37 protein-coding genes and 2 pseudogenes (1 of these 39 cut by a window edge) are annotated in these 41363 nt (G+C 61.8%); 25 read left to right on the forward strand and 14 right to left on the reverse strand.

Annotation, left to right across the window (positions count from 1 at the left end; translation table 11 throughout):
• From A9K66_RS19680 to A9K66_RS19765, 19 genes and pseudogenes are all read left to right on the forward strand, one after another.
• Positions 1-42 carry the end of a four-carbon acid sugar kinase family protein gene (locus A9K66_RS19680; RefSeq protein ID WP_067326882.1) on the forward strand. 1311 nt of this gene lie to the left of the window's left edge, so only the last 42 of its 1353 coding nucleotides appear in the window; its start codon lies off the left edge, out of view; it ends in the stop codon at positions 40-42.
• A gap of 9 nt (positions 43-51) precedes the next feature.
• Positions 52-939 carry a 3-keto-5-aminohexanoate cleavage protein gene (locus tag A9K66_RS19685; protein WP_067326886.1) on the forward strand — a complete coding sequence of 296 codons (888 nt, stop codon included), beginning with the start codon at positions 52-54 and terminating at the stop codon, positions 937-939.
• A gap of 68 nt (positions 940-1007) precedes the next feature.
• A complete protein-coding gene (locus tag A9K66_RS19690) occupies positions 1008-2540 on the forward strand; it encodes a sugar ABC transporter ATP-binding protein (RefSeq protein ID WP_067326890.1) in 1533 nt (510 codons plus the stop codon).
• Between the two features lie 38 nt (positions 2541-2578).
• Positions 2579-3541, forward strand: a complete 963-nt coding sequence (locus A9K66_RS19695) for a sugar ABC transporter permease (protein WP_067326893.1) — start codon at positions 2579-2581, stop codon at positions 3539-3541.
• A 93-nt stretch (positions 3542-3634) separates the two neighbouring features.
• Entirely contained in the window at positions 3635-4633 is a 999-nt protein-coding gene (locus A9K66_RS19700) for a substrate-binding domain-containing protein (RefSeq protein ID WP_082953966.1), read from the forward strand.
• A 68-nt stretch (positions 4634-4701) separates the two neighbouring features.
• Positions 4702-5736, forward strand: a complete 1035-nt coding sequence (locus tag A9K66_RS19705; protein WP_067326897.1) for an aldo/keto reductase — start codon at positions 4702-4704, stop codon at positions 5734-5736.
• Positions 5737-5754: 18 nt separating this feature from the next.
• A complete protein-coding gene (oiaX, locus tag A9K66_RS19710) occupies positions 5755-7035 on the forward strand; it encodes a 3-oxo-isoapionate-4-phosphate decarboxylase OiaX (RefSeq protein ID WP_067326900.1) in 1281 nt (426 codons plus the stop codon).
• A gap of 4 nt (positions 7036-7039) precedes the next feature.
• Complete coding sequence (locus tag A9K66_RS19715) at positions 7040-8020, forward strand: aldo/keto reductase (protein ID WP_067326904.1); 981 nt, start codon at positions 7040-7042, stop codon at positions 8018-8020.
• A complete protein-coding gene (locus A9K66_RS19720) occupies positions 8020-8976 on the forward strand; it encodes an L-threonylcarbamoyladenylate synthase (protein ID WP_067326907.1) in 957 nt (318 codons plus the stop codon). The genes A9K66_RS19715 and A9K66_RS19720 overlap by 1 nt, the downstream gene beginning before the upstream one ends.
• A gap of 226 nt (positions 8977-9202) precedes the next feature.
• On the forward strand, positions 9203-10048 hold the full coding sequence (locus tag A9K66_RS19725; RefSeq protein WP_280944382.1) for an aldo/keto reductase: 846 nt from the start codon (positions 9203-9205) through the stop codon (positions 10046-10048).
• Positions 10045-10242: an aldo/keto reductase gene (locus A9K66_RS31520; RefSeq protein ID WP_280944383.1), complete on the forward strand. Its 198-nt coding sequence runs from the start codon at positions 10045-10047 to the stop codon at positions 10240-10242. The genes A9K66_RS19725 and A9K66_RS31520 overlap by 4 nt, the downstream gene beginning before the upstream one ends.
• Positions 10242-10748 carry a hypothetical protein gene (locus A9K66_RS19730; RefSeq protein ID WP_067326910.1) on the forward strand — a complete coding sequence of 169 codons (507 nt, stop codon included), beginning with the start codon at positions 10242-10244 and terminating at the stop codon, positions 10746-10748. Before A9K66_RS31520 ends, A9K66_RS19730 begins: the two co-directional genes overlap by 1 nt.
• Positions 10720-11586, forward strand: coding sequence for an N-acyl homoserine lactonase family protein (locus A9K66_RS19735; protein WP_067326913.1), 867 nt, complete (start codon positions 10720-10722; stop codon positions 11584-11586). Before A9K66_RS19730 ends, A9K66_RS19735 begins: the two co-directional genes overlap by 29 nt.
• A gap of 246 nt (positions 11587-11832) precedes the next feature.
• Complete coding sequence (tkt, locus tag A9K66_RS19740; RefSeq protein WP_245307591.1) at positions 11833-13830, forward strand: transketolase; 1998 nt, start codon at positions 11833-11835, stop codon at positions 13828-13830.
• The gene (locus A9K66_RS19745; RefSeq protein ID WP_067326919.1) at positions 13827-14834 is read left to right on the forward strand and encodes a class 1 fructose-bisphosphatase; all 1008 of its coding nucleotides are present in this window, start codon (positions 13827-13829) and stop codon (positions 14832-14834) included. The genes tkt and A9K66_RS19745 overlap by 4 nt, the downstream gene beginning before the upstream one ends.
• A gap of 10 nt (positions 14835-14844) precedes the next feature.
• Positions 14845-15897 carry a class II fructose-bisphosphate aldolase gene (fba, locus tag A9K66_RS19750; RefSeq protein ID WP_067326922.1) on the forward strand — a complete coding sequence of 351 codons (1053 nt, stop codon included), beginning with the start codon at positions 14845-14847 and terminating at the stop codon, positions 15895-15897.
• Between the two features lie 94 nt (positions 15898-15991).
• Positions 15992-16684 (forward strand): annotated as a pseudogene (locus A9K66_RS19755) (DeoR/GlpR family DNA-binding transcription regulator); the annotation flags it as partial.
• An 80-nt stretch (positions 16685-16764) separates the two neighbouring features.
• Complete coding sequence (locus A9K66_RS19760; protein WP_067326929.1) at positions 16765-17535, forward strand: triose-phosphate isomerase; 771 nt, start codon at positions 16765-16767, stop codon at positions 17533-17535.
• A gap of 11 nt (positions 17536-17546) precedes the next feature.
• Positions 17547-18008 carry an RpiB/LacA/LacB family sugar-phosphate isomerase gene (locus tag A9K66_RS19765; RefSeq protein WP_067326932.1) on the forward strand — a complete coding sequence of 154 codons (462 nt, stop codon included), beginning with the start codon at positions 17547-17549 and terminating at the stop codon, positions 18006-18008.
• Positions 18009-18092: 84 nt separating this feature from the next.
• Here A9K66_RS19765 and A9K66_RS30415 read toward each other — a convergent pair.
• Positions 18093-18200 (reverse strand): annotated as a pseudogene (locus A9K66_RS30415) (aldolase); the annotation flags it as partial.
• Between the two features lie 675 nt (positions 18201-18875).
• Complete coding sequence (locus A9K66_RS29705; RefSeq protein WP_245307604.1) at positions 18876-19538, reverse strand: hypothetical protein; 663 nt, start codon at positions 19536-19538, stop codon at positions 18876-18878.
• Positions 19539-19645: 107 nt separating this feature from the next.
• Here A9K66_RS29705 and A9K66_RS29710 point away from each other — a divergent pair, with 107 nt between their 5' ends.
• Positions 19646-19876: a helix-turn-helix transcriptional regulator gene (locus A9K66_RS29710; protein ID WP_082953969.1), complete on the forward strand. Its 231-nt coding sequence runs from the start codon at positions 19646-19648 to the stop codon at positions 19874-19876.
• 651 nt (positions 19877-20527) lie between these two features.
• Here A9K66_RS29710 and A9K66_RS19785 read toward each other — a convergent pair.
• The 12 genes from A9K66_RS19785 to A9K66_RS19845 form a co-directional block, all read right to left on the reverse strand.
• On the reverse strand, positions 20528-20956 hold the full coding sequence (locus A9K66_RS19785; RefSeq protein ID WP_156751104.1) for a hypothetical protein: 429 nt from the start codon (positions 20954-20956) through the stop codon (positions 20528-20530).
• A gap of 37 nt (positions 20957-20993) precedes the next feature.
• Entirely contained in the window at positions 20994-22454 is a 1461-nt protein-coding gene (locus A9K66_RS19790; RefSeq protein ID WP_067326947.1) for a hypothetical protein, read from the reverse strand.
• The gene (locus A9K66_RS19795; RefSeq protein WP_156751105.1) at positions 22441-22896 is read right to left on the reverse strand and encodes a DUF5681 domain-containing protein; all 456 of its coding nucleotides are present in this window, start codon (positions 22894-22896) and stop codon (positions 22441-22443) included. Before A9K66_RS19795 ends, A9K66_RS19790 begins: the two co-directional genes overlap by 14 nt.
• 499 nt (positions 22897-23395) lie before the next feature.
• A complete protein-coding gene (locus A9K66_RS19800) occupies positions 23396-24781 on the reverse strand; it encodes a DNA modification methylase (RefSeq protein ID WP_197507493.1) in 1386 nt (461 codons plus the stop codon).
• Positions 24782-25948: 1167 nt separating this feature from the next.
• Positions 25949-27607 carry a glycerol-3-phosphate dehydrogenase/oxidase gene (locus A9K66_RS19810; RefSeq protein WP_245307593.1) on the reverse strand — a complete coding sequence of 553 codons (1659 nt, stop codon included), beginning with the start codon at positions 27605-27607 and terminating at the stop codon, positions 25949-25951.
• A 2-nt stretch (positions 27608-27609) separates the two neighbouring features.
• On the reverse strand, positions 27610-28377 hold the full coding sequence (locus tag A9K66_RS19815) for a DeoR/GlpR family DNA-binding transcription regulator (protein ID WP_067326960.1): 768 nt from the start codon (positions 28375-28377) through the stop codon (positions 27610-27612).
• Positions 28374-29900: an FGGY-family carbohydrate kinase gene (locus A9K66_RS19820; protein WP_067327185.1), complete on the reverse strand. Its 1527-nt coding sequence runs from the start codon at positions 29898-29900 to the stop codon at positions 28374-28376. The genes A9K66_RS19815 and A9K66_RS19820 overlap by 4 nt, the downstream gene beginning before the upstream one ends.
• 75 nt (positions 29901-29975) lie before the next feature.
• The gene (locus A9K66_RS19825; RefSeq protein WP_067326963.1) at positions 29976-30848 is read right to left on the reverse strand and encodes a DeoR/GlpR family DNA-binding transcription regulator; all 873 of its coding nucleotides are present in this window, start codon (positions 30846-30848) and stop codon (positions 29976-29978) included.
• A gap of 144 nt (positions 30849-30992) precedes the next feature.
• The gene (locus tag A9K66_RS19830; RefSeq protein WP_067326966.1) at positions 30993-31940 is read right to left on the reverse strand and encodes a D-ribose ABC transporter substrate-binding protein; all 948 of its coding nucleotides are present in this window, start codon (positions 31938-31940) and stop codon (positions 30993-30995) included.
• A 115-nt stretch (positions 31941-32055) separates the two neighbouring features.
• On the reverse strand, positions 32056-33108 hold the full coding sequence (locus tag A9K66_RS19835; RefSeq protein WP_067326969.1) for an ABC transporter permease: 1053 nt from the start codon (positions 33106-33108) through the stop codon (positions 32056-32058).
• A gap of 20 nt (positions 33109-33128) precedes the next feature.
• Positions 33129-34667, reverse strand: a complete 1539-nt coding sequence (locus A9K66_RS19840; RefSeq protein ID WP_067326972.1) for a sugar ABC transporter ATP-binding protein — start codon at positions 34665-34667, stop codon at positions 33129-33131.
• Entirely contained in the window at positions 34664-35320 is a 657-nt protein-coding gene (locus tag A9K66_RS19845; RefSeq protein ID WP_067326975.1) for a DUF2291 domain-containing protein, read from the reverse strand. Before A9K66_RS19845 ends, A9K66_RS19840 begins: the two co-directional genes overlap by 4 nt.
• A 766-nt stretch (positions 35321-36086) precedes the next feature.
• Between A9K66_RS19845 and A9K66_RS19850 the strand changes: the two genes are divergently transcribed.
• From A9K66_RS19850 to A9K66_RS19870, 5 genes are all read left to right on the forward strand, one after another.
• Positions 36087-37679: an FGGY-family carbohydrate kinase gene (locus tag A9K66_RS19850; protein ID WP_245307595.1), complete on the forward strand. Its 1593-nt coding sequence runs from the start codon at positions 36087-36089 to the stop codon at positions 37677-37679.
• 1 nt (position 37680) lies between these two features.
• Entirely contained in the window at positions 37681-39198 is a 1518-nt protein-coding gene (locus A9K66_RS19855) for a glycerol-3-phosphate dehydrogenase (protein ID WP_067326980.1), read from the forward strand.
• On the forward strand, positions 39198-40130 hold the full coding sequence (locus A9K66_RS19860; RefSeq protein ID WP_067326983.1) for a TIM barrel protein: 933 nt from the start codon (positions 39198-39200) through the stop codon (positions 40128-40130). The genes A9K66_RS19855 and A9K66_RS19860 overlap by 1 nt, the downstream gene beginning before the upstream one ends.
• 41 nt (positions 40131-40171) lie before the next feature.
• A complete protein-coding gene (locus tag A9K66_RS19865; protein WP_067326986.1) occupies positions 40172-41134 on the forward strand; it encodes a sugar-binding transcriptional regulator in 963 nt (320 codons plus the stop codon).
• A 7-nt stretch (positions 41135-41141) separates the two neighbouring features.
• The coding region (locus A9K66_RS19870) for a triose-phosphate isomerase (RefSeq protein ID WP_197507494.1) at positions 41142-41363 on the forward strand (222 nt) is incomplete at its 3' end.

The following is a 41363-nucleotide window of genomic DNA, read 5'->3' on the forward strand; positions in this document are numbered from 1 at the left end:
ATGCGCGCTTTGAAGGGCACCGTCTCTTCGGTTGCGGCGTAAGGAGGAGAAATGCAGAAGAAGATCATCCTCGAAGCGCGGGTCAACGAGTACGCTCTGCGTAGCTCCAACCCCAGCATCCCGTACACCGCCGACGAGATCGCGGAAGCCGCGGTCGCGGCGCGCAAGGCGGGAGCGGCAATCCTTCATTACCACGCGAGAACTCCGGAGGGTGGCGCGACGAACACCGTCGAAGCCAACGCCGAGATTATCCGCAAAGTCAGGGCGGCCACCGATCTGCTCATCCTCCCAACTCTTGGCTTCATCTCGAATGATTCGGACGCCAAGAAGCGCATTGATACGGTGGCTGCTCTGGCGCTGGACCCGACGACGAAGCCCGACATCGCTCCGATCGACACAGGGTCGGCGAACCTCGAACTTTGGGACCCTGAGAACAGCACGTTCGAAAACCCGGAGCGATTATATCTCAACACGACCGAAAGTCTGATCCATTACGCCCGCAGGTTGGCGGAAACGGGCGTGAAGCCGAAGCTAGTCACCTGGTCGGTCGGATTCACGCGGCGGGCGATCGCCTTGATGGATGCAGGCCTGGTCGAGGGACCAGCCTATTTCCTGCTCCATCTGACGGGAGGGCGTTTCATCACCGGGCATCCGCCGACCGAGGCCGGATTGATGGCACACCTTGCGTTTTTGCCCGACGACAGGCCTATCGAATGGACGGTGAACTGCCTGGGTGGGAACCTGCTCAACATCGCTCCGGCGATTTGCCGACTGGGCGGCCATATGGCCATTGGCATCGGCGACTACCCGTATCGCGAGCTTGGCACGCCCACGAGCGCCGATGTCATATCCCGCGCCGTCGAGATTGCCCAAAGGGTCGGACGCGAGCCCGCCACCCCGGCAGAGGCTCGCGCGATTTTGCGGTTGGACTGTAAGTAGAAACACGTGGCATGCCGCCGCTCAACCAGTGGCGTACTTGTAGTTTTCCAAAGGTATGACGTCATATCATGATCGAGGTTAAAGCAAAGCAAGAGGCCATTGAGGGCGGGGAGACGTCAGCGGCTCGCATTCTTCTCCAGGCTGAAGGTGTCCAGAAATCGTTCAACGGGGTCCCGGCGTTGGTTGACGGTAGGCTGACACTCAAGGCTGGCACTGTCCACGCCCTCTGCGGCGGCAACGGTGCGGGCAAGAGTACGTTTCTGAACATTACCATGGGTCTGCTGCGCCGCGACGGCGGCACGGTGCAAATCGACGGCGAATCGGTCGACTTCAGAAGCGCTGCAGACGCCTTACGCCATGGAATCGCGATTATCACGCAGGAGCTTTCCCCCGTTCCTGAGATGACGGTCGCCGAGAACCTTTATCTCGGTCGCGAACCGAAGCGACTTGGGGTCTTCGTGAAATTCGGTCAAATGCGTTGGGACGCCCAGGCATTCCTCGACGAACTCGGTTTCGAAGTCGATGCGCGCAAAAAGATGGGGGAATTGAGCCTCGCGCAGGTTCAGCTCGTCGAGATCGCGAAGGCCCTGAGCTATCGCGCGCACATCGTGATCATGGACGAGCCTACGTCGGCAATCGGCGAACATGAAGTCCATGTCCTGTTCAACGCGCTTCGCAAGATCACCGCGCGGGGTTCCGCAATCATTTACGTCTCCCACAAGCTGACCGAAATCTTCGAAATCGCGGACGAATACACCGTTTTCCGCGACGGTCGGTTCATCGAGACGGGAGACATCAAGGACATCGACCGTCGACACCTCGTGACGCAGATCGTCGGTCGCGAAGTGAAGCTGGTGGAGAAGGGTAAGCCCCTCGAAGACGCTCCTATCCTCCTTTCTGTGTCGAACTTGGCGCGCGGGTCTCACTTCCGCGACATCTCCCTGGAAGTAGCATCAGGCGAAGTGGTGGGCGTCTATGGCTTGCTTGGTTCAGGTCGAACCGAGTTCCTGGAGACGATTTTCGGGCTTCACTCTCCCACGAACGGAGAGGTCATATTCAACGGCGACAAGGTGAGACCCGGCCGGCCCAAGGAAGCGATCAAGCGTGGGATGGCCTTGGTGACGGAGGACCGCAAAGACAGCGGCCTCGTCCTCTCAGCGTCAATCGCCCACAATATCACGCTCTCGTCGCTTGCCCTGATGGCAGTCAGCGGATTCATCCGGCGCGACAAGGAACGAAGCGCCGTGCTCGGCATGATCGAGTCCCAGCGTATCAAGTCGGCGTCGCCGGACGTCGCCGTCGAGACCTTGTCTGGTGGAAATCAACAGAAAGTCGTCCTGGCACGCTGCCTGCTAACCGACCCGCGGCTCTTGATCTGCGACGAGCCCACGCGCGGCATCGACGAAGGCTCGAAGCAGGAGATTTACGCCTTCCTGCGGGCCTTCGCCGCAAAGGGCAACGGCGTTCTCGTTGTCTCCTCGGAGGCTCCAGAGATTATGCAGCTCAGCGACCGGATCGCGATCTTCAAGCAGGGACGGCTCGTCAACATCATCGACGGTGCCGACGCAACACAACAGATGCTCATGGACCTGGCGAGCTGACAGCGGCCACTAGCCCTATCTACGGAAGGATTTGAGTGATGAATACAATCGCCGCAGCGAAACCTGGAACCTTCCGCGCCGGAGAGGTCATTCGGCAGTTCAGCATCGTGCTGGTGTTCTTCCTAATCGTCGCATTCTTCGCGTTCGCGAACCAATACTTCATGACGTGGCCGAATTGGCTGAACCTCGTTCGGCAGTCGTCGATCAACGGTATCCTGGCGATCGGGGTCACCTTCGTGATCCTGACGAAGGGCATCGACCTGTCTGTCGGCTCCGTAATGGCGATTGCCGGAATGATCGCCGCTAGCCTGGTTACCGAGACCAACGAGCACTTTGTCCTATTGGGCATCCTCGCGGGACTGGCCGTCGGTGCTGGCCTCGGCCTTGTCAACGGGGTACTTGTGGCTGCGGTCAAGGTTCCGCCGTTCGTCGTGACGCTCGGCATGTTGAGCGTTGCCCGCGGCCTGACTCTGATTTTCTCGGACGGCCGACCCATCCCCAATCTGTCAGATGCCTTCAAGTGGATCGGCTCAGGACAGATCATACATATCCCGGTTCCGATCATCATCTTGTTCGTCGTCTTCCTGGGTGGATGGACGGCTTTGAACTACACGACCTTCGGCCGTTACGTGTACGCGGTCGGCGGCAACGAGAAGGCGGCTCGTACGAGCGGCATCTCCACCAAGGTCGTTGTCGGCGCGACGTATGCCATCTCCGGTCTTTTGGCTGGACTCGCCGGGCTCGTCCTGACCGCGCGCACCACGGCGGCGCTTCCCCAAGCTGGCATCGGATACGAATTGGATGCGATCGCGGCCGTAGTGATTGGCGGTACCAGTCTCGCAGGCGGCCGCGGCTCTCTGTTGGGCACGCTCATCGGCGCGCTGATCATCGGCACGATCAACAACGGCATGGACCTGATGGGCGTGTCTTCCTACTACCAACAGGTGCTCAAGGGCACGATCATCGTGGTCGCGGTCATCGCCGATCAGTTCCGCAAATAGCTAATTCCCGAAATTGCCGCCGGTTCGCCCGGCGACAATGTCCGGTTCCGCATGTTGCGTCCGGGCACCATCTCAACCCAGAGGAGACTACAAATGCAGATGTCTAGGAGGAACCTGCTCAAGGCAGGTGTGGGTATGGCAGTCGGCGCAGCGGCATTGGCGAGCAGCAGCTTCGCTTTCGCCGAAGAAAAAATCCGGATCGCGGCCCTATCGTTCGGTGAATCCGGCGAATACATGAAAGCTTGGTCGACGGAAATCCAGAACCATCCCGCCGTGAAGTCGGGCGAGGTGGAGATCACCGTCTTCGACGGCAAGTACGATCCGCTGACGCAGGCCAATCAGATCGACACGGCCATCACCCAGCAGTTCAACGCGATAATCATGTCGCCGTTCGACCTTGAGGCCTCGGCGCCGCCGATTGACAAGGCAGCAGAAGCGAAAATCCCGCTGATCGTGTCGGCGCTCAAGACCAAGTCGACGAACTACACCGCGTCGATCATCGTCAATGACACCGAAGGCGGCCGCATCATCGCTGAGGAACTTGCCAAGCGCCTTCCCAACGGCGGCAACGTCGTCCTCATGGAAGGGCCAATCGGCCAGTCGGCCCAGATCGAACGCCGCGCAGGCATCGACGCTGGTCTTGCCAAGTTCCCGAACCTCAAGCTCATCGAGAACAAGACAGGCAACTGGAGCCGCGCGGAGGGCCAGGCGCTCATGGAGAACTGGTTGCTCGCCCACCCAGGGCAGATCAACGGCGTCCTCGCTGAGAACGACGAAATGGCACTGGGCGCGATCGAGGCCATGAAGAGCGCCGGCATCGATCTCAAAACGGTTCCCGTTCTCGCGATCGACGGCATTCCGGATGCAAAGCGCGCCGTGAAGAAGGGCGAGATGGCGGTCAGCCTTTACAAGTACGCTCGTGCCGAAGGCCAGGGCGCAGTCGATCTCGCCCTCCGAGCAATCAAGGGCGAAAGCTACAAGCCGCAGTCGGAAATCTGGGGCTCCCTCATGGAATGGAAGGGCGGCACTGAGAAGGACTACGTTGTCCCGTGGCTGATCCTCGATTCCACCAACGTCGATAAGTACATGTAATCAGACGACGGCGGACGGTCCATGCGGCCGTCCGCCTTCTTCAAATCAAGGATATAGGATCGCCCCCTATGCTGGAAAGAAGACTTGGAAAGACCGATGTGACTCTGACGTCGCTTGGCCTGGGAACTTCGCCTCTCGGCGGCTGCAACGTCGATGTGACCTTCACCACCTTCGAAGCGGTCGTCCTCAAGGCATACGAGTTGGGCGTTCGCTATTTCGACACAGCACCGCTCTACGGTCTTGGAAAGTCCGAGCACTCGCTTGGCCATGTCCTCCGGAACAACGATCTCATCGGGAAGGTCGTGGTCAGCACGAAGGCAGGCCGGATTCTCAAGCCGGAGAGTCGCGCCAGGCGCGCCGAAAGCCTTTACGGTATCGACTGGGTCAAGGCGCTGCCTTTCGTCGATGAATACAACTATTCCTATGACGGCATCATGCGCGCCTTTGAAGACAGCCAGCAGCGTCTGGGCATGGACCATATCGACATCCTCTATCTCCATGACGTAAGCGGTGAATGGCATCGCGAAGCCTACGACACGCATTTGTCGGCCTTGAGGGCCAGCGGCTACAAGGCTTGCGACGAGCTGCGCCGCACCGGCTCCGTCAAGGCGATAGGTCTCGGCGTGAACGAGACCGCGTCGGTCCTCCAGGTGGCGGAGGAATTCGACCTGGATTGCTCGATGGTCGCTGGACGGTACACCCTCTTAAACCATGGCGCGCTCGACCATTTCTATCCGGAAATGCAGCGCCGAGGCGTCGGCATCATCGCCGCCGGCATATACAACTCAGGCATCCTGGCCGAGGGCAGCAAGTCGAGGACGACGACCCGGACCTACGACTGCCAGCCCGCGCCCGAAGCGATTGTTCGCAAGGTCGAGGCGCTTGAGGCCGTCTGCGAACGCCACGGCGTCTCCCTCCCGACCGCGGCAACGCAGTTCGTCTACGCGCATCCCGCAGTGACTGCCGTAGTCCAAGGTGCTTTGACGCCGGAACATGTGGACGCAAACGTCACCGCGATCTCCACGCCGATCCCGGCGGCATTTTGGGATGACCTCAAGTCGTCGGACCTCATTCCGGCGGCCGCGCCAGTGCCAGCGGCCTAACGGCGAGGACGGCAGAAATTGGCTCGACCAAGACCCTCGGACATCCTTGTCACCTACCGTGTCGAAACGGCTGGGAGTCCCGAGTCGTTGGCGGCCAAGATCGCAAGCGATCAGTCCACCGGAACATTCGTAGACCTGCCGGGCGAGACGCCTGAACTCAAAGCTCGCGCGGCCGCACGGATTGTCGCCTTCGAGCCGCTGGACACGGCCGACGCCCCGTCACTGCCGGCAAAGGGAGCAGCGTTCAATCGGGCGCAGGTGACGATCGCCTATCCGCTCGAAGCTGTCGGCACCGACCTGTCGGCTCTGACGACGGTGGCGCTCGGCGGCGTCTGGTCAATCAAAGAATTCACCGGACTTAGGGTCGTCGGCCTGAGGTTGCCGCCCGAGTTCGACGGGGTCTATCCCGGACCCCAGTTTGGGATCGAAGGCTCGCGGCGCCTCACAGGCGTCTACGACAGACCAATTATCGGCACCATCATCAAGCCTGCGCTGGGTCTGACCCCTGATGAAACTGCGGATGTCGTTGGCGAGCTGATCAAGTCCGGCGTCGATTTCATCAAAGACGACGAGAAGCTAACCTCGCCGCCCTACTCCCCGCTGGAAGCCCGGGTGAAGACGATCATGCCGCACATTCGGGACCACGAGCAGCGCACCGGAAAGAAGGTCATGTACGCCTTCGGCATTTCCGATGTCGATCCCGACGAGATGGTGCGTAAGCACGACATGGTGGTTCGCGAAGGTGGCAATGCCGCGGTTATCAACATCAACTCGATCGGAATGGGCGCATTCCTGTTCCTGCGTCGGCGTTCAACGCTCGCGCTGCATGCTCACCGTAACGGTTGGGATCTCATCACCCGGCATCCAGGCCTCGGTTTCGACTTTTCGGTCTACCAGCAGCTTTGGCGACTGTTGGGCGTCGACCAGTTCCAGATCAACGGCATCGGGGCCAAATACTGGGAGCCGGACGATTCTTTCATCCAGTCTTTCCATGACCTCCAGAAGCCGATCTTCCATGACGCCGACCGCCCTTTGCCTGTCGTTTGCTCGGGCCAATGGGGCGGCCAGGCCCCCGAGACCTATCGAAGAACCGGACAGACAGTCGACCACCTCTATTTGTGCGGGGGTGGTGTGGTTAGCCATCCTGGCGGGCCTGCGGCCGGGGTGAAGGCGGTCCGCGCCGCATGGGACGCAGCCATCGCTGGTGTAGACCTCCGAGAATACGCGAAGTCTCATCCGGAACTGGCGCAGGCACTCGCGAAGTTTGGCGCGAAATCACCGACATCAGAAGGGAAATGACACGATGGAGTACCGTCAACTTGGTCGGTCCGGTCTGAAAATCTCGCAGTTGGTCTTGGGCTGCATGAGCTTCGGCGTCGCGGACCGCGGCAACCATCTATGGACGTTGTCTGAAGAGGACAGCAAGCCCTTCATTAGGGAAGCCATCGAACTCGGCATCAACTGCTTCGACACCGCGAACGTCTATTCTGACGGTACCAGCGAGGAGATTGTCGGGAGACTTCTTAAAGAGATGGCGCCCCGCGACGAAGTTGTCATCGCTAGCAAGGTGTATGGCAAGATGCGAAACGGTGCCAACGCCGTCGGCCTGTCACGCAAGGCGATCATTGCCGAGGCCGAGGCTAGCCTGAAGCGCCTTGCGACCGATTACATCGACCTCTACCAGATCCATTTCTGGGACAACTCGACTCCGATCGAGGAGACGTTGGAGGCGCTGACCGACCTCGTCCGAAGCGGCAAGGTACGGTACATCGGCGCGAGCAACTGCTACGGTTGGCAGTTCGCGCGCGCACTCTATAAATCGGACGCCGGCGGATGGTCGCGCTTCATCTCAATGCAAGCGCAAATGAACCTCCTTTACCGTGAGGAGGAACGCGAGATGCTGCCGCTCTGCAAGAGCGAAGGCGTCGGCATCATCGCATTCAGCCCCTTGGCGCGCGGACGTCTCAGCCGACCGTGGGAAGAAAGCAGCGTGAGGTCCGAGACCGACAATGTGACAGCACGATTCTATGGACATGCCGACGAGGCGGATCGGCGCGTCGTGGATGTGGTCGCCAATATCGCCGCCGCGAAGAACGTCTCTCGATCGCTTGTTGCCATGGCGTGGCTCAACTCGAAGGCCGGCGTCACGGCTCCGATCGTCGGCGCGACCAAACTATCGCACCTGAAAGATGCGGCCGCCTCGCTTGACGTGAAGTTGACTGCAGATGAAATCAGGGAACTCGAAGCCCCCTATGTGCCTCACCCCGTCGTGGGCCTGAATTAATGGGGATCACCCGCCGCCTCGGCAATGACGACCACGACATGGAAATAGCGGCCCGGATGCTTCGCGACGGTGAAGTGGTGGCCTTCCCAACGGAGACCGTATACGGGCTAGGAGCTGACGCGAGCAATCCAGCCGGAATAGAACGCATCTATGAGGCAAAGGGACGTCCACGGCACAATCCACTTATCGTCCATGTTTCCGACTTGGACATGGCCCGTAGGATGGCCGAGTTCAACCAGAATGCCGAGTTGGTGGCCGCCCGCTTTTGGCCCGGCCCCCTGACGGTGCTCCTGCCGAAGAAAGCTGATGCCGGACTGGCCCCCGCGGTGACTGCGGGCCTGGCGAACGTAGCAATCCGATTTCCATCTTCGCAGGTTGCCCAACGCCTTATCCAAGCGGTTCGATTCCCGGTAGCCGCGCCTTCGGCCAACCTTTCGGGGAAGATATCCACGACGCGTTTCGCGCAAGTGGTTCGCCAACTCGATAGCCGCATAGCGGGGATCATCCAAGATGACGCCTGCGACCACGGGCTCGAGTCCACAATCCTGTCCTTGATCGGCGCGCCTACAATCCTGCGTCAGGGTTCCGTTCCGCAAGAGTCGCTCGAAGAGCTACTTGGTCCGATGGGGGAGGCCAGCGAAGCTCTCGTCATCTCTGCCCCGGGCCAATTGAGGAGCCACTACGCTCCCGACGCTGCCGTCTGGATTGAGATTGACCAGCCGACGGCGAACATGATTTGGGTCGGCTTCGGACCGCGATGCGATGGATGTCACTTGACGCTGTCCGCTTCCGGCGACCTAGAGGAGGCAGCCCGAAGCCTCTACGCGATCATGGTCGAGGCCGACGTTCTTGCAAAAGCGGGTGATGTGATCGGATTCGCCTCGGTACCGATGTACGGCCTCGGTCGCGCCATAAACGATCGATTGAGGCGAGCCGCCGCGCCCCGTTCAACCTAGGCTCGCTTGATATGGAACTCATGGAAAAAATCGCTTGCGCAGGTATGACCTTATACCTTACACCTCGCCGGGGCAGAGGAGTCAGGTGGGAGGTCTTCATGCTCACATCTACGACATGAAACCCGACAAGCTGCCCGTTGTGCTGCTCGACGACGCGTAGGTCTGCTTCTGCGGCCAATTACCGGGCGACGGTAGGACGCTCCCAACGACACGCAAGGATGATCCTATGACCGAACTCGAACTCAGGCCCCTCGGAAAAAGCAAAGTGCAGGTGACCTCGCTGGGACTTGGCACGGTTCCCCTGTCAGGCTTCAACGCCGATGTGTCGTATGACGAGTTCGAAGCCACGATCCTCGCAGGGTATTCGTCCGGAATCCGCTACTTCGATTGCGCGCCAATGTACGGCTTCGGGAAATCCGAACACTACCTTGGGCACGCGCTTCGCGCGAACAAGCTGCGCCAAAACGTGGTGGTAAGCACCAAGGTCGGGCGCATACTGAAGCCCGCCAGCAGGACGAAGAAACTCGAGACCGTGTACGGCATCGACTGGATCGATCCACTGCCATTTCTCGACAGCTACGACTATACGTACGACGGTGTCATGCGTGCGTTCGAAGACAGTCAGCAGCGCCTCGGTCTCGACTACATCGATATCCTTCTTGTTCATGATGTCGGTCGCGCCTGGCACGGCGACCAGAGCGAGTTCTACTGGGACCAGCTCCGCGCTTCCGGTTACAAGGCGCTCGACGAGCTACGGTCGAGCGGCGCCGTCTCGGCCATAGGTCTGGGTGTGAACGAAACGGACTCGGTCGTCGGTGTCGCGCGCGAGTTTCAGATAGACTGCTCTCTTATTGCAGGGCGCTACACCCTGTTGAACCATGCGCCCCTCGAAGCCGCCTTTGATGAGTTACTCAAGCGCAACGTATCAGTCATCGCGGGCGGCATCTTCAATTCCGGAATTCTGGCGACCGCGTCGGCGGCGCCACTGCCACCTATGACTATGGCAAGGTCCCGGCCGCTGTTGTCGAGAAGGTCAAGGCCATCGAGAGCATCTGCACTGAATATTCAGTGAGCCTGCCCGCGGCGGCGATGCAGTTCGTCTACGCGCATCCGGCTGTGGCCACCCTCGTTATGGGGGCAAAGAGCGCCGCCGAAGTGGACCAGAACGTCAAGGCGATCAACGAGACGGTACCTTCAGTGTTCTGGGATGCATTGAAGGCGGCGAACCTCATTCCGCCGAACGCTCCGCTGCCGACGGCCGAGTGATGACTGTCAACCGCGACCTCATCCGCCGTGACTTCCAATGTGACGCGATTGTCGATCTGGTTGCGTCACCGGAAGCGCGCGCAGGTGTCGAAGCGCTTGTCAGAATTTATGGAGAGCTTCTGGCGATTTACTCGTTCATGCACCTCGCGTTGAAGGAGAAGGGCATGCGCCTTTTGGCTGGCGAACTCGACGACCGTGCAGCCGAGATCAAACGGTCGGTAGCAGCAGCACGCTTGGTATTGCCTGGGTTCGTCGCCGAACAGCACGCGTTCGCCCACCTGGAAAAGGCAGACCGTCTGCTCGCCGAGGCGGATATGTTGTTGCAGCGCCGCGTGCTCCTCACAGACGCGCTGCTCTTGGGGGTGCTTTCAAACGCGGCGACGGAGCTCAGGCGCTCGGCCGCCATACTCGACACCACGACCTTTGACACAAGCAGCTGCTGTGCAGGGTCTTTATTTAGTCATGGGGAGGAAAACCATGGGAGCACATTCGATCTGGGTGCTTGAATACTCGCGCAGCCCGGCACACCCGGTGAGCGGGGTCTATTACGGCGCCCACAATCAGGGAACGATGAACCTGCCGTTCGCCTACATACTCATCAAGACCGGCGGCTCCGTCGTCTTGGTCGACGTCGGACACGACGCCGGTGATTTCGGAGGGCAGATCGCCAACTCGATCGGCGTCACTGGATGGACAAGTCCTGACATCGTCCTTGGCGAGTGCGGTGTGAGGCCACAGGACGTCACTCATGTCATCCTGACGCATGCTCACTTCGACCATATCGGTGGCCTAAAATTCTTCCCAAAGGCGAAGATCTACATCCAGAAGAAAGAGCTGGAATCCTGGATGTGGATTCTCGCCAAGGGCCGCCGATTCCGGTCTCTACAGGCGGGATTGAATCCAGCCGACATCCTCTACCTGACCCAGGCAAACATCGAGGGCCGTCTCGAATTGGTCGAAGGCGAAAGGGAAAATCTGCTTCCTGGGATTCACCTGTATCCCGCATTCGACACGCACACCGCAGGCTCGCAATACGTCGTGGTGCAGAACGGCGAGGGAGACGACAAAATCGTCCTCTCGGGCGACGTGGTCTATACTTATAAAAACCTCAACGGGGGCGACTCGAATGATCCGTGTTTCGTTCCGCCGGGCCTCGCCAACGGCAGTCAAGCTCGCCTAATCGAGGCCGCCGAGGAGATGCTTGGGTTCGTCGGCAACGACGAGCGCCGCATCATTCCCATGCATGAGGAACGGTTGTCAGCACTCTATCCGTCGCGCGTGACAGATCGAGAGCTCGTGCTCGTCGAGATATGTTTGGCCGACGGAGAACGTTCGAGAGTGTGACGGACTGGAGTGAAGCTGCACAGTTAGTAATCGTCCTCCTAAGGCGATGCGCAGAGAAAAGGCCGGGTGTCGGCGCCACGCGGCCTTTTTCGTTTCATCGTCCCTTTGCCCCGAACGCGAGGGCATTTTTGCGCGACGATCCTCAATATGATGTGACAAACTGCGAATATCACAACATTTATTGTTGATATGTGACGATAAATGTTACATTACGAGATGCCACTAAGCGTCGATAGGGAGGGGCGAATGATCCCGGCGAATGCATCGATTTCCGATATGGCGAATGCGATCCGCGTTCTTTCGATAGATGCCGTTGAAGCGGCCAACTCGGGTCATCCGGGCATGCCGATGGGCATGGCTGACGCCGCGGCCGTGCTCTTTGCGAGACATCTGAAGTTTGACGCCAGCGACCCAGCCTGGCCGGACCGTGATCGTTTCGTACTATCGAACGGACACGGCTCAATGCTGCTCTACAGCGCGCTCTATCTGAGCGGCGTGCAGGACGTCTCGATCGAGGAAATCCGCAATTTTCGCCAATGGGGCTCCAAGACTCCCGGGCATCCTGAGTATGGCCATACCGCTGGCGTCGAGATCACGACCGGCCCGCTCGGGCAGGGTATTGCCGGGGCCGTGGGTATGGCCATCGCCGAAAGGCGTCTCTCGGATGAATTCGGCCGGGAGCTCGTGGATCACTACACCTACGTCTTTTGCGGCGACGGCTGCCTGATGGAGGGCGTCGGCCAGGAGGCGGCCTCGCTCGCTGGCCACCTGAAGCTGGGCAAACTGGTTGTGCTCTATGATGACAACCAGATCACCATAGACGGTTCGACCGCCGTTTCCTTTACCGAGGACGTCCCGGCCCGTTTCATAGCCTACGGCTGGCACGTCGAAAGCATCGACGGCCATGATCCGGCCGCCATTGATGCGGCAATCACCCGCGCCAAGGCTGAAACCGGCAGGCCGTCACTGATCGCGATGAAGACGGTCATCGGCTATGGCTCGCCAAACAAGGCCGGCAAGAGCTCGGCTCATGGCGCTCCTTTGGGAGCAGTCGAGGCTGCGGCGGCAAAGGCCGCCTATGGCTGGCCACTCGCGCCGTTTGAAGTCTCATCAGCAATACTTGAAAGCTGGCACGCAATCGGCACGAGAGGCGCTGGTGCTCGTGCCGATTGGAGGGCGCGGCTCGATGCCGTGGACGCCGGCCGGAAGGACGAATTCCTACGCCGCGTCGCCGGCACGATGCCGGACAACTATGGGGCAGTGGTTGAGGCCGCCAAGGGAAAACTCCTTGATCATCCCCAGGCAGTCGCGACCCGCAAGGCTAGCCAGATCGCCCTGGAAAGCCTGGCCGCCGCGCTGCCCGAGATGATCGGCGGTTCGGCCGATCTTACCCATTCCAATCTCACCCGTGTCGCGGCCGTCGACAGCGACTTCACGCCAACCGGCTCCGGGCGCTACGTCAGCTATGGCGTGCGTGAATTCGCCATGGCTGCGGCCATGAACGGCATAGCCGTGCACGGCGGCCTTATTCCTTACGGCGGCACGTTCCTGGTCTTTTCGGACTATTGCCGCAACGCAATCCGCCTCTCGGCGCTAATGGGAGTGCGCTCGATATATGTGTTGACGCATGACTCGATCGGGCTTGGCGAAGACGGTCCAACCCACCAGCCGGTCGAGCACGTGGCAAGCCTGCGCGCGATCCCGAACCTGCATGTCTTCAGGCCCTGCGATGCCGTCGAGACCCTGGAGTGCTGGGACATCGCGTTGCGCGACCAGAACACGCCGTCAGTCCTGGCGCTTTCGCGTCAAAACGTTCCCCAGCTCCGATCGGAGAGGGACGGCGTCAACCGGGCGGCAAAGGGTGCCTATGTCCTCAAAGAGGCTGGCCCGTCGCGCGACTTGACAATTCTCGCTACCGGAACCGAGGTCGCGCTGGCCGTTGCCGCAGCCGCCGAATTGAGCAACCGGGGCATCCAGGCGGCTGTTGTCTCGATGCCGGCCTGGGATCTCTTCGAGAAGCAACCGAAATCGTATCGGGAGGCCGTCCTCGGTAGGGCGCCACGTATCGCGGTCGAGGCCTCGTCCAAGTTCGGCTGGACGCGTTACGTCGACAGTGAGGACGATGTTATCGGCATGAACGGGTTCGGCGCCTCCGCCCCCGCCGAAGTACTTTACGAACGCTTTGGCATCACCAAGCATGCCATCGTTACACTGGCTCTGGAAAAGTTGGGAGCAACGCGATGAACGTTCTCAGGCTTGCCAATGATCAGCCAGCGCGCGCCAAGCAGGCGGTCGAGGACTATCTGGAAGACTGGGCAGGTCCGGACATGCTCCGCCTCGCCATAGCGAAGCAGATCGACGCCATCGTCAACGCAGCGCGCGCCTTATCGGCCAGGATCGCCTTGGGCGAAATTCCTGGCAATCCGGCTGAGATTGTCGGTGTCAATTCCGACAGCGACAAACAGAAGGCGATCGACGTCGCTTCACATCATTTGTTCCTCGGGCTGCTGCGGGAGGCCGGTGCGGCTCAGGTCCTGTCGGAAGAGGCCGAGGCACCGGCCATTTTTGCTGAATCGGGGCTCGCCATTGCCATTGATCCGCTCGACGGATCCGGCAATGTCGGACTGGGGGCCTCTCTCGGAACGCTCTTTTCTATCGCGGCCTTCAACCAGGGAGAGGACCCTTTCCTCAAACCGGGAAGCGAATTGCTTGCGGCCGGTTACGTGTCCTACGGAAACACTGTCGATCTCGGCTTTTCAGTCGGTGATGGGGTCGTCCTGTCGACGTTGAACTCCAGCGATGGAAGTTTTTACGTCACCCGAGAGAACGTTCGGATTAAGCCCGACACGGCGGATCTGGCATACAATGCCTCGTTGCATCGCCATCTCCTTCCGTCGACCCGTTCCTACGTCGACGATTGCCTGAGGGGCAGCACCGGGCCTCGCGGTCGCGACTTCAACATGCGCTGGCTGGGCGCTGCCGTCGGAGAACTTCATCGCATCCTCTTGCGAGGCGGGGTCTTCCTTTACGTTGCAGATACCCGTCCCGGCTACGAGCAGGGCCGCTTGCGGCATGTCTATGAAGCCAACCCAATCGCATACCTCATGAGGGCGGCCGGCGGTCTGGCTACCGATGGAAGGGTTGACATCCTTGAGAAGACACCACTGTCGCATCATTGCCGGACGCCCTTGGTTTTCGGTTCAGCAAATGAAGTTGAAGTGATCTCCGGCCTGGTCCGTAACGCATAGGGAGGAAGCAATGGCTAGTATAACTTTACGCCAACTGTTGGATCACGCTGCCGAACATGCCTATGGCGTGCCTGCTTTCAACATCAACAACATGGAGCAGGCGCTGGCCATCATGGAGGCGGCCAGCAAGGCGGATTCTCCGGTCATCATGCAGGCCAGCCGCGGTGCGCGTGCCTACGTCAATGACATCATGCTGAAGCATATGATGGACGCTGTCACGGAGATCTATCCCAGCATCCCGGTCTGCGTGCATCTCGATCACGGCAATGAACCAACCAATTGCATGACGGCGATCCAGGCCGGGTTCACCTCGGTCATGATCGATGGATCGCTGCGATCTGACGGCAAGACGCCGGCCAGTTGGGACTACAATGTCGATGTCACAAAGAGCGTGGTGGATTTCGCCCATTGGGGCGGCGTATCGGTGGAGGGCGAGCTTGGCGTGCTGGGGTCGCTGGAAAGCGGCGTCGGCGAAGCCGAAGACGGACACGGCGCCGAAGGCCCGCTGTCACACGATCAGCTTCTTACCGATCCTGATGAGGCGGCCGACTTTGTTGCAAAAACCAAAGTGGATGCGCTAGCGATCGCAATGGGCACCAGCCATGGTGCCTACAAGTTCACGCGCAAGCCCGACAGCGACGTGCTTGCAATGCACGTGATCGAGGCCATCCATGCGAAGCTGCCGAACACCCACCTTGTCATGCACGGCTCCTCGTCGGTCCCGGACGAGTTGCAAGAGATCTTCAACAGGTTCGGCGGCGAGCTCAAGCCGACCTGGGGGGTACCGGTCGAAGAAATTCAGCGCGGCATCCGGCACGGGGTCCGCAAGATCAATATCGACACCGATTGCCGCATGGCGATGACCGGCCAGGTCCGCCGCGTGCTGAGCGAAGATCCGTCGGAATTCGATCTGCGCAAATACATGAAGCCCGCCATGGCAGCCCTTTCCAAACTTTGTCGCGAACGCTTCGAAGCATTCGGCTCGGCTGGCCATGCGCACGGCATCGCGCCGTTGACGCTTTCCGAAATGGCCGACCGCTATCGCACCGGGACTATCCATTGAGTGCGACATATTGGACATTGGGCGCGAGTCGATCGTAGCAACAGACGCCACGCGCGGGAGGCCCGCTAGCCGGCGGCGAACGGTGGAGGGGCCCTTGAAACGCGAAGAGCGCAGGCAGGAAATCATCGATCTTCTGATTGAGAGCCGCGCCGTTGATCTTGATGATCTCGCATATCGCTTCGCAGTCTCGAAGATGACCATCCATCGCGACCTCGACGATCTCGAGCGAGCCGGCGTATTGCGCAAAGTGCGCGGTGGCGCGACCATCGACCCAGGCACCCAGTTCGAGAGCGATTTCCGCTTCCGAGAGCTGCAGGAGGCCGATGTGAAGCGGTCGATTGCGGCGGTAGCGTCTGAGCTTGTCGAGCCAGGCATGACCGTCATGATAAACGACGGATCGATGGCGGCGATGCTCGGTGACGTGCTGGCAAAGAAAAGGCCACTTACGATCATCACCAACAATGCAGCGATCATCGATCGGAACAAGCGTGACAGCGGCGCCACCCTGATCGCCGTCGGGGGGGTCTATTCCGCCAAGTTCAACGCCTATTTGGGGATTGTCGCTGAGGAAGCACTCTCGCGCTTGCGTGCCGACATAGCCTTTGTCTCAGCACCGGCCGCGTCGGGCCGCCGTGCCTATCACATGGACGATACCGTCGTGCGCAGCAAGCGCGCCATGATCGCCTCGAGTAGACAAAGCTGCCTTTTGGTCAATAGCCGGCGCTTTGGTCACACGGCACTGCACGTGCTGGCCGATCTCAACGATTTCGGCACGATCATCTCCGATAAGCCGTTGCCACACGAGACCGCTGTGCAGCTCGAAGGTGGACGAACCATCATCAAAATTGCCACCGAAGAGGGAACGGAATGACCGCAAACCGGCAGTTGTGGGTCGGCACCAGCTGGAAGATGAACAAGACGCTTGCGGAAGCGCGTGTTTTTGCCGGCGGCCTGCAAGGCGCCGACGGCGGGCGCCATGACCGTGTCCAGCGTTTCGTCATTCCGCCTTTCACTGCCGTCCGTGAAGTCAAGACGATGCTGAAAGGGACTTCAGTCAAGGTCGGCGCGCAGAACATGCATTGGGCCGCCGAAGGCGCCTGGACCGGCGAAGTGTCGCCGGTCATGCTCAAGGATTGCGATCTCGATCTCGTCGAGCTCGGCCATTCCGAGCGTCGCGAACATTTCGGGGAGACCGATGAGACCGTTGGCCTCAAGACCGAGGCAGCAATCCGCCATGGCCTTGTGCCGCTGATCTGCATCGGCGAGACGCTGACGGATCGCGAAAGCGGCCGGGCGACCGATGTCCTGGCGAAGCAGGTGCGCGGCGCGCTCGGCAGGTTGACCGGCAGCCAGCGAGAGGCCGAGATCCTGCTTGCTTACGAGCCGGTTTGGGCGATTGGGGAGCGCGGCATCCCAGCGACCGCAGACTATGCCAACGCGCGGCACGCCGAGATAGCCGGGTTCGCCCAGCAGATCCTCGGCCGCCGCATACCCTGCCTCTATGGCGGCTCCGTCAATCCCACAAATTGCGAAGAACTGATCACCTGCCCGGACATCGACGGGCTCTTCATCGGCCGTTCGGCCTGGAACGTCGAAGGCTATCTCGACATCCTGGCGCGCTGCGCCGCCAAAATCTAAAGGAGACAGATATGAAAATCGCCGTGGCAGGAGATGGTGCGGGCGAGGGGCTTGCCAAGATCATCGCCGACCACCTCAAAGAACGTCATGAGGTGAGGGAGGTTTCGCGCACCGAGGCCGGTCCGGACGCCTTTTATGCCACTCTGTCGGATCGCGTCGGCTCCGCGGTGCTCAAGGGAGAATATGACCGTGCTATCCTCGTTTGCGGCACCGGCATTGGCGTCTGCATCGCGGCTAACAAGGTGCCAGGCATTCGCGCCGCTCTGACGCACGATACCTATTCGGCCGAGCGCGCCGCACTTTCGAACAACGCACAGATCATCACCATGGGATCGCGCGTCATCGGCCCGGAGCTGGCGAAGGCTATCGTCGACGCCTTTCTGGCGCAGAGCTTCGACGAGAACGGCCGTTCGGCCGGCAACGTCAAGGCGATCGACGAGGTTGACGCCAAGTATAACCTGCCGTCCCGCTAAGGACTGAAGGCTTTCGTCTCGCCCTCGGGCAGCGCTCGACGGAGACCGCGGCAGTTTCCGTCGATGATGACGCCCAAGCATGCCTCAGTTGCTGTCCGACAACTCGTTTCGCTGCTCCGGAGTGAGCGGTCGCAACTCGCGTCCGTGCAGCATGAGGAACAGCTTGGCGGTCTCCTCAAGTTCCTCGGTGGCGCGTAAATCGAACGCTGCGAAATCCGGCCCGTCATCGGCAAAACCTATCCGTTGAGCCGGAATGTTGAGGCGCAGAAGGATTTCCTCTCCAAGAGCATCGCTCAAAAACTCGTGCTCACGATCCCCTGCCTCGAGATTGAAGATGACGGATTTGAAGATCAAACAGATCGATGTCTTTTAGGTCGATTTTGCCTTACTCCGGCAGCGTGTATCTGTTGTCGGCGGAAGGGAATATCGGAGTTTCGACGCGACGATCGTTCGCGTCACCACCGACAATGGGCTTGAGGGTTGGGGTGAAAGCACGCCGTACGGATGAACCTGGATCGCATTGGCTCGATACGCTGGGTGAGCCTGTCGCGAGTTACTCTTAGCAACAATCGCCTGGGCCAGCTCGCGTAAAAATGGCGCGTTAGGATGCCCATGAGGATCCGAGAGCTCGCGAGTTACATAAACGCTAGCCAACCGGCCGGGGATCGAGTTCATCGCAGCCGTGCGTCCGCTTTCGGCACTGTGCACCCTGTTTGCGGACTGCCGGCTGTCGGTCCCATTTCAGACTACTAGACAAGAAAAACCCGCCTACCGAGCAGACGGGCTGTTCCCTTCGTGCCGCGCCGCTTCCTGGAATGGCCCCGCCAGAGATACGGGAACCAGATAGGCACCACCCGTCATCTAGCGCTAGAGCAGCCCCAGTGCTGCAAAATCTCGCCTTTTGGCCATGCAGAAATCGTAGCGCAGATCGTCTGAAAGACCTTTGAAGGCCATCATTTCAAAGGCTGGCGCCTTATCGATTTGGTAGTAGCGAGCGATCTGGTCGTTTGTCATTGTTACGCCGGTTTTGGCGGCGAGCGACTTTATGGCGTCGATCAGGCCCTGATCTTCATACCCAGCATCTACGCATTGCTTTGCAGCAAGTCCAACATGCAGGATCAGGAAAGCCAGTTGGATGTTTTGCTTTGAGTATCCTTTCTGTTTGAGCTCTTCCCTAAGGGTGTCGATCGGCTGCGCTTGCGCCACAGCGGGTTTGCTCCCAGGCCCGCATTCTGCTTCCCTAAAGACAGTCCAGGTTCGGCCATTGAGGGTGCCAGCAGATTTGGCAGCGTTATATTTGGCGCTGCATTCTGCCATTGTCAGTGCATTAGCTGGTTGGCAAGGTGCTAAAGCTGCCAGTCCTACCAGGAGGGCGAACCAAAATGCTGACCTGGTGTCCATTCCTGTCGCGTGACCGAAACCATTTGTCCGCAGGTGTCTGCTGTCTTCGGTGATAGCAATTTGAGCCAAATCTACCCGCCGGCTCAGGCCGCGCCGCGTCGAATTTTCATCGTAAAACCAAACAGTCATGGTCACCTCTGACTTCGTTGGGGAAATGGAGTCGCTCGGGCCGCAGAAAGCGACAACGACGAGTATACTCCGTGGAGTATACTCTGCAATCCGCTGTTCTACGTCCGATGGACATAAGGCAGCTTTTTGCTCAGAATCTTCGTGCAGCCCGGGATGCAAAAAAGCTGTCTCAGGAAGCTCTTGCCCATGGGGCAGACCTCGATCGGACCTACATCAGCTCGCTCGAACGGGGCCGCTACTATGCGAGCCTGAAGGCGATCGAGAAGATCGCGAAGGTTCTGGAGATAGACCCAGCCGAATTGCTTCGCAAAGAGGGAGATTCCTCCGACCGCGAGTAGCAAGAGCTGAGGGCTTGCGTCGAACCTGGCCACCAAGCCAGCTCCAAGGCCGCTCCGCTGAAATGGTGCTGCGCGGTAGCGTCCGCGACCGCGGACGTTCATCGCGCCACTGTCTTGTTGGTCGCAGTCAAAGCCTGCCGCCAGATTGAAAGGATCTTTTCCATGGCCTCTCTGCTCAGATGGGCGAGCGGGGGCAAGGGCGATGGGTTCGATCTGATCGGCTGTGGTGCTAAGTGACTGGAGTATCGCCACCGCGCCTTCCAGCATTTTGAGTTCCGGCTCGATATCGAACAAGAGTTGGCGGAGAGCTTCGAACTCACTTTTGTCGAATATCTTGTCCCGCCTCTTTGCCATAGCTCTGATCTCGCCTTACCGCGAGACCAATGCTTGCTTTGTTAGGGAAGTCCAGTTGATTTTATATCAAAACTATAAATGTCGTAGTTAGATTGTCGGCGATACGGAGACGATGGTTGCACCCAACTATCTGGCGGCATGCTGGGCTATGCCAAAATCAGCAGGGCTTGGGAGGAAGCCGGCGCCAGCGCTAGCGAAGGAGGCCGCTGCGAAGCGCAAAGCCACGATATTCGACTGGTTGATCGGCGGCCGCTCGAGGAGGTCCGAGCGGCCGCTCGCGTTGTCAACGTGAGCTTCTTAGCGCAGCCTTCCCTCCCGCTCTGCTTTGTCGAGCCGGTACTCGCGTAGATCGACAGTCTGGCTGTCGTCGATATCGAGGACCTCCACGGTTCCGCGGAGCATTTCTGGCGAACGTTGGTAGACGATCGTGGAGCGGATCCAGACCACCTCGAACACCCTTCCCATGGGGCTGATACGGAACGTGGCAACGAAGGGCTGGTCGGTGAATTGCCAGTCCGGGAAGGTGGGTCCCCATGTCCGCTCGTTGGGAAGGTCAGGCCGCTGAGTCTGATCCTTCAGATCGTCGATGAGAAGACTACGGTCCTCGCGCCTGAAGCCGAAGATGTCCCTGGTGGCGCCATCGATCGAGTGTTTGAAGGTAGTAAGATTAAGGCTCCAATGGCCGACCATTGGGGGTTTGCGAATTATTGTATCCAAATAGTCCATAGGTACCTCCTTAGGGCTGAGGGGGCGGGTTTGTCGGTCAATTGCGGATCATTCGCTTGATGGAGTGGTAGCGGTCGCGCCTGTGCGCAGGCCTGCCAATGCCGATGGCAACGAGTTCGTGACCGGGCGCGGGCGTGGTCTCGGCGATCCATTTGAGGTATTGCGTCAGGGCATCGATCTGGTCGTCGTTCGACCCGTGTGGGAAGGAAAACGCCTCGTCGAGGAAGGCCTCAAGGCCTGGCATTGCCTGCCACAGATGGACCTGCTGGCTGTTGACCTGGTTCATGACGGCTAGAAGCCGCTCCAGCTTGGAGGCGGTTGGGCTCATGGCGATCACGTTGGCTCCGAGGCCTTGCAGCTCGGCAAAGAGGGCAGGGCCAAGGGAAGCGGATTCGACCAAATGGTGGGTTGGCTTATAGAGGTCGTTCAGCGCCTTGGCCGTGCTCGCCAACTCAGCGTAGTCCATCCGTTTGCGAAGGATATGGCGGAGGTAACTGACGTTTTGGTGCCGCACGAACACCAAGGCCACCGAATAGGATGACTTTGGGTTGGTCGAGGAGGCGACGTCCCAGGAGATGATGGTTTGCCCGCCTTGGGGCACACTGGACATCAAGGGGAAGTCGCTTCGCTTGAGCAAGCCGCCGTCAATGGTGACCGGGCGGTTTTGATACTGGGTCGCAAAGACGTGGGAGGGCGTCTCGCGCTTGAGGTTTGCCAGGATCTCAGGCGTGTAGATCGTCGGCTGGAGTACCTCGCCCTTTTTGCGGCTAAAGACGAAGTTGCCAACTTCATGACGTTCATCCTCCTCGGCCTCCAAAGCAAGCACGAGTGGATCAAATCCCTCCCCAAGCAATTTGCCCGAAAGATCGTCTGGATGCGTTCGGTGGGTAATGAGGAGGCGTGCACCCGTTTGAGGATTGTTGCGGCGCGTCTTGAGCGTCGTTTCGTAGAACAATTCCACTGCGTCTCTTGACACGATCGAGAACGCTTCTTGTGGAGAGATGGGGTCATCCATGACGAGAAGATCTGCGCCATGGCCAGTCAACCGACTGCCAAAACTGCCGGCAATGAGGCCGCCGCCCAGGGTCGTTTCGAAGTCCATTGCAGCCTGCTTGTCATCCCTCAGGCGAAACTCCGGAAAGATGGTTTGGAAAAATGGGCTGCGAACGAGACTCAGGATCTTGAGCGCTATGGTATTGGAAAGGGTCAACGAGTGGGTGACGAGCATCACCCGCTTCGTCGCGTTTCGCCCGAGATACCAAGCGATTGCGCATATGACGCAAAGGGTTTTGAGGTGCCGAGGTGGCATGTTAACTACGCCTTGCCATGCTCGGCCCAGAAGCATTCGGGCGCCAATCCAAAGCAGCAACAGATCGACATACTCAAAATGCTGATAGCTGCCTGCCAATAGGATACGCAGGGCACGCACACCGAAAACGGCGAGGTCGTTACGGGAGGCTATTCGCAGCGCTTCTCGAGTGTCCTCATTGTTGGTCATGACCGCTCTCCTTCTCCGTTTCATCCGGTGCGGACGTGTTGGCTGGTTCCGTTTTGGTGTGGCTAAACAAGTGTCGTTCGACAAAGCGTTCGAGGGCCGCGACGTCCTGAGCGCTCACGTCCTCACCTGGCTTGGCACCGCCGTCCTGCTGGAACTGCTGCGGCAACAGCTCCTTGATCTCTTTCAAGGCCCGCACGTCGCCTTTCATGGCTTTGGCGACGAGCGTCTTGACGATCACGGTTCGTTTGGTGAGCTTCAATTCGCGTCCGTTCTCGCGCACGATGACGGACTGTTCGAGCTCGGCTAGAATGCCGCTGGCAAAGCTCTTCGATTTGGTCTTCGGTCGACCTTTTGGATTGCCGGACTGGCCCGGTCGAAAACGCCTATGTTTTGGGGGCTTGCCATAGCCCACGCCCTCGTCGTCATCCTTTTGGTCGCTCATGACCGCACCTCCGCCGTGGCTGCCTTTGATGCTGGGCGAGTGGATGTCGTAAAAGCGTGGGACAACCGGGCCAACGAGGGCCCAACTTGAAAACCTCGATACATAATGGCACTCCTGCGAGCGCCCCTGGAAAGTCCCGCGAGACAAGAGGGAAGGGCGCGCAAATCTCGCGCCGCGGCGGCTTTATAAGATAAGTTTAAGCTGTTTGGCGGAGTGGCGATCACGCTCCCTGTGAGGGGACTTTGCAAAACGAACAGCGAAGGGTTGCGGTCTGTTGGAAGGCTGTTCCAATTGCGCACGGATGGGGCCTTTCTGTCGGTATGAATTTCTAAAAAGCGAGCTGCCGCGGCCCAATCGATGGGTCGGATGTGATCGACGGGGCTGGTCAAGCTGGCGGACGAATTTCCGTGCCTCGGCCAGTAGCCGAGGCGTCGCGTAGGGGGAGGAATGCAAGGCCGTTTATCTCGAGGTCAGTCGCCAAGCGGCGAAGAGCGGCGCCCTACGAGGCCTCGGGTGGCCTTGGCGCCTTTATACCCTCCAGGAGCAAAGGCGCATGCGATCCGCTGCTGCCCTTCCAGCTAGCCTTGGCGACCTTCTCGGCTGCGCTGAAGATCATGCCATCGCCAAGACGAACCGCGTCCTTGCCGGTCTCGGCCTGCCAGCGACGAATGGCGAGGTCGACAAAGGTCGGTTCGATCTCGATCCCATAGCAAAGCCGACGGGTGCGTTCCGCCGCGATCAGCGTCGAGCCCGATCCAAGGAACGGGTCGAAGACGATATCGCCTGGCAGACTGGCATCACGAATTGCGTCCGCAACCATGGCCGAAGGCTTTACGGTTGGGTGTTCTGCAAGCAGATGGCGCTCCGGGCCCATGACGTTGACGCCTCTATAGTGCCAGACATTCGAGCGAGAGCGGCCGTGCTTGCCGAGTTCGACATTGTTGCGGTGGGGCACACCGTGCCGTTTGAAGATTGCAACGAATTCATGCTGCGAGCGCAGGAAACTGCCCATGCCAGCGTTGGTCTTGACCCAAACAGCCACATTGAGAAGTTCGAGCCCCAGGGCCTCGCCAGCGTCGATCAAAACAGCGATTGAGCGCCAGTCCATGCACACATAGGCAAGCGCGCTTTGTGAAAGGCGGGGGAAGAGCGCCTCGAGCGTATTGCAGAGAAAAGCTCGGAACTCCGGTCGGCTCATCTCTCCGGAAGCCATCGCGAATTCATTGTGTTCGGTTCTGCCCAGTCCCGATACGAAACCCTGGATCGGGACGTTGTATGGGGGATCGGTAAAGCTGATCGCGGCAGTCCCAGACTGGAATAAAGAGTCTAAGAGCGCTTCGTCGCGAAAATCGCCGCAAGCAATCCCGTGGGCCTTTCCCGGCTCGCCAAGGATCCACAAGTCTCCAGACCGCGATACGGGAATGTTGGAGACCATTTTCGCGTCGATATGTTCCTCGACGCCGGATGGGTCGTCGACGACTTCGATAGCGCTCTCGATCTCGAACGTATCAAAGCCCGTAAGTTCAATGTCGTAGCCAAATTCGATCAGATGGTTCAGTTCGCGCGCCAGCGCGTCCTTGTCCCACTTGCCACCTTCAGCCAAACGGTTCATCGCCAAGCGAAGGGCCCGCCTGTCGACTTCAGCCAGATGGGACACATCGATCGTCAAGACATGCGTGAGCCCGGCTTTGCCGGCCGCCTCCAGTCTGGCATGTCCGTCGACGATATGGCCACCTTGCTCGATTAGCAGTGGAGCAAGTACGCCGTACCTACTCACACTCGCTAACAACTTGCGGCGCTTTTCAAGCGGGTGATTGCGCGAGGCGAACGGTGAAACCTTCAGCTCAGAGATCGCAGTGAGCTGCACTTCGAGATGATTTTTCATAGGGACCTGATCTCCATTGCGCATGGAGGAGTCCATGCCCCCATATATAATTGGCAGCGGACAAAGAGGCCGCGCTCAAGCCCTGTTTCAGGGCAGAATTTTGCGCTTTTGGGAGGGAATCTTGAGCGGCGTTGCGCAAGTGCAACAAACCGGCCGGTTTTGAGACCCTGCGGCCGTTCAAGCGGCCAATCTGACAGCCTCACCTTACAGGTGCAACAGTCAGAAAGCGAAGCAGCCGATAATGGTCTGAGAGAGCCTCAGGTCTCGGTGTCTTCGATGACAGAGGCCGGCGGTGGGCGATAATGGCTGTCACCTGAGATCGCAACGTTCGAGCCAGAAATCTGAAACCTCTGTCGCACAAGCGCGATCCGCGCCGGCGTTTGGATCCGAGAGTCAGCGTAGATGTAAAAACGATCCTGGCTTGGCGAGTAAACAACCCGACCGCGTGGCCAGTCCTCGTATTCGGTGGATAGCAGTGCCGCACTTAGGTTTCTCGCGCGCAACCAGGCCGGACCGCGCCGTTTCATCTTTTCCCAAAAGTCATAATGGCCGCACGGATGGGTCAGCAGCTCGCCATATGTCTCGGCACCGGCAAGGTCGAGTGTATCGGCCAGGATGGCATCACACCCGTCCCGGTCGACTAGGAGCCAGAAGTATCCCACCTTGCCGGCTCGACCGTTAGGGTGGTCACTAATAGTCCTGTCACCCGACATAAGCCGACCTAGCCCCGATCCGAACTACGCTGAGAGCAGCGCTCGGTACTTTTCAGCCGAGGCGTGGCGCTCTCACATGACATGGCAAACCCCTTGCTTTTGCACAGAAGTCAAGGGCGCAGAGTCCTCGGTGTGGCCATTCGTTGGCTGGGTCAAAGTCGCATAATATGCAGTCTGGAACTACCCTGCATTGGGTCCATCTGAACCACGGAAAAACGGTCCGACTGCTTAGCGCGCCATGTCGGTTGTCAGGTGGGGCGCTATCGAATAACAGATATGCGAGCGAACACGGTGACGCTTCGCATCGGTGGCAAGGAGTTGTTGGCAGGCCGAGCGAGCTCAAAAGGCGCTAGCACAACGGCCCATTAGTGCATAAGGCACTTGGTCGGCCCTGGTGGACATCCACCGCCGTGGCCGGCTGTGTCGTCGACGTCGACTGGCAATGGGATCCTGGCTATTCAAACCAAAATCGGTGCCGCTCCGTGAGCTCCTTCGACGTCGCTTCCAGCTCCTTCTCGCGCTGCCCCGCATCCCACCCCAGCGCGGCCGCCGCGGCGTCGGCGATTTGTTCGAGATTGCCGCGGCTGAGCCGGCCGGTGATCGCCAGCGCGGTGCGCCGCATGACTATGTCGACCAGGTGGGCGACATTTTCGTTGCGCGCCAGCCAATCGATTTCCGCCAGCGTATAATCGGACGCGCCGGCAAGCGACTCCGTCTGCTGTTCGGCTTCGTGCGCCAGGATGAGGCGGGCGGTCGTGCCATAGCGGTCGAGCAGTTTTTCGGCGCGGGCGGGCGATGCACCCGTCTCGGCCGTGATAGCGGAGATCCAGCTTGCATGAGCGGCCGCGTCGGCCGGAAAATCGCGGCCGCCGCCGATGGCGAGGCTTTGCGTGCTTATCCGCCTCGGCTGGCCAAGCCTGGACAAGAGCATGTCCGCCACCTCTTCGGCGAAGCCGCGGAAGGTCGTCCACTTGCCGCCCACCAAGGACACGATCGGCCAGGTTCGGTTGCCCTCGATCTCCATGACGGGCGCCGAGTGGTCGCGGCTGATCAGGCCAGGCGCGGTGCCGTCCGACGCCGGCAGTGGGCGGATGCCGGAATAGGCGTAGACGATCTGCTCGCGGCAAAAGGCAAGACCGGGCAGAAGCTCGCTGAGGCTCGCCAGGAAATAGTCGATCTCGCCATCCTCGCAGCGCACCGTCTCGGGGTCGGCGGCCCGGATATCGGTCGAGCCGACCAGCGCCCGGCCGAGATAGTCGAACACCAGGCATATGCGGCCGTCATTGGCCTCGAAATAGATCATGCGGCCGTTCAGCGCCCGCAGCAGGTCGGGATGGTCGAGCAAGATGTGCGAGCCCTTGGTGCCGCCGATCAGCCGTGACGGCACGCCGAGTGCAGTGTTGACATGGTCGATCCATGGCCCGGCCGCGTTGACGACGATGCGCGGCCGGAAGCCGAGCTCGCCGCCGTCGGGCAGGGCGAAGCGCACGACGCTGCCGTCGCTGTCCAGCAATCGCACATAGTTCAAGGCGTCGGATTCGGGGCTCGCCCTGATCCCGTCCTGGAGAAGCTCGAGCACCAGCCGCTCGGGATGACGGACGGTGGCGTCATAGTAGGTGCCGGCCGCGACGATGCCCGGCGTCAGCGGCGGTATCTCGCTCAGCGCCCGCGCTTTAGACCACATACTATGCCGGGGCATGACCCGGCGGCGGGCGCCGTAGAAGTCATACATGGCAAGGCCGATCTTGATCAGGAGAGCGCCGCGGCCGCGCGGAGCGGTCGTGCTGCCGAAAAGGGTGCGCAGCGCGTCTCCGATGCCCGTCAGCCAGGAAAAGACCGGGATGACGGTCGGCAGCGGCCGCACCGCATGCGGGGCATTGCGCAGCAACAGGTTGCGCTCCAACGTCGATTGCGCGACGAGGCCCAGCTCGCCCGTTTCGAGATATTTGATCCCGCCATGGATCAGCCGCGACGGCGCGGCGCTGGTGCCGGAACCGAAATCCGCCTTGTCGACGATCGCGACCTTGAGGCCCTGTTCGCACAGATCGCGAAACAGGCCGGCGCCGTTGATGCCGGCGCCGATGATGAGGACATCGACATCGCGTGTCGCCACGATCATTGCACCGGCAAGATCTTGAGATTGACCCCGGCCGCCTTCAGGTTGCCGGCAACCTCGTCGGGAAGGCCGTCGTCGCTAAGCACGAGATCGAAGTCGGTGAGGTCTGCAAACAGGTGCAGCGCTACCTTGCCGAACTTGGAGGAATCGATGAGCAGCACGCTGCGCGAGGCCGCTGCCGCCATGGCCTGCTTCACGCGCACCACCTGCGGGTCCTGAATCAGCGTCGCGGTGTTGTCGATCGCCGAAGCTGAGCAGATGAGCAGGTTGACCCTGATCTTCTGCAGCGCGTTCTCGCAGATGTGGCCGATGAAGGCGTTGTACGTCGGATGGTATTCGCCGCCGAGCAGGATCAGCTTCAGCTCGTCCTTGCCCACCAGCTGTTCCGCCAGAGACAAGCTGTTGGTGACGACGGTCAACGGCGCGATCTGGGGCAGCAGTGGGCCGAGCGCATTGGCGGTGGTCGAATCGTCGAGCAGCACGACCTGGCCTGGCTCGATCTCGGCCAGAGCCGCCCGGGCAAGCGCCCGCTTGGCCGCCGCCGCATGCGTCTCGCGGAAACGGAAGAGGCTTTCGTAGACGCCGGACGGCTGCGCGCTGACCGCGCCGTGCAGCTTGCGCAGCACGCCTTGGCGCGCCAGCTCGTCGACGTGGCGATGGATGGTCATGCGCGAGACGCCGAATGCCGTCACGAGCTCGTCGATGCGCGCCTCGCCATGCTGAATGACATAGTCGGCGATGTCCTGACGGCGGTTGTCCGCGTTCATCGCGTTCCCCTTTCCGCCAGCGCTTCGATCGACGGCCAGGCCTCGGCGAGGCGGTTGGCGATGTCGCAGTGCAGCCCGTAGCGCTTGTCCATGGCGGAGCTGCGCTCAGGGGAGGGCCGGTAGGTGCGGCCAAGCGCTGCCAAGTCGCGCGGATCGTGCCGCGGCGAGGCGAACAGGCCGACGCCGGCGCCGGCGCAGAGTGCGGCGCCCCATGCGGCGGCTTCTTCCGTCTCGGTCACCGTGAGCGGCATGCCGAGCACATCGGCGAAGACCTGCGCGAAGGCCGGGTTTCGGGAAATGCCGCCGGTCAGCCGCGCCTCGCGCGGCGCAAAACCTTCGCGCAGCGCATCGACGTGGACGCGGTGGTTGAAGGCTATGCCTTCGATCACCGCGCGCAGCATGTCGCCGCGATCATGCCAGCCGCGCAACCCGAGGAAGCCGGCGCTGGCGGCCGGGCCATGCGGCGAGCCGAACAGATAGGGATGGAAGAGCAGTGTCGAGGGCCGCGCCAATGCCGCCTCGATTTCAGGACCGACGATGGCGTGGATCGAACGCCCGTCGGCTTCCGCCGCTGCCCGCTCGGAACCGCACAGCGTGTCGAGGAACCAGTCATAATTCGCCGCCGATGCCGGCGAGATCGACATGTTGTTCCATTCCCCGGGCTTCAGGCCGTTGCGGCAGAACCAGCGGGCATCGATGCGCGGCGCGGCCGAGACCGTCTCGTTGATCGAATAGGTGCCGGCGACGATAGCGACCACGCCTTCGCCATAACCGCCGATGCCGAGCGCCGAGGCAGTTACGTCGTGCAGGCCGGCCACCACCGGCGTGCCGGCAAGCAGGCCTGTGTAACGTGCCGCCTGCACTGTAATGGCGCCGACGATTTCGTCCGGCCGCGCCGCCGGCGGCAGCGCATCGGCGAGTGCTTCGAGACCGAAGATCGGCAGGATGTCCGGCGCGTAGGCCTGGCTGTCGACCGCGGTGAAGGAGGTACTCGCCTCGGTGAGGTCGGTGCCCAGGCTGTCCGTCAGACAGAAACGCAGCCAATCCTTGCAGGCAAGCACATGGCCGATGCGGGCAAAGCGCTCCGGCTCGTGATCGCGAATCCAGGCCAGTAGCGAAGAGGGCGCCGACGCATGCGGCGTCTGACCGGTTCGCGACAGCGCCTTGCCGGCCGTCCCGTCGGTTTGCCACTGGGCGGCGACGTCTCCAGCTCGGCTGTCCAGCGACAGGATGCCGTATCCGAGCGGCCGGCGGTCGCGATCCAGCGTGTAGAGCCCGTCGCCATGCGCGGTGGCGGCGACGGCGGCGATGTCCGAGGGTGGACGTCCGCAGCCGGAGACCGCTTCCGCGATCGCTTCGGCGGCGGCGTGCCACAGCTCGTCCATGTCGCGCTCGACATGACGCGGTTCGGAGATGAACTGCGGCAAGCGGCGGCGGGCCACGGCCAGCGGCGCGCCTGCCTCGTCGAAAACCACCGCCTTGGTGACGGTCAGCCCGCTATCGATTCCCAGCAGACAGGGCATACGCTCCTCGCCATGCACCGCGTGCATCTCTTGAGGTTTTCGCATACCATCATGTTAAATTAACATCAACGGATGTTACAATAAGCTGCCTGTAACATGTTCTTGTCGCACGGCGGCGACGACGACGGTCATGCCGCCTGCCTTCATATCCTCGACCTGTCGCGGCGGGGTTCCGTCGTCGACGACGATGACGTCGAACTCGTTCAGCGCGCACATGGCATGCAGCGCCCGGCGCTCGAACTTGGTGTGATCGGCAAGCAGGATGCGCATGGCGGCGCTGTCGAACATGGCGCGCTTGGTCTCGACCATTTCCGGTGACTGGTGGAACACCATGCCGTCGGTGATGGCCGACATCGACATGAAGACGCGGTCGGCCCGCAGCCGCCGGATCTCCGTGACCGTGACCGGACCCATGAAGGCGTTGCACCAGTGGTAAAACTGCCCGCCAAGCCCGAGCAGCGTCAGGTCGCGCGTGTCCTTGAGCTCATTCATCAGGGTGATGGAATTGGTGATCGCCGTCAGCGGCACGCGCGCGGCAAGATGCGGCACGAGCTGCAGGACGGTGGTGGAATCGTCGAAGAAAACGGCTTGTCCGGGTTCCAGGAAGGACGCCGCCGCCTGCGCAATCGCGCGCTTCTCGGCTCCCTGGCGCGAGGAGCGGTAGACGTCGCTCGATTCGATGAGGCTGGTCGGGGCGGCCGAGACGATGCCGCGCGTCTTGCGCAGCAATCCCTTCTCGACCAGTTCGTCGAGGTCGCGATGCGCGGTCATCAGGCTGATGCCGAAACGCTCGGTGAGATCCTCGATGCGCATCGTGCCCTCGGCCATGACGGCCTCGGCAATCATCCGGCGGCGCGCCAGCTGGCGCGCGTGGCGGCTGTCGGCGGGCACCTGATCCCCGGCAAGGGTCTTCAACGCCTGCTCGGGCCGAATCTCGCGATCTGTCATCCAAGCCTCTCCTGCCGATGCCATTCGCATATCTGGCGCCGATGGCAAGCGGGCACCTTGGGGGCAGGTAGGGTTTTGCGCATCGAATGTCTTTGCGCGGGAGGAAAAGGGGCGCGCAACGTTTGCGCGCCCCAATCCGGCGGTTCACTGGGAGAGCGTGAACGGCCCGGTGTATTTGTCGACATTGTCCTTGGTGATCAGGGCGCAGTCGAAGAGCTGCTTCTCGGAGGCAGCACCCGTCGAGCCGGTCTTGATGAACTTGTCGGCCTGCTTCACGGCTTCGGCCGAGAAGACCGCCACAGGCTGCAGCACCGTGTACTGCATCTCGCCCGCCTTGACGGCGGCGACCGCGTCCGGTGAGCCGTCGAAGCCGCCGACCTTCACCTGGGAGAGCTTGCCGGCTTCCTTCAGCGCCGCGATGGCGCCGAGGGCCATCTCGTCATTGCCGGAAATGACGCCCACGATGTCGGGATGGGCCTGCAGCAGCGACTGCATTTTCTGGTAGCCCTGGGTGCGGTCCCAGTTGGCCACTTCCTTGCCGGCCTTCTTGAGGTCCGGATATTGGGTGAGCACGGTCTCATAGCCGTTCGAGCGCGTCGCCGCGTTGTTGTCGGCCGGATTGCCGAACAGCTCGACATAGTTGCCCTTGTCGCCGATCGCCTCGACCCACTGCTGCGCGCCGATCGCGGCGCCCTGGGCGTTGTTGGAGACGAGCTGCGCCTTGGCGAGACCGTCCTGGTTGATCTCGGCGTTGACCAGGAAGACCGGGATGTTGGCGGCGATCGCCTTCTTGACCGCGCCGATCGAACCGTCGGCATTGGCCGGGTCGAGAATGATCGCCACCGACTTGTTGGTGATGGCGGTGTCGATCATCGTGCTTTCGGTGTTGGTGTCGCCCTTGTGTGCGCTGACATTGGCCGTGTAGCCGAGGCTCTCTGCCGTGGCCTTGGCGACCTGGCCTTCGGTGAGCCAATACGGATTGGCCGGGTCGGTCACGATGATGCTGATCAAGCCGGCCGCCCAGGATTGGCTTGCCATCAGCGGCAGCGCCGCGGCGGCGACCAACAGGATCCTTCTGGTTTTATCGATCATTTCTCTCACTCCCTCTACAGATTGTGGTTTCGGATTGCGGTTGCCGATTTGTCTCGGCCTTCTTTCCGGCACTGTCTCCTTGCGGTCCCGGAGAAGCTTTTGGCGAGGCGCGGCGTCACTGTCGGACGCCGCGGGCCCCGTATTGGATGGTGTTCATGAGCACGGCGAGCACGATGACGGCGCCGGTGAAGACGGTCTGCCAGTAGGAGGACACGCCGATGATGACGAGGCCGTCCGAAAGAAAGCCGATGACGAACGCGCCGAGCATGGTGCCGCGCACGGTACCGCGCCCGCCGGTCAGCGCGGCGCCGCCGATGACGACCGCCGCGATTGCGGTCAGCTCGTAGGTCGTGCCGGCGGTCGGACCGGCCGATGTCAACTGCGAAGAGAGCACCAGGCCGGCGATGGCGGATAGAATACCGGAGAGAGTATAGACCGTGATCTTGACCCGCTTGACCGGCACGCCTGACAGGTCGGCCGCGTTCTCGTTGCCGCCCGCGGCATAGAGCCAGCGGCCGAAGGAGGAGCGGCTGAGCATCAGCCCCGTCAGCCCGGCGAGGGCCGCCAGGACCAGCACGCTGATCGGCACCCCGAAGAGCCGGTTGAAGCCCAGCCAGTCGAAGCCGGTGTTGCCGAGGTCCGGCCGGCCGGCGAGATTATTGTAGGTGAGGCCGTTGGTCTGCAGCAGCGCGATGCCGCGCGCCATGTACATGACGCCAAGCGTGGTGACGAAGGCGGGCACTTTGAACCAGGCGATAAGGATGCCGTTGAGCGCCCCCAGCAAGGCGCCGAGCGCGCAGGTCAGCACGACCACGGCCCATACCGGAGGAAACAGGATGACGCCGAGCGGTTTCAACTCCACGCCCTGCATGAGCGCGCCGGCGACGACGCCGCACAGCGCCAGGATCGAGCCGACCGAGAGGTCGATGCCGCCGCTCAGGATCACCACCAGCATGCCGATCGCGAGTATGCCGTAGATGGCGACATGCGAGGACATGATCAGCAGATTGGAGACGGTGAGGTAGTTCGGCGACAGGAACGAGAAGACGATGATGATGGCGATCAGCGCAAAGAAGGCGCGGCCCTTCAGCAAGAGCTTGATGGGACTGGTTGTCCCCCTCATGGCTGTGGCCGGGGCAGAGATGCCGTTGGCGCTCGGTTGCGTCATAGTTCTTTTCCGTGCTCCGCTCAGGCCGCCACGGCCTCGCCCGAGGCGGCCATGATCTTTTCCTTGGTGATGTCCGAAGTGAACTCGGCCGAGATCCGCCCGCGCCGCATGATGATGATGCGGTGGGCGATCGACAGGCACTCGTTGACTTCCGATGTGGTGAAGACGACGGCCTGCCCGGCCGCCGCGTGGTGAGCCAGAATCCGGAACACCTCTGCCTTGGCGCCGATGTCGATGCCGCGGCTGGGTTCATCGAGCAGGATGACCTTCGGATCGGTGGCGAGCATCTTGCCGATGACCACCTTCTGCTGGTTGCCGCCGGACAGCGACCCGATCGGCACGTCCGGTCCGTCGGTCTTCACGGTCACATCCCGGATCGACTTCTGGATCAAGGCCCGCTCGAGCCTGATGGACGTGAAGATCCCGCGCGTGAATTCCATGATCGAAGCGAGCGAAAGATTCTGCCCGACCGACATCGTCTGGACGAGACCGTAGCGCTGGCGATCCTCGGGCACGAGCGCAAGGCCGCGGGCGATGCGCTCGCCGATGGCAAGGTGGGAAATCTCCTTGCGTTCGAGCACGATCTCGCCGGACGTCGCGCTGAGTTTGCCGGCGACGGTCTCGAGCAGCTCGGTCCTGCCGGCCCCCATCAGGCCGTAGATGCAGACGATCTCGCCGGCCCTGACGTCGAGCGACATGCGGTCGACGACGTTGTAGCCGCCGCCGGCCGGGTCCGGAACAGTCAGGTCGCGGACCGAGAGCATGACCGGGCCGAAATCATGGCCGGTCGGCGGACTGCCCAGATCATAGTTCTCGCCGACCATGTTGCGCACGATCCATTCAAGGTCGATATCGGCGCGCGGCGCATAGGCGGTCATATTGCCGTCCCGCAACACCACGGCATGATCGGTGATCTGCAGGGCCTCCTCCAGATGGTGCGAGATGTAGACGATCGACACGCCTTTGGCTGTAAGGTCGCGGATCACGCTGAAAAGGACCTCGACTTCGGTGGCGGAAAGCGCCGAGGTCGGCTCGTCCATGATGAGGATCCGGCTGTCGACCGAAAGCGCCCGTGCGATCTCGACGATCTGCTGTTGTCCCAGCCGCAGTTCCTCGACAGGGGTGAGCGGATCGATGTCCTCCTCAAGCTCCTGCAGCAGTCTACGGACCTGGCGTTCCTCCTCGGCGTAGTTGACGCCGGTCGGGCCGGTGATCTCGCGCCCCATGAAGATGTTGTCGCGAACCGACAGATTGGGCGCGAGGCTGAGCTCCTGATGAATGATCGAGATGCCGTGGTTGCGCGCGTCGGTGGAGGAGGAAAACACGATGGGCTGACCGTCGAGAACGATCTCGCCGGATGTCGGCTGCACCACCCCGGAGAGGATTTTCATCAGGGTCGACTTGCCGGCGCCGTTCTCGCCGAACAGCGTCGTCACCTGGCCGCGGTGAATGTCGAAATTGACGCCCTTCAGCGCCCTCACGCCGTTGTAGGACTTGGCGATGTTGCGCGCCGCCAGAACCACTTCGCCGGCCTGCCGGGAGCTCGCAGCGCTGCTCATTTGACGGTGACCTTGACCGGGGTGATCAGCCAGTTCTTCGGGTTGATGAGGCGGAAGACGCCGAAGATCTCCAGCGTCTTGCCGGACAGGCTGGCGGTGTCGATAGCGTCGAGGGTCGCCTTCTTCATGGCGCGGTTGATGCCCGAGCCGGCGTCCTGGAATTCGATCTGGTTCTTGAACTTGCCGAAGACGATGTCGCCTGTCGCATCGCGCAGATCGGTGCCGTTGATGGCCGGGCCGGCCTGCACCCGAACATGGATGTCGGCCGGCACACCGTCGGCCTTGAGCTCGTAAACGCCGGATTTCGCTTCGCCCGCGACCGCCGTCAACCTGACAGGGATGATCGCGCCGGTCGACGAGGCGGTTCCGTACTGTTTGGCGGCGGCGTTCTTGTCGGCCATCACCGCCGGCCCGAAGGTTGCGGCGTTGACGGCGTGCTCGACGACGAAGGCCTTGATGCGCGGGAACTCCTTTTCGCCGAAACGGTCGGGCGAAAACGCCTCCTGGCTGACGTCGGCGGACGATCCGATCTGGACCACCTTCGTGTCGAGCGCGATCGCGGCAAGGACCACGACGCCGAGGCCAACGGCGACAATCAGATTGCGGCGCGGCGCAGCCGGTGCCTTCGGCGTCGGGCTCGACATGGCGTTCATGGTTCAGAGCCTCGCCGGCGATGGAACGAGGCGGGCAGGGGCTGCGAATGCAGGACGCATGTCTGCAGCCGGACGGGGACACGGCATAGTCGGGTCGCTTGCTTGCATCGATTTCTCCCACCCTTGGCCGACGATGCAGCGTTCTCCTCCCGCCGCATCCACGCCCGACCTGTCAGTTATGTTATGTTAATGTTATCTTCTGCGTCAAGCATGTTAGATCAGAATTCCGTTTTGGTCCGGATTTTGGTTCGTTGGAAGGGGCTCTCTCGGCCAAGCGATTTACAGGACGGCATCTCCCGGAGCAGCCAGCCGCTATCCCGGATCGTTGAGATATCGATCTCGCAGATACGGCACGGCAATGCTGCAGGAGCGAATCTATTGGCATTAAGAGTTTGATTTCAGCAGAGATTATGCTCGCCACACGGTGCTGCGGCGCAAGCTGAAAACGAGCCTGAACCATCCGGCTGCCTGTTTGCCCGCTCTCTCGTCCGTCTGCCGAAGACGACGGAGAGCAGACGTTTGGGTTCCTCCTGACTGATAACAGCGTACCTGAAAAAATTTTCGATGTCTGCAAAAAAAATCATGCATTGTGTTATTTCCATGATAAGTAGAGTGGACTGTGTAAGGCGCCGTTACGGAGGAGCGTGCAACGGCGTATTTTCGCCGCCGCCTCTTCGCGGTGGAACTTCAGGCGGGAAAATCAGGAGGAGACGGACATTGCCCTGTTGCCGATTCAGGCATGGTCGCATCGGATGCGGAGAGATCCGTGGCCGCCGCTGACGTCATCATAGGTATCGATTCCGGCACGTCGATCATCAAGGCGGTCGCCTTTGAGCTGAATGGCCGCCAGGTCGCTTCCGCTTCGGTTCCGAACCGATACGCGTCCGGCGCCGACGGTTCGGCGACGCAGTCGCTCGCCCAGACCTGGCGCGACTGCGTGGCTGCGCTCCGAGGGCTCGACGACAAGGTTGAAAACCTGGCGGCGCGCACCGCGGCGCTCGCGGTGACCGCACAGGGCGACGGCACCTGGCTCGTGGGCCGGCAAGATGAGCCTGTCGCCGACGCATGGCTGTGGCTCGATGCCCGCGCGGCGCCGACCGTCGAGCGCCTGGCCGCCGGCCCGCTTGGCCGCGCCCGTTTCGAGGCGACGGGAACCGGGCTCAACACCTGCCAGCAGGGCAGTCAGATGGCCCATATGGACCGCCACGCGCCCGAGCTTCTCGACCAGGCCGAAGTGGCGCTGCACTGCAAGGACTGGCTCTATCTGAACCTGACCGGCATGCGCGCCACCGATCCGTCGGAATCAAGCTTCACCTTCGGCAATTTCCGCACCCGCCGCTACGACGACACGGTCATCGAGGCGCTCGGCCTTTCCGGCCGGCGCAAGCTCTTGCCCGAGATCGTCGACGGCACGATGGTAACCCATCCGCTTACCGCCGCGGCGGCGGCCGAGACGGGTCTGAAAGCCGGCACGCCCATCAGCCTCGGCTATGTCGACATGGTCATGACGGCGCTTGGCGCGGGGGTCTGCGGCGGCGAGGGGGATGTCGCCTGCTCGATCGTCGGCTCGACCGGCGTGCACATGCGGGCCATGCCGACGGGCTCCGTGCACCTCAACAAGGAGGGCTCGGGCTACGTCATCACTTTGCCGGTTCCGGATCTGGTGACGCAGGTCCAGACCAACATGGCAACCACGCTCAACATCGACTGGGTTCTCGGTCTCGCCGCGGATGTGCTGAAGGAATTCGGGCACGAGGACGGTCACCGCGATATGGTCGCCCGCATCGATCGTTGGCTCGGCGACAGTCCGCCCGGCCAGATCGTCTATCATCCCTATATCTCGGAGGCCGGCGAGCGCGGGCCGTTCGTCAACGCCAACGCCCGCGCCGGTTTCGTCGGCCTGTCGGTAAACCACCGCTACCCGAGCCTCGTGCGTGCCGTCATCGAGGGGCTAGGGCTCGCCATGCGCGACTGCTACGCGGCGATGGGCGACCTGCCGTCGGAGTTGCGGCTGTCGGGCGGCGCGGCCCGCTCGCAGGGATTGCGCGGCATCCTGTCGGCGGCGGTTCATGCGCCGGTGCGCGTTTCCTCGCGCGAGGAGGCGGGTGCTGCCGGCTGCGCGATGATGGCGGCGGTCGCCATCGGCGCCTACGGCGACATGGATGCCTGCATCGCCGACTGGGTCACGCCGCTGCTCGGGCCGGTCGAGGCGCCCGAACCGGCGCTGATCGGCGTCTATGACGGGCTGTTCCCGGCATTCGGCGCGGCGCGCCGTGCCCTGGGGCCAGCCTGGGACATGCTGGCCGCCCAGCGCCGCAACACGGCTGTCGCCTCCGCCGAAACGCTGGAAGGAGCATAGGATGGGGCCCGAGCCGAAAATGGTCGACCTCTTCGTCATCGGCGGCGGCATCAACGGCGCCGGCATCGCCCGGGACGCGGCAGGTCGCGGCCTGTCGGTCGTGCTGTGCGAAAAGGACGACCTTGCCGAGGGCACGTCCTCGCGCTCCGGCAAGCTGGTGCATGGCGGCCTGCGCTATCTCGAATATTGCGAGTTCCGGCTGGTGCGCGAAGCATTGATCGAGCGCGAGGTCCTGCTCAAGGCCGCGCCCCATATCATCTGGCCAATGCGCTTCGTGCTGCCGCATAGCCCGCAGGATCGGCCGGCCTGGCTGGTGCGGCTCGGCCTGTTCCTCTACGACCATCTGGGCGGCCGAAAGCGGCTGCCCGGCACGCGCACGCTCGACCTCGAGCGCGATCCCGAAGGAACGCCGCTGCTCGACCAATATACGCGCGGCTTCGAATATTCCGACTGCTGGGTGGATGATGCGCGGCTGGTGGTGCTCAACGCTGTCGGCGCCGCCGAGCGCGGGGCCGAGGTGCTCACCCGCTCGCCTGCCGTCTCCGCCCGCCGCGAGAACGGCGCCTGGACGGTAACGACGAAAAACGCGATGACCGGCGAAACGCGGCTCTTCCGCGCCCGCTGCCTCGTCAATGCCGCCGGCCCCTGGGTTTCGGACGTCATTGGCCGTGTCGCGGGATCGAACTCGTCGCGCAATGTGCGCCTGGTCAAAGGCAGCCACATCATCGTGCCGAAATTCTGGCAGGGCGCCAATGCCTATCTGGTACAGAACCACGACAAGCGCGTCATCTTCATCAACCCCTATGAGGGGGACAGGGCGCTGATCGGAACCACCGACATTGCCTATGACGGCCGCGCCGAGGACGTCAGGGCTGACGAGGCCGAGATCGACTACCTGCTTGCGGCGGTGAACCGCTACTTCAAGGAGAAGCTGCGGCGCCAGGACGTGCTCTACTCCTTCTCCGGCGTGCGGCCGCTGTTCGACGACGGCAAGGGCAACCCGTCCGCGGTGACGCGCGACTATGTCTTCGACCTCGACGAGAGCGGCGGCGCGCCGCTGCTCAACGTCTTCGGCGGCAAGATCACCACGTTCCGCGAACTGGCCGAGCGCGGCATGCACCGGCTGAAGCCTATTTTCCCGAAGATGGGCGGGGACTGGACCGAGACCGCGCCGCTGCCCGGCGGCGAAATCCCCAATGCCGACTACGAGACCTTCGCCAATGGCTTGCGCGAGGCCTATCCGTGGATGCCGCGCGATCTCGTCCATCACTATGGCCGGCTCTACGGCGCGCGCACGCGGGACCTCGTCAAGGACGCGGCCGGCCTCGACGGCCTTGGCCGTCATCACGGCGGCCTGCTCTACGAGGCGGAGGTGCGCTATCTCGTCGCCAGGGAATGGGCGCGCACGCCCGACGACATCCTGCTTCGGCGCACCAAGCACCATTTGCATCTCACCGAAGCCGAACGGCACGCCTTCGCCATGTGGTTCGAGGCCGAGCGCCTTGCCGAGGCTGCGTGATGGCGCTGACGCTTTCCCTGAACACCAACCCGCTGGTCAACCGCTTCGCCGATCCGGACGACCTCATCGAGACCGTCGCGCGCGACCTCAGGCTGCGCGACCTGCAGCTGACGCACGAGTTCATCAATCCGAGCTGGCCGGCGCCGGTGATCCGGCGCCTGACCCGGAAGATGGTCGCGGCCTTGCGGCGCACCGGCGTGCGCGTCACGAGCGGCATGACCGGCCCCTATGGCCGGCTCAACCATTTCGGCCATCCAGACAGCGATGTGCGCCGCTACTATGTCGACTGGTTCAAGACCTTCGCCGACATCACCGCCGATCTCGGCGGCGTCTCCATCGGCACCCAGTTCGCCATCTTCACCTTCAAGGACTATGACGACCCGGCCCGGCGCGAGGCGCTGATCCGGATCGCGGTCGACTGCTGGGCGGAGGTGGCCGAGCACGCCAAGGCAGCCGGGTTGCGTTACGTTTTCTGGGAGCCGATGAGCATCGGGCGCGAGTTCGGCCACACGATCGCCGACTGCCTGAAGCTGCAGGACAGGCTGACCAAAGCCGACATGGCCGTGCCGATGTGGATGATGGTCGACATCGACCATGGCGACGTGACCAGCGCCAATCCGGATGACTACGATCCCTATGCCTGGGCTCGCGCGGCGCCGAAGCTGTCGCCGATCATCCACATCAAGCAAAGCCTCATGGACAAGGGGGGGCACCGACCCTTCACCGCGGCGTTCAACGCCAGGGGCCGCATTCATCCCGAACCGCTGATGAAGGCTTTCGCCGAAGGTGGCGCCGCCGACAACGAGATCTGCCTGGAGCTGAGTTTCAAGGAGCGCGAGCCGGACGATCGGCAGGTCATCCCGCAGATTGCCGAAAGCATAGCCTTCTGGGCTCCCCATATCGACACGGGCGTGCAAAGCCTGAATGTCTGAGTCGGCTGAGAATGGCCCAAACGCACGATCAAGGACTGCAGATGCCGAAACGCCCAGGTCAACTGGATCCCGAAGGGTCGCTCGCGATCCGTGCCGCCTGGTTGCACTACGCCGGCGGGCTTACCCAGGCCGAGGTGGCGAAGCGACTGGGGTTGCCGTCGGTCAAGGCGCATCGGCTGATCGCCCGGGCTGTCGCCGACGGCGCGGTCAAGGTCTCGATCGACGGCGAGGTCGTCGAATGCGCATTGCTGGAGAACCAGCTCTGCGATCGCTTCGGGTTGGACTTCTGCGAGGTCGCGCCGGATCTGGGCGAGGATGACCTTCCGTTGCGGGCGCTGGGGCTTGCGGGCGCCGGTTTCCTGCGTCGCGAGATGGAGCGCGGCGAGGACAGGGTCATCGGTATCGGCCATGGCCGCACGTTGGCCGCCGCGGTGCATCAGCTGCCGCGCTTCGAGGCAGCCGGCGTCCGCTTCGTCTCGCTGCTCGGCGGCCTGACGCGCAATTACGCCGCCAATCCGCACGACGTCATGCATCGACTGGCCGAAAAGACCGGCGCGCAGGCCTACGTCATGCCGGTGCCCTTTTTTGCCAATTCCGCGGAAGACCGCGAAGTGCTGCTGGCGCAGCGCGGCGTGCGGGAAATCTTCGAGATGTCGAACCGGGCGACGCTGAAATTCGTCGGCATCGGCACGGCGGATGCGGGCGCCCAGCTCGTGGCGACCGGCATGATCGAGCCGCGCGAGATTGCCGAGATCACCGCCGTCGGTGGCGTCGGCGAAATGCTCGGCCACTTTTTCGATGCGCGCGGCCGGGTGCTGGAAACGACGCTCACCGCGCGCACGCTCGCCGTCGATCTGGACGGGTCGGCGGATAGCCGCATCATCGCGATCGCCGGCGGTCCGACAAAGGTCGAGGCGGTCCGCGCGGTGCTCAAAAGCGCGCGGCTGAAGGGGCTCATCACCGACGAGTCGACCGCCAGGGCGCTCGTGAGCGAAACGGAATGACCACCGCATGACACAGTCCAAGCACGTCTGGATCGGCACGAGTTGGAAGATGAACAAGACGCTCGTCGAGGCGCGCGCCTTCGCCGGTGGCCTGCTTGCCGACCCGCAAGGCGATCCGCGCATCCAGCGCTTCGTCATCCCGCCCTTCACGGCGGCGCGAGAGGTCAAGGCGATGCTGAAGGATACGTCGGTCAAGGTCGGAGCCCAGAACATGCATTGGGCCGATGAC

It is taken from the genome of Mesorhizobium sp. AA23, assembly GCF_001672435.1.
GTDB lineage: Bacteria > Pseudomonadota > Alphaproteobacteria > Rhizobiales > Rhizobiaceae > Mesorhizobium.

Excerpts from the sequence above, each read along its gene's own strand:
- A9K66_RS19785 (WP_156751104.1), bottom strand. The coding sequence starts at position 20,956 with ATGGACTATTTGGATACAATAATTCGCAAACCCCCAATGGTCGGCCAT.
- A9K66_RS19865 (WP_067326986.1), top strand. The coding sequence starts at position 40,172 with ATGCCGAAACGCCCAGGTCAACTGGATCCCGAAGGGTCGCTCGCGATC.
- A9K66_RS19685 (WP_067326886.1), top strand. The coding sequence starts at position 52 with ATGCAGAAGAAGATCATCCTCGAAGCGCGGGTCAACGAGTACGCTCTG.
- A9K66_RS19790 (WP_067326947.1), bottom strand. The coding sequence starts at position 22,454 with ATGACCAACAATGAGGACACTCGAGAAGCGCTGCGAATAGCCTCCCGT.
- A9K66_RS19820 (WP_067327185.1), bottom strand. The coding sequence starts at position 29,900 with ATGCCCTGTCTGCTGGGAATCGATAGCGGGCTGACCGTCACCAAGGCG.
- A9K66_RS19800 (WP_197507493.1), bottom strand. The coding sequence starts at position 24,781 with ATGAAAAATCATCTCGAAGTGCAGCTCACTGCGATCTCTGAGCTGAAG.
- A9K66_RS19860 (WP_067326983.1), top strand. The coding sequence starts at position 39,198 with ATGGCGCTGACGCTTTCCCTGAACACCAACCCGCTGGTCAACCGCTTC.
- A9K66_RS19835 (WP_067326969.1), bottom strand. The coding sequence starts at position 33,108 with ATGACGCAACCGAGCGCCAACGGCATCTCTGCCCCGGCCACAGCCATG.
- A9K66_RS19715 (WP_067326904.1), top strand. The coding sequence starts at position 7,040 with ATGGAGTACCGTCAACTTGGTCGGTCCGGTCTGAAAATCTCGCAGTTG.
- A9K66_RS19690 (WP_067326890.1), top strand. The coding sequence starts at position 1,008 with ATGATCGAGGTTAAAGCAAAGCAAGAGGCCATTGAGGGCGGGGAGACG.
- fba (WP_067326922.1), top strand. The coding sequence starts at position 14,845 with ATGGCTAGTATAACTTTACGCCAACTGTTGGATCACGCTGCCGAACAT.
- A9K66_RS19830 (WP_067326966.1), bottom strand. The coding sequence starts at position 31,940 with ATGATCGATAAAACCAGAAGGATCCTGTTGGTCGCCGCCGCGGCGCTG.
- A9K66_RS19760 (WP_067326929.1), top strand. The coding sequence starts at position 16,765 with ATGACCGCAAACCGGCAGTTGTGGGTCGGCACCAGCTGGAAGATGAAC.
- A9K66_RS19745 (WP_067326919.1), top strand. The coding sequence starts at position 13,827 with ATGAACGTTCTCAGGCTTGCCAATGATCAGCCAGCGCGCGCCAAGCAG.
- A9K66_RS29705 (WP_245307604.1), bottom strand. The coding sequence starts at position 19,538 with ATGACTGTTTGGTTTTACGATGAAAATTCGACGCGGCGCGGCCTGAGC.
- A9K66_RS19720 (WP_067326907.1), top strand. The coding sequence starts at position 8,020 with ATGGGGATCACCCGCCGCCTCGGCAATGACGACCACGACATGGAAATA.
- A9K66_RS19845 (WP_067326975.1), bottom strand. The coding sequence starts at position 35,320 with ATGAACGCCATGTCGAGCCCGACGCCGAAGGCACCGGCTGCGCCGCGC.
- A9K66_RS19705 (WP_067326897.1), top strand. The coding sequence starts at position 4,702 with ATGCTGGAAAGAAGACTTGGAAAGACCGATGTGACTCTGACGTCGCTT.
- A9K66_RS19725 (WP_280944382.1), top strand. The coding sequence starts at position 9,203 with ATGACCGAACTCGAACTCAGGCCCCTCGGAAAAAGCAAAGTGCAGGTG.
- A9K66_RS19695 (WP_067326893.1), top strand. The coding sequence starts at position 2,579 with ATGAATACAATCGCCGCAGCGAAACCTGGAACCTTCCGCGCCGGAGAG.
- A9K66_RS19765 (WP_067326932.1), top strand. The coding sequence starts at position 17,547 with ATGAAAATCGCCGTGGCAGGAGATGGTGCGGGCGAGGGGCTTGCCAAG.
- A9K66_RS19855 (WP_067326980.1), top strand. The coding sequence starts at position 37,681 with ATGGGGCCCGAGCCGAAAATGGTCGACCTCTTCGTCATCGGCGGCGGC.
- A9K66_RS19700 (WP_082953966.1), top strand. The coding sequence starts at position 3,635 with ATGCAGATGTCTAGGAGGAACCTGCTCAAGGCAGGTGTGGGTATGGCA.
- A9K66_RS29710 (WP_082953969.1), top strand. The coding sequence starts at position 19,646 with ATGGACATAAGGCAGCTTTTTGCTCAGAATCTTCGTGCAGCCCGGGAT.
- tkt (WP_245307591.1), top strand. The coding sequence starts at position 11,833 with ATGATCCCGGCGAATGCATCGATTTCCGATATGGCGAATGCGATCCGC.
- A9K66_RS19840 (WP_067326972.1), bottom strand. The coding sequence starts at position 34,667 with ATGAGCAGCGCTGCGAGCTCCCGGCAGGCCGGCGAAGTGGTTCTGGCG.
- A9K66_RS19795 (WP_156751105.1), bottom strand. The coding sequence starts at position 22,896 with ATGAGCGACCAAAAGGATGACGACGAGGGCGTGGGCTATGGCAAGCCC.
- A9K66_RS19815 (WP_067326960.1), bottom strand. The coding sequence starts at position 28,377 with ATGAACGCGGACAACCGCCGTCAGGACATCGCCGACTATGTCATTCAG.
- A9K66_RS19825 (WP_067326963.1), bottom strand. The coding sequence starts at position 30,848 with ATGACAGATCGCGAGATTCGGCCCGAGCAGGCGTTGAAGACCCTTGCC.
- A9K66_RS19735 (WP_067326913.1), top strand. The coding sequence starts at position 10,720 with ATGGGAGCACATTCGATCTGGGTGCTTGAATACTCGCGCAGCCCGGCA.
- A9K66_RS19730 (WP_067326910.1), top strand. The coding sequence starts at position 10,242 with ATGACTGTCAACCGCGACCTCATCCGCCGTGACTTCCAATGTGACGCG.